Genomic DNA, 57,671 nt, shown 5'->3' on the forward strand with positions numbered 1-57,671 from the left:
AATGGGGCCTCAAGCGCCGCAGCGAAGACGCGGATTTCATGTTCCTCAACATCGGCCCCCAACACCCCGGCACCCACGGCGTACTACGCATCATCCTGCAACTGGACGGCGAGGACATTGTGGACGCCGTTCCGGACATCGGCTTTCACCACCGCGGTGCTGAGAAGATGGGGGAACGGCAATCATGGCACACCTACATTCCATATACTGACAGAATAGATTACCTGGGCGGAGTGAACAATAATCTTGCTTACCTGCTCACGGTCGAAAAGCTCGCCGGCATCCAGGTCCCTGCACGCGCAGAAACGATCAGGGTCATGCTCTGCGAGCTTTTTCGCATTGCCAGCCACCTTGTATGGTACGGCACCTTCGCGCAGGACGTAGGCCAGCTCTCGCCCGTGTTCTATATGTTCACCGACCGCGAAAAAGTATTCGAGATCATAGAAGCCATCTGCGGCGGCCGCATGCATCCCAACTGGTTCCGCATCGGCGGCGTGGCGCAGGACCTGCCTAACGGATGGGATACCCTCGTCCGCAATTTCATCAATTACTTCCCGAAGAAACTCAAGGAATACGACAAGATGGTGATGCGCAACGCCCTGTTCAAAGCGCGCACCGTCGGCATCGGCGTGTACACCCTCGAAGAAGCGATCGACTGGGGCGTTACCGGCCCCGGCCTGCGCGCCTGCGGCCTGGAATGGGACATGCGCAAGCAGCGCCCCTACAGCGGCTATGAAAATTACCAGTTCGATATACCCATCGCGGAGAACGGCGATTGCTACGATCGTGCAGTCGTTCGCGTGAACGAAATGTGGCAAAGCCTGCGCATCATTGAGCAGTGCCTGGACAATATGCCCGCCGGCGCGTATAAATCCGATCACCCCCTCGCCACACCGCCGCTGAAGCAGTTCACGATGCAGGACATCGAAACGCTGATCCATCACTTCCTTAACGTGAGCTGGGGACCCGTGATCCCGCCCGGCGAAGCGATGGTGGTCACCGAAGCCACCAAAGGCTGGAACAGCTATTACCTCACAAGCGACGGCAACACATCGCCCTACCGTGTGAGGGTGCGCACCCCGTCGTTCGCGCACATGCAGATGATACCATATATCAGTCGCGGCTACACGGTGGCCGACCTGTTATCCATACTCGGCGCCATGGATTATGTGCTGGCCGACATAGACCGATAAAATGAACTGACATGCTAACCACATCAGAAAAGGAACAGATCGAACAGGAGATCCGGCAGGTGCCGGTAAAAAAGGCAGCCTGCATAGAAGCCTTGAAGATCGTACAGCAGCACCGCAGATGGGTGTCGGACGAAGGGATCAGGGATGTGGCGGACATACTGGAGATGAGCCCGGAGGAAGTGGACAGCGTTGCCACCTTCTACAACCTCATATTCCGGCAGCCCGTGGGCCGGCATATCATTCTCCTGTGCGACAGCATCAGCTGTTATGTAATGGGGTTCCGCGATCTGCACCGCCAGCTCGTTAACCTGCTTGGCATTCAATACGGCCAGACCACACCGGACGGCCGCTTCACCTTACTTCCCAATCCATGCCTCGGTACCTGCGACCATGCGCCCGCCCTCATGGTGGACCAGGACCTGTACCGCGACCTGGCGCCGGATGTATTGGAAAATATTCTCGCTAAATATACCTGACATGGAACGTCCGCTGACACAACATATCACCTTCCCTCCATTGGGGCTGCGCCAGTACGAAGCCGTCGGCGGATACCAGGCCGCGCGCAAAGCCATCCGGCATATGACGCCGCCGGAAGTGACCGCGCTCGTGAAGGAATCCAACCTCAAAGGCAGAGGCGGCGCGGGTTTCAGCACCGGAATGAAATGGAGTTTTGTGCCGATGGACGTAAGCGGCCCCAAATACCTCGTGGCGAATGCGGACGAAATGGAGCCCGGCACGTTCAAAGACCGCTGGCTGCTGGAAGGCAACCCGCATCAGCTGATAGAAGGGATGATCGTATCGGCGTTCGCGATACAGGCCACGGAATCTTTCGTATTCCTGCGGTGGGCGTACAAAGCAGCCGCTGAAGAAATTCGCAAGGCCATCCAGGAAGCATATGATGCCGGGTACCTCGGCAAGAACATACTGGGAAGTGATTACTCGCTCGACATGCATTTGCACACCGGCGTGGGCCGGTACATGTGCGGAGAGGAAACCGCACTGCTCAATTCACTGGAAGGGAAACGCGCCACGCCCCGCGCCAAGCCACCGTTCCCGCAGGTGAGCGGCCTCTTCGGCAAACCCACCATCGTCAACAACGTGGAAACGCTTTCCTACATCCCGCATATCGTGAACAAAGGCGCCGCCTGGTTCCAGTCATTAAGCCATACCGCGGACGGGGGTACGAAAATTTACGGCGTAAGCGGAAAGGTGAACAAGCCCGGCGCCTGGGAACTGCCCATGGGCGTAACCATGCGCGAGCTGATAGAAGAGCATGCGGGCGGGATGAAGAACGGCTACCGCTTTCGCGGCGTGTTGCCCGGAGGTGCGTCCACAGACTTTTTGGTAGAAGAGCACATGGACGTAAAAATGGATTTTGCCGGTGTAGCCGCTGCCGGCAGCAGGCTCGGCACCGGTACAATGGTGGTGCTGGACGATCAGACCTGTCCCGTTGGGTTCGTGCACAACCTCGAGCATTTCTTTGCGCAGGAATCCTGCGGTTTCTGCACGCCCTGCCGCGAAGGTCTGCCGTGGACGGAGAAGCTGCTCTGGGCCATAGAACAGGGGCAGGGCAGGGAAGAAGACCTGGCTTTGCTGGCATCGCATGCCACGCTGCTGGGGCCCGGTAACACCTTCTGCGCGCTGGCGCCCGGCGCCATGGAGCCGCTGCAAAGCGCCCTGAAGTATTTCCGGGATGATTTTGAAAGACACATCAAAGAACAAAAATGTCCTTATGGCGACCATATACATTGACAACAAAGCCTACACGGTAAAGGACGGCAGGAACCTCCTGGAAGTCTGCCTGCAACTGGGCATCAACCTGCCCTATTTCTGCTGGCATCCCTCGCTGGGCTCCGTGGGAGCCTGCCGGCAATGCGCCATCAAAGTATTCAAGGATGAAGACGATAAAAAAGGCAGGATCATGATGAGCTGCATGGAGCCCGTGCGTGACAATGTGCGTATATCCGTAGACGATAGTGAGGCGGCGGCATTCAGGGAACACGTCATCGGCTGGCTGATGACCAATCATCCCCATGACTGCGCGGTGTGTGATGAAGGCGGTTCCTGTCACCTGCAGGACATGACGGTGATGACCGGCCACAGCTACCGTGATTACCGTTTTACGAAACGCACCTACCGCAACCAGGACCTCGGCCCCTTCCTCAACCACGAAATGAACCGCTGCATACAATGCTACCGCTGTGTGCGCTTCTATAAAGATTATGCCGGCGGCAAGGACCTCGATGTATTTGCCGCGCACAATCATGTTTACTTTGGCAGGCAGCAGCCCGGCCGGCTGGAAAACGAGTTCAGCGGCAACCTCGCGGAAGTTTGTCCCACCGGCGTATTCACCGACAAAACACTCAAATCGCACTATACCCGCAAGTGGGACATGACCTATGCCCCCTCCGTATGCCAGGGCTGTTCCCTGGGCTGTAACACGGTTGCCGGCGAGCGCTATGGCTCCATCCGGCAGATCACCAGCCGCTATAACGGCGAGGTGAACGGATATTTTCTCTGCGACAGGGGCCGCTACGGGTATGAATTTGTCAACAGCCCGCAGCGTATCCATCAACCCGCCATCCGCCCGCATCATAACGGTACACCGTCCAGCGACTGGATCGTGGCGCAGGCGGCGGACAAGCTGCGCAATGGAAAAGCCATCGGCATCGGTTCCCCGCGCGCGAGCCTCGAATCGAACTTCGCATTGCGCCAGCTGGTAGGCGCCGATCATTTTTATATCGGCATGTCTGACATGGAACACGATCACACCGCATTGGCGCTGAAGATACTGCGGGACGGCCCGGTGCGCACGCCTTCGCTGCATGAAGTGGAGAAAGCGGACATGGTACTCATCCTCGGGGAAGACCTCACCAATACCGCGCCGATGCTGGCCCTGGCGGTACGGCAGGCTGTGCGGCAGGAGCCGATGCAGGATGCTATTCAGACGGTACACATCGCCGAATGGCAGGATGCCGCGGTGCGGGAAGCCATGCAGGACAAAAAAGGCCCACTTTTCATCCTTCATACTTTTCCCACCAAGCTCGATGAGCTGGCGGCAAGAACGCAGCGCGGCGCGCCGGATAACCTCGCACGTATAGCCTTTGCCGTGAGCCATGCACTGGGCGCCGAAATACCGGCCGTCAACGGTCTGAACGATGAGGAACGGGAACTGGTAAAGGAGATCGTGCAGGCGCTGGAAGCAGCCGAACGCCCGCTGGTCATCAGCGGCTATGGCAGTGGCAACGACGCTTATATGAAAGCAGCCGCCAACATCACATGGGCGCTGCACAAAAAAGGCAAACAACCGATGTTGAGCCTCACCGTGCCCGAATGCAACAGCCTGGGGCTTGAAATGCTGGGCGGTCATCGCCTGGATTCCGCGCTGGACGTGCTGCGGCATGGAGATGCCGATACGCTCGTCATTCTCGAAAATGATCTTTACCGCCGCGCGGATAAACATATTGTGGATGAAATGTTCCGCCTTGCGAAGGAAGTGATCGTTGTAGATCACCTCTACAATCCCACCGCGGAACGCGCCACCTTGATATTACCCGCCGGCACCTTCGCGGAAGCGGACGGCACCATCGTGAACAACGAAGGCCGCGCCCAGCGCTACTACCAGGTGTACGTGCCGAAAGACCAGGTACAGGAAAGCTGGCGCTGGTTCCTGCAGATCGCGGAGAAAGCGGGCATCCCCCGGCTGAACGGCCTGCAAAACCTCGACGATATCGTGTGGGCGATGACGGTAGCCGTGCCCGCACTGGAAAGTATACAGGAGCTCGCGCCCGCGGCGGACTTTCGCATGGCCGGCCAGAAGATACCACGGGAACCGCACCGCTACAGCGGGCGCACGGCCATGCTGGCTAACGAGAACGTCAGCGAGCCAAAGCCGCCGGAAGATGTGGACACCCCGTTGTCCTTTACCATGGAAGGTTTCCGCGGGGAACCGCCTGCGCCGCTGATCCCGTTCTTCTGGTCGCCCGGATGGAATTCCGTGCAGTCGGTCAACAAGTTTCAATCAGAAATAGGCGGTGCGCTGCATGGTGGCGATCCCGGCAAACGTCTACTCGAAGCCCATGTAAACGGACGCATTCCTTTCTTTACGGAAGCGCCGGAACCTTTCGTGCCGATGCCGGGGCACGTGCATCTCATGCCCATTTATCACATCTTCGGATCGGATGAGCTGAGCATGCATACCAGCGGTATCGCCGGTGGCGCGCCGGAGCCGTTCGTGATCTATCTCAACCCGGAAGACCTCCATCAATGGGGCGCTTCACCGGGCACATGGGTAAATTTTGAAGTGGACGATCATCCATATACGATGGCGGTGGAAGCCAACAACTGGCTGCCCCGCGGCATCGCCGCGCTGAATGCCGGCATACGCGGCGCGGAAGTGGTGGATATGCCGCAGTGTATCCGCTTCAGCAACGTCAGAACAGAAACGATTTAAATCATTGGCTTATGCAACAGGCAGTAAATTATTGGTGGATCATCGGCGGCGTGTTGTTCGTGCTGCTCAATACCGCGGCCGGCCTGATATGGCTGGAACGCAGGATGCTGGCCTTGTGGCAGGACCGCTACGGACCTAACCGCGCGGGCCCCTTCGGTCTGTTCATCGTGCTGGCGGACACTATCAAGCTGTTCTTCAAGGAAGACTGGATACCGCCATTCGCGGACAAGATCGTGTTTGTATTCGCGCCGGCGGTGGTGGTAGCCAGCGTGCTCATGAGCTTTGCCGTGATCCCTTTCGGCCCGAATGTGCTGGTAGCTGATTTCAACATCGGTCTGCTGTTCTTCCTCGCCATGTCGTCGATCGGCGTGTACAGTGTTGTTTTAGGTGGATGGGCCTCCAATAACAAATATTCACTGCTGGGCGCCATGCGCGGCGCTTCGCAGATGATCAGCTACGAAGTGTTCATGGGGCTGGCGCTGATGGGCGTGGTGCTGCTGAGCGGCACCTTCAACCTGCGGGAGATCGTGGAAGCACAGCGCGGCATGTGGTACATCATTCCGCAATTCCTCGGCTTCGTCATCTTCCTGATCGCGGGCGTAGCGGAAACCCACCGGCTGCCGTTTGATATTCCTGAAGCGGAAAGCGAGCTGGTAGCGGGTTTTCACGCGGAATATTCCGGTATGAAGTTCGGTATGTTCTTCATCGGAGAATACCTCGGCATCACCCTCGTTTCTTCCATGATCGTAACGCTGTATTTCGGCGGTTGGCTGGGACCGGCTTTCCTGCCGGGCGTGGTCTGGTTCATCCTGAAAACATTCGTGTTCATCAGCCTCTTCATCCTGCTAAGGGCCAGCATGCCCCGGCCGCGCTATGATCAGCTGATGGAATACGGCTGGAAAGTGCTGTTCCCCTTATCGTTATTAAACCTGCTGGCAACAGCAGCCATTATACTCATTTTAAAATAATTGCGATGTTTAGTCTGATAAGAAGCATGTGGCTGGTATTCCTGCATATGTTCCACAAGCGGGAAACTTACCAGTACCCTGAAGAGAAAGCCCCTCTGCCGGCCCGCTGGCGCGGACGCATCGCGCTGACCCGTGACCCGGACGGCGGGGAACGTTGCGTAGGATGTTACCTCTGCGCCGCCGCCTGCCCGGTTGACTGCATCTCGCTGCAGGCCGCGGAAGCCCCGGACGGCAGAAGGTATCCCTCATTCTTCCGCATCAACTTTTCCCGCTGCATCTTTTGCGGCTTTTGCGAAGAAGCCTGTCCCACCTACGCCATCCAGCTATTGCCCGATTTCGAAATGGCGGAATACAACCGTCAAAATCTTGTATATGAAAAGGAAGATCTGACGATCAACAGCCAGGGCAAATACCCCGGTTATAACTATTACAAGGTCGCCGGTATGACCATCAGCGGGAAAGACAAAGGTGAAGCCGCGAAGGAAGAACCGCCGGTAGACATTAAAAGCCTGTTACCATAAAACACCGGACATGGGACCTGCATTTTTCATAGCCGCCGCAATAGCCGTGTTTTCCACGCTGATGGTGATCACCCGGTATAACATCATGCACGCATTGTTATACCTGGTCGTTTCGTTCTTGAGCATTGCCGTGATATTCTATTTGTACGGAGCGCCTTTTATGGCGGCCTTGGAGGTGATCGTATATGCAGGCGCCATCATGGTGCTGATCATATTTTTTGTGATGATGCTGAACCTCGGCCCGCAAACGGCCAGTGAAGAGCGGCTGTGGCTGACGCCACGCATATGGATAGGGCCGTCGTTATTGTGCGTGGTGCTGCTGGTGGAGCTGGGATATCTCATCCTGCTGCCTTCCGAGCCGGTGGACGAGATCGTGACGGTAGACCCGAAAGCCGTTGGCCTCAGCCTTTTCGGCCCATATGTACTGGCCGTGGAACTGGCCGGTATGCTGCTGATGGCGGGCATTGTGGGAGCTTATCACCTCGGCAGGCAAAAGAAAAAGATCACCCATCGTTTCCTTGAAAAAACAGCAGAAGAATGATATCCGCTACTACAGCAGGGCTTATCCTTGCAGGTATTTTATTTACGCTCGGACTGATCAGCATCCTCATCCGCCGTAACATCATTTTCATGCTGATCTCCGTGGAGATCATGCTGAATGCGGCCGGACTGGCCTTTATCGTGGCAGAATCAAGATGGGGGCAGCCGGAGGGGCAGGTCATGTTCATGTTCATTCTGGCGATGGCGGCGGCGGAAGTGTCGGTAGGACTGGCGCTGATCCTGCAATTATATCATCAGTTAAAAACACTGGACAGTGATGAAGCCAGCATCATGCGCGGATAACTAAATACGGACCTTATGCAATGGATCTATCTCATCCCGGCATTGCCCTTCCTGGGCGCATTGATACTGATCCTGTTCTCCCGGAGGATCGGTAAGGCAGGCGTATCCGTCATCGGCTGCGGCAGTGTGGGCATTGCCGCGCTCATCACGCTTATGGCGGGATATCAGCTGACGGCGCAGGGGCTGGACCAGTTCACCCTGCCGTTGTGGAACTGGTTGTCCATCGGAAATTTTAACATCGGCATTACCCTGCACCTGGACGCATTGTCACTGGCCTTTACGTTTGTGATCACGTTCGTGGGATTTCTTATCCATGTGTATTCCACCGGCTATATGTCGGATGACCCTGATTTCGCGCGTTTCTTCGCCTGCATGAACCTGTTTGTGGGCGCCATGCTGATGCTGGTGCTGGCCGATAACCTGCTGTTATTGTATTTCGGATGGGAAGGCGTGGGGCTGTGCAGTTACCTGCTGATCGGCTTCTGGTATAAAGATCCCGCCAACGGCGCCGCCGCGCGCAAGGCGTTCATCGTTACTCGTGTAGGCGATACCGCTATGGCCATTGCGCTGTTCCTGCTGGTGCAGCATACGCAAACACTGCAACTTTCCGCTATCCTGGAAAAAGCGCCGGCGCTGTGGGCTAGCGGCGATCCCACCGTTGTGCTGATCGCGTTCCTGCTCATTGGCGGCGCTGTGGGCAAGTCCGCGCAACTGCCGCTGCAAACCTGGTTGCCGGACGCGATGGCCGGTCCAACGCCCGTGAGCGCGCTGATACATGCCGCCACCATGGTAACGGCAGGCGTGTACCTCATTGCACGGACGAACGTGCTGTTCACATTATCTCCCGCCGCGCAGGCCACGGTGGGGATCATCGGGGCGGTAACCCTGCTGCTGGCAGGATGCAGTGCGCTGGTGCAAACAGATATCAAAAGAGTGCTGGCTTATTCCACCATCAGCCAGATCGGGTATATGTTCCTGGCATTGGGCGTGGGCGCCTGGTCTGCCGCCATTTTTCATTTTATCACGCATGCGTTCTTTAAAGCCCTGTTGTTCATGGGTGCGGGCGCTATCATTGTAGCGTTGCATCATGAGCAGGATATGTTTAAAATGGGCGGTCTGCGAAAGTCTTTGCCCGGCGTGTTCTGGGTGTTCCTCATTGGCTCGGCGTCGCTTGCGGCCATTCCTTTCATTACCGCCGGTTTTTACAGCAAGGACCAGATCGTGTGGCTGGCGTGGACATCCCCGCTCGGAAGCCCCTGGTACTGGATCGCAGCGGTCACCGGCGCATTCATTACCGCGATGTACACCTTCCGCATGGTGTTCCTCGTATTTTACGGAGATGTCAAAACAAAAGTGCATCACCATCCCGGCAATAATATGATGGTGCCGCTGTACATACTTGCGGTGTTATCCACTATAGCCGGGTTTATAGAGCTGCCGCATACTTTGGGGCATGTTACCTTGCTCAGCGATTTCCTGGCGCCTGTACTGCCCGCGGTGGAATCGCACGGCTCCGTGGCGATGGAATGGGCATCGCAGGGCGCGGCGGCGGCGTTGTCTTTCCTCGGCATATACATCATCTGGAAGTTCCTGCATGTTCCTTTTGCAGATGGCCTGAAGCAGTTCTGGAAGGACGGATGGGGCTTTGATACAGCATACGACTGGCTGTTTGTAAGGCCGTTCGTGCAGCTGTCGCGCATCAACAGGAAAGATGTGGTCGACCGGATTTATACCGGCATCGCGTATATAACGAAAGGCTTTCACCGGATGATGTCCGCCACGCAAAGCGGTCTTCTCCGCTGGTATGTGATGGGGATTGTGATGGGCGCCGTGGTGATCCTGTCTGTGATCATCTGGCGCGAATTTGTATAACCATAAACCGGTAACGCATGATCCTTTTATTATTCATCCTCATTCCGATGGCAGGCGCGTTACTCGCCTGGATAGCGGCGGCATGGAACCAGGCTTTGCCGCGCTGGATCGCGTTGCTGGCAATGACAGCGGACCTGGTGCTGGCGGCGGGGCTCTGGTGGCAGACGGAAAGCGCCACGGGCCCATGGCTTTCCACCTTTCACCGGGACTGGATGCCGCGCTTCGGGATCAGCTTTTCGCTGGCGCTGGATGGCCTCAGCCTGCTGATGCTCATGCTCACGTTCTTTCTCGGAGCTTTGTCCGTACTGGTTTCATGGAACGAGATCAAAGAAAGGGTAGGGTTCTTCCATTTCAACCTGCTGTTCGTGCTCGCCGGCATCACCGGCGTTTTCCTCACAATGGACCTGTTCCTGTTCTATTTCTTCTGGGAAGTGATGCTCATACCGATGTACTTTCTCATCGGCATCTGGGGGCATGAGAACCGGATGTACGCGGCGTTCAAGTTCTTCATCTTCACCCAGGCCGGCGGCCTGCTGATGCTGCTGGCAATCCTGGGATTGTATTTTGTGCATGCACATAACACCAATGAATACACGTTCTCTTACTTTGCGCTGCTGAACACACCGATGGAGCAAACCACCGGCCGCTGGCTGATGCTGGGTTTCCTGACGGCTTTCATCGTTAAGCTGCCCGCATTTCCGCTCCATACCTGGCTGCCGGACGCGCATACGGAGGCGCCCACAGCGGGTTCCGTTGTGCTGGCGGGGTTGCTGCTGAAAACAGGGGCATATGGTATCCTGCGTTTTGTGCTGCCGTTGTTCCCGGAGGCATCGCAGGCTTTTGCGCCATGGATCATGCTGCTCGGCGCGGTGGGTATTCTGTACGGCGGCAAGCTGGCGTTTGCGCAGACGGACCTGAAGCGGCTGGTGGCGTACACGAGTGTGAGCCACATGGGGTTTGTGCTGCTGGGGGCGTTTGCGTTTTCCGAAATGGCGTACCAGGGCGTGGTGATGCAGATGATCACGCACGGCATCAGCACCGGCGCATTGTTTATGATCGCGGGGGTGTTGTATGAGCGGTTGCATACGCGCGAGCTGGAAAAGATGGGCGGGCTGTGGCCGGCGTTGCCGGGACTGGGTGTGGTGTCTATGGTGTTCGTGATGGCGTCGCTGGGGTTGCCGGGGCTGGGGAATTTCATTGCGGAGTTCCTGGTGCTGGCGGGAAGCTGGCAATCGCAGCCCTGGATCACGGTAGCCGCCACGATCGGGCTCGTCATCGCCACGATCTATTCCCTGCGCATCATGCAAAAAGTATTCTTTGGCGTGTCGTGGCGTGAATACAAGCTGCCGGACCTTTCTTTCCGGGAAGGTCTGATGCTGATGCCATTGATAGCCGTCATCATCTGGCTGGGCGTTTATCCCCAGCCCGTGATCCGCACGGTGAAACCTTCCATTCCCACGGTAGTGCTGGCGCCGCAGGCGCCTTACACGGACGTGGCCATTCATCCAACTAAATAATAGTGTATGTCAACATCCGGTCTTTTAAGCATACTGCCCTTACTGATCATCAGCGGATCTGCCGTGATCGCGATGTTGCTGGTGGCCATCAAAAGAAATCACCGCGTGATGCATGCCTTTACCGTGCTCGCTTTTCTGCTGGCCTTTTTATCCCTGTTCATACAGCCGTATGAAGTGCCTTATATGATCGCGCCGCTCTTTGTGGTGGACGCCTTTGCATTGTTCAACACGGGACTGATACTGGTGGCCGGCCTGAGCGTGCTGTTCCTTTCCTTCAGCTATTTTGAGCAACGCGAGGAACGCAAGGAGGAATATTATATCCTGCTGCTGCTGGCAACGGTAGGAGGGCTGGTGCTGGTGATCAGCCAGCATTTCATTTCGCTGTTCCTCGGCCTGGAAACCATGAGCATCAGCCTGTACGGGCTGATCGCCTACCTCCGCAAACGCGAACGTTCTGATGAGGCAGGCATCAAATATCTGCTGCTGGCTGCTTTATCGTCCGCGTTCCTGCTTTTCGGGATGGCGCTGGTATATGCGCATACCGGAAGGATGGACTTTTCCGGCGTGGGCGCTTCCCTGCAAGCTGCACACGAAGTGCCGGCCAGTGTAGTGGCAGGTTTCGGGTTGATGCTGATCGGGGTAGGTTTTAAGCTGGGCATTGTTCCGTTTCATATGTGGACGCCGGATATTTATGAAGGTTCCCCTTTGCCGGTGGCCGCCTATGTTGCAACAGTGTCCAAAGGCAGCATGCTGGTGCTCCTGATGCGTTTTTACCGGGACATTAACGGATATGAATACACGATACTCTGGTGGGTATTTGCCATCATTGCCATGGCGAGCATGTTTGTGGGTAACTGGCTGGCGTTGCTGCAGCAGAACGTCAAAAGATTGCTGGCCTATTCTTCCATTGCGCATATGGGTTACATCCTCATTGCTTTCCTGGCGGGGCTGCACGCCGGGCAGGAAGCGGTGATATTTTACCTGGTGGCGTATGTGATCACGAGCATCGGTGCGTTCGGGGTGCTGGCCATGCTGTCTGATAAAGTACGTGATGCTGAATTGCTGGAAGACTTTTCCGGCCTGTTCTGGCGGCAGCCTTGGCTGGCGGCTATTTTCACGGGCATGCTGTTGTCGCTTGCCGGTATTCCGCTGACAGCGGGCTTTATCGGCAAGTTCTATATCGTGGCGGCAGGTGTGGACGCCGGGCTGTGGCTTTTATTGGTGCTATTGATCGTTAATAGCGTGATCGGTCTTTTTTACTATATCCGCGTTATCGCCGTAATGTTCCAGCCATTGCGTGATGAGCAGGTACAGGCGAAGCGGGCCTCTCTTCCTTTCTTCGGCATCTTTGCTTTGTCCGCATTGATGGTCCTTTTGCTCTGGTTAGGCATCTTCCCCTCCGGATTGATCGCGGTGATCCGTAACATGATGTTGACTATGAGCTGATAGTTAAACAACTGTAGCAAATTTTTTTGGGGTTAGTGAAAACCAAGCATGTTCGCTTTGTCGTAGATGAAGGTGAACGCTTATTTATTCCACTTCTTTAAACCCGTATTAAATCCATAACATATGGCACATGAATTAATTGTTCCAAAGGAGCAAGGTGACAATGCTATGCTTTCTCCGAAAGGGATGCAGCGCAGAAAGTTCCTTACCCTGTTTGCCGGTACTGCCGCTGTGGCCGCGATTGCCGGCTGTTCAAAAGACGATAGCGGCGATGGTGGCATTTATCTCGGCAAAGACGACATCGGTATCCTGAACTATGCGTATGCGCTGGAACAGCTGGAAGCGGCGTTCTATACGCAGGTGGCCATGTCTTTTTACAGCGGTGTTACAGCGAACGAGCAGGCATTGCTGACGGATATCCGGGATCATGAGATCGCACACCGCGAGTTCTTCAAAAAAGCATTGGGTACAAATGCCATCCCCGCACTGGAAGTTAATTTTTCATCCATCAACTTCAGCAGCCGGGACAGTGTGCTTGGCACTGCCAAAGTGTTTGAGGACCTGGGTGTAAGCGCTTACAATGGCGCGGGCATGCTTATTAAAGATCCGCAATACCTGCTGCTCGCGGGCAAGATCGTTTCTGTGGAAGCGCGCCATGCCGCGCTGGTACGGGATCTTATCAACAATGGTTCTTTTGCGGACAATACAGTGGTAGACATGAACGGCCTCGACAAATCGAATCCGCCTTCCGTTGTGCTGTCTGCCGCAGCCGGCTTCCTGAAATCGAAACTGAATGCCAGCGGCCTTCCTACTTCATAATTAAAAACTGTCACCATGAATATCCATCATATCATTACCGAACTGGAAAAGGTTGATCCTGAAGTATACGATCGTCTTGATTCAAGACGCGCCGTGATGAAGAGTTTTGCGAAGTTCAGCGGAAAACTTGCGCTGGCGGCTGTTCCGCTAGCACTGGGCGGCATGTTCAAAAAAGCATACGGACAATCTACCGGCACCATCCTGGACGTACTGCAGTTCGCATTGACGCTCGAACATCTTGAAGCGGAGTTTTACAAGAAAGCAGCTGCCGCGCCCAACCTTGTTCCCGCAGGGCCTCCGGCGGGTGCAATCGCGACCATCCGTGATCATGAGGTGGCGCATGTGAAATTATTGCAGGACACGATCACTGCTTTGCAGGGAACACCCGGTCCCATGCCGGTATTCGATTTCTCCGCAGGCAATGGCAGCAACAATGGGCCGTTCAAAAACGTGTTCACAGATTATGATCTGTTCCTGGCCGTGGCCCAGACTTTTGAAGATACCGGCGTGAGGGCTTACAAAGGGCAGGCCGGGAATCTGATCTCCAACAACGATGTGCTGACGGCAGCGCTCAATATTCATTCGGTGGAAGCACGGCATGCGTCGCACATCCGCAGCATGCGCAGGGCGCGTACCAATAACTCCGCTATCAAACCGTGGATCACCGGCAAGGATACCGGCGGCATCGGCGCCGCGGTGCAGGCCAGCTATGACGGCGAAGAACTGACCAAACAGGCGAATATTGAGATCGTGGGGATCAATGGTACCAATATCAGTGCGAATGCGGCATCAGAGAGTTTTGATGAACCCCTGACCAAAGACCAGGTACTGGCTATTGTAGACCCGTTCATTGCATAGCTTTCCATCACAAGGGTTTGTCGGGGTGTCGCGAGGCGCCCTGACAAACATCATTCACGTAATATTTGCAGGCTTTTTGCAGAATCTTGCGGTTTTTGGCCTATTTTGCGCTACAGCTGTTCCCGCAGCTATCTAAACCCATCACCGCTTATGATCAATAAACTGCTTAGCCTGTCCATCGGCGCTATGATAGCCATGGCTCCTATGCCTGCACTGGCACAGACACAGACAAAACTATTAAGGAATCCCGCAGTCAGCGAAAGACATATCGCCTTCATGTATGCCGGCGATATCTGGATCGCCGGCCGGGATGGTTCCTCGCCCACAAGGCTTACCGTCAATCCCGCTTTTGAGCAGGACCCATATTTTTCCCCGGACGGAAAATGGATCGCCTTTACCGGCAACTACGACGGCAATTCCGATGTGTACATCATTCCTATTGAAGGCGGCGATCCGCGCCGCATTACCTGGCATCCGGCGCGCGAGCTGGTGAGAGGCTGGGTGGACAATGAGCATGTACTCTTTGCCTCCGCCGCGGAGTCCACCACCGGCAGAACCACCCAGCTGTACAGCGTGAGCTTGAAAGGTGGCCTTCCTGCAGTGCATGCAAAGATCCCCGAAGCCACGCAGGGCGCGGTTTCCCCGGACGGCAAATTCACCGCGTACATCAAAAATCCTGATCCCACCGAAGGCACATCCATCTACCGCCCTTTCAAAAGATACCGCGGAGGCTACATGCCGAAGATCTGGGTGTTCAACAATGCTACCCACCAGATAGAAGAAATACCGCCGGCCAATTCCAACAACATTCGCCCCGTGTGGATCGGTAAAAGCGTCTATTTCCTGAGCGACCGGAATCATACCATGAACATCTTCCGTTATGATACCGATTCCAGACAGGTAACGCAGGTAACGAAGTATAAGGATGATGACGTAAAAACGCTGACCGGCGATGGAAAAACGCTCGCCTTTGAACAAGGCGCTACCATCCATCTGCTGGATGCCGCTACCGGCGCCGTAAAGGACCTGTCCATCAGCATCCGCGCGGATATTCCTTCCAAACGCCCGCATTATGAAAAGATCAGCAGCTTTGAACGTGTGAATATTTCCCCGACCGGCGTACGCATGCTGGCACAGGGGAGGGGAGAGATATTTTCCATCCCCAAAGAGAAAGGCGATGTGCGTAACATCTCCAACTCCCCTGGCACGCATGAACGCGACCCGGCATGGTCCCCCGACGGAAAATGGATCTCCTACACTTCCGACAAAGACGGCAACTACAAGCTGATCCTGCGCGATCAGAAAGCCATGAAAGAGCCTGTGGAAATTGAACTGGGCAAAACGGTCTACTATTTTTCACCTACCTGGTCCCCGGACAGCAAAAAGCTCGTTTACAGCGACGCGCATTTCAACCTGTATTATGTGGACGTGAACACCAAAAAGACCGTGCTGATAGACAATAATAAAAATGCCTCGATTCCTTCGGGCAGCTCCAATGTGTTCTCGCCTTCCTGGTCCCCCGATTCCAAATGGATCACCTATCTCAAAACCTCTCCCAACGAATACGGCGCCGTATACCTGTACAACCTGGAAACCGGTAAGTCCACGCCCGTTACGGACGTGATGAGCAATGCGGACGATCCTGTATTCAGCGCGGACGGCAAATACATCTTCTTCCCGTCCAGCACCAACAGCGGCGCGGCTATCAGCGGGCTGCACATGCAGACGTACGACCGCAAGCCAACATCGAGCATCTATGCCGTGCTGCTGTCCAAAAGCACGCCCACGATCTTTACGCCGGAAAGCGACGAAGAAACAGTGAAGGACGATGCCGGCAAAAAGAAAGACACGGCCAAATCCAAAGAAACGCCCACGAAAGATATCAAAGTGGACCTGGACGATATCCAGCAACGGATCATCGCTCTTCCGCTGCCGGCGGACGGTTACCGTTCACTGAACGGTAATGTGAAGGACAAACTGTTTTATTTCGTGGATGGCGAAATACGTTATTACGATCTGAAAGAAAGGAAGGCGGAAACTTTCACTAAAGCCAACGGCTATACTATCAGCGCCGATGGCAAGAAAATGATATTCTCCTCGCAGGGCGGATTCCAGATCGTGGGCACCGAGCGCAAGCCTAATCCCGGAGAAGGAAAGGTAGATATTTCAGGCGTGAGCTTGTACGTTGACCCGGTAGCGGAATGGAGCCAGATATTTGATGAAGTCTACAAGATCGAAAGCGATTTCTTTTACGTGAAGAATATGCATGGGGTGGACTGGGAAGCGAATAAGAAACGGTATGCCGCGCTGCTGCCGCATGTCAGCAACCGCGCTGATCTCAACTACCTGCTCAACGAAATGATGAGCGAAATGGTAGTGGGCCATAACTATGTAGGCGCTGGCGACATTCCCGCCGGGCCGAATGTTTCCGGCGGCTTGCTGGGAGCGGACTTCGAGATCAGCAACGGCAGGTACCGTATCAAGCGGATCTATAGCGCGCTTTCCTGGAATCCATCGCTGAAAGCCCCGCTGGCCGTGCCAGGTGTGGAAGTGAAAGAAGGCGATTATATCCTGGCCGTGAACGGCACACCGCTGACCGGCGATATGAGCATTTTCAGTTTGCTGCAAAACCAGGTGAACCGCCAGGTGGTGTTGCAGGTGAACGGCACCGCCTCGGAAAGCGGCGCCAGGGAGATCATCGTGGAACCGATAGATATGCAGAAAGAATACGAATTGCGCAAGATCAACTGGATAGAAGACAACCGGAAGAAAGTCGATCAGCTCAGCAACGGCAGGATCGCTTATGTGTACATGCTGAACACCGGGTTTGAGGGATATACATTTTTCAACCGTTATTATTTTGCGCAGGCTGACAAGCAGGCGTTGCTGCTGGACGAACGGTTTAACGGCGGCGGTTCGGTAGCGGATTATGTAATAGATGTACTGAACAGGGAAGTGTTGAGTTATTGGGGCGTGAGGGATGGCCGCAGCTTCACAACACCGGGTAACGGGATTTATGGTCCCAAGGCGATGCTGATCAATGAATACGCGGGTTCCGGGGGAGATATGATGCCCTGGATGTTCAGCCAGAAGCAGCTGGGCAAACTGATCGGTAAACGTACGATGGGCATTCTTGTCGGCATCAGCGGTTATCCTTCCCTAATTGATGGCGGTTATGTAACATCGCCGAGCTTTGGCATCTATGATACGAAAGGGAACTGGATCATCGAGAACCAGGGAACGCCGGCTGACATTGACGTAGAGCAAACGCCCGCGGATGTTATCGCCGGCCGTGATCCGCAGCTGGAGCGGGGTGTACAGGTGTTGCTCGAAGAACTGAAAACGAAATCGCACAAACCGGTACCTAAGCCAGCTGATCCGGTGCGGGTGAAATAAATCGTTATGGAAATAAAATTTAAAGGAGCGGGCAACCGCTCCTTTTTTCATTTGAATGATGTAAATTGACATCGTATTGTTAGCCTTTACCCCGAATTTTTCCCGCGCGAAAAAAAAATTCGTAAAAAGTACGCAGTTTGCGAACTATTGTATAACTTTGTTGATGTCAATTGGTATGAAAATATGGAACCACTGCAATTCAAAGTCATCAAATCCACCCGCCAGTACAATCAGTACTGCAAAATGCTGGAAGAGCTGGTCGTGATCGGCAAGAAAAGCGCTCCCGAGCGCGATGCCATTGAGCTTTTACAGCTGCTGATTGCAAAATGGGATGAAGAGAACAACACTTTTTCAGAGGAAGATCCTGTTCGCGTATTGCGTTACCTCATGAAAGATCACCAGATGAAATCCGTTGATCTTTCCCGGATGCTTGGCATCAGTACTAGTCTTGTTTCAGATATCCTGCACTACCGCAGGGGGCTGTCAAAAGAGATCATCAGAAAGCTGTCCGCGCACTTTTGCGTATCACAGGAGCTTTTTAACCGGCCTTACGAGCTGAAAGCGCCTACAAAGGCGTGATCATTTTACCACCATCTGCACTGTACTGTCAGACCGCTGTTCCAGCAGTATTTTTCTCCCTTTCGTCAGTTCGTCCAGCAGTCCGTTCCGGTAATGGCGGACTGTCAACAGCTCCAAACCTTCGTTGTAAGATATCTTGAAGCCCTGATGCAGGGCCTTTATCAGCAGCTCGATCTTTTCCGGATTGTTGTCGATGCAGCAGGAGAAGCTGATCGCGGCGTTCTGGGTGAGGTTGATCTTGATCTTTTTGGCATGGAAGATCTCATAAATATCGCTGATCTTGTCTTCCGTGATGAAGGCAAAGTCGCGCGAAGTGATGGTGATCAGCACCTGGTTCCGTTTTAGTACGATGATGGGAGGGAGGCTGCGCTGGTCTGCGTCTTCACGGATCACGGTGCCGGGCAGTTCCTTGTCCAGGAAACACTTTACATATAACGGAATTTGCTTGTTCTGCAGCGGTTTGATCGTTTTCGGGTGGATGACCTGGGCGCCGTAGTAAGCCATTTCGATGACCTCTCCGAAACTGATCTCGGGGATGTTGACCGTATTGGGGAAGATCTTCGGATCGGCATTCTTGAGCCCTTCCACATCTTTCCAGATGGTCTGGCTTTCCGCGTTCAGGAGGTTGGCGAATACGGCGGCGGAGAAGTCGCTGCCTTCGCGGCCGAGGGTCACGCTTTCATTCTGGTCGGTGCTGCCAATGAAGCCCTGCGCGATCACGATGCTGGCGGTGTTGAAAAGCGGCAGCACTTTTTCATTCACCTGCCGCTGTGTCACTTCCCAGTCGATATTCGCATCGCGGAAATTATCGTCCGTGCGGAACACGTCCCGCACATCCAGCCATACGTTGGTAATGCCGGTTTCGTTGAAGTAGGCGCTGACAATGGCGGTGCTCAGCAGTTCCCCGAGGCCCACGATCTGATCGTAATAATAATCATATGTGCGCAGCGGCTTTTCGCCGAGCGTCCACTCCGCCTCGGTGAAGAATTGCTGCAGCTGCACGAAAAGATTGTGCTCCTTCGTGCCCAGCAGCTGCTCGGCTACCTGAAGGTGGTACTGTTCTACATTATATAAAAGCTGCGCCGCGATCTCACGTTTGCGCATGAAAAAGTTCTGTGCTACTTTCTCGAGTTCATTGGTGGTTTTGCCCATTGCGGAGATCACCACCAGCAACTGGTCGCCGGAATAGGACTGTATGATCTGGCCTACCCGTTGTATGCGCTCAATAGTTTCTAAACTTGCGCCGCCAAATTTGAAAACCTTCATAAGGTAAATCCTCTTCTGTTAAAAAATTATTCGGCAAAGTACGGCAACTTTAGATTTGTTTTAAAATCTTTCCTCCAAGAAATGACAGTTTCCTTGAAATAGAGGCGATTACCTTAAATTAGCCCACCCAAACAAATCAAAACCAACGTTTATGAGACTGAATCAACGAGTGATGACACTGGACGAGTTTACGATCCAGGAGCTACGTAATTACCCCGGCGCAACAGGACAGCTTTCCGGGCTTTTAAGGGACATCGGGCTGGCAGCCAAAAGAGTGAATGTGGAAGTGAACAAGGCCGGTATAGCGGACATCCTGGGGGAAGCGGGTAAAACCAATGTACAGGGGGAGTCTGTAAAGAAGCTGGACGAGTTTGCCAATGATCAGCTGATCAACTCGCTGGCAACCAGCATTTACTGTTGTGGTGTTGCGTCGGAGGAGAATGAGGAGTTCATCGCTTTTTCGGATGAGCATTCCAAAAATTCCAAATACGTGGTGCTGATCGATCCGCTGGACGGGTCGGGGAACATTGACGTGAATGTGTCCATCGGCACCATTTTTTCCGTTTACCGCCGGCTGACGCCCACCGGTACGCCCTGTGGGCTGGAGGACTTCCTGCAGCAGGGAATCTACCAGATCGCGGCGGGTTATATCATTTACGGATCTTCCACCATGCTGGTATACGCCACCCGCAGAAGCGTGCAGGGCTTTACGCTGGACCCCAGCATCGGAGAGTTCTGCCTTTCCCATCCCAACCTCAAGGTGCCGGAAAACAGTGATATCTTCTCCGTGAACATGGGATACTATCATTTATATGACGAAAGCATCCGCGAGGCTATCCAGCTGTTCATGGCGAAAGACAAAAAGGAAAAGGTCTACCGCCACCGCTTTGTAGGCTGCATGGTTTCGGAGATACACCGTACGCTGATCCAGGGCGGTATTTTCATGTACCCGGCTTTCGGGAAATACAGCCAGGGCCGTCTGCGGCTCTGTTATGAATGCAATCCCATGTCCTTCCTCATGGAAAAGGCCGGCGGGCTGGCCATTGCGGATGGAAAGCGGCGGTTGCTGGACATCAAGCCGGACGAGCTGCACCAGCGCATTCCCATCTTTATCGGCTCAAAGAACATGATAGAAATGATACAGCCGGTGATCCGGTAAAATTTGGCGCGATATTGGATCGCACAATTTTATACAGTATTAAACCGTTTTTAAAAACATGTTCACAGAGAAGAATTTTCGCCAGATCCTTGTACTAGCCTTTGCCGTTATCTTTTCCTTCCAGGCGGCCGCTTGCAGCAAACCTGTTACCGGCACAGCTTCCAGCCCGCGCACCGCCAAAGCTTCCGGCAATGTGGAGGAAGACATCCTTTACTACGTTAACAAATTCCGCAAATCCAAAGGTCTTGCCGCGCTGGCAATGAATGAAGTGCTAAATGTGGAAGCCCGCGGCCACAGCAAATCGATGGCTAACGGCCGCACCGCTTTCGGGCACGACGGGTTTGAAAGCCGCATAGACGACATCTCCAAAAAGCTGGGCCGCGTCAGCGCAGCCGCGGAGAATGTGGCGTATGGCAACCTGGATGCGGAAGCGGTGGTTAACGGATGGATCAAAAGTCCGGGCCACCGGAAGAACATGCTCGGCAATTTCAACATGATCGGCATCGGCACGGCGAAAGGGAAGGGGAACATCATCTATTTCACCCAGATCTTTATCAACAAACCGGTGGTCGCCAAAAAATAATCCTTACTAACTCGTTTTATTTCCCGAGAGGCTGCACTACGAAGGTTGTGCAGCCTCTCTTGTTTGGATACCGGCCCCATTTTCCCGTCTTCCGCAAAGATTTTTGCCGTAAATTGGCGGCATGGAAAAACGCAAGATCATTGAGGTGAAAGACCTGGTGAAGCAGTACGGTGACTTCACGGCGGTAAAGGGGATCAGCTTTGACGTGTATGAGAACGAGGTGTTCGGCCTGCTCGGGCCGAACGGCGCGGGGAAATCCACCACGCTGGAGATCATAGAAACATTGCGGGAAAAGACTTCCGGCACGGTGATCGTAGACGGCATCAACCTGGATGAAAATCCTGGTGCGATCAAAAAGATCATCGGGGTGCAGCTGCAATCCTCCGGCTACTATCCCGGCCTGAACCTCCTGGAACTGGTGGAGCTGTTCGGCGGATTGTACAACCAGCCGGTGGATGCGCGCGCGCTGCTGAAGGAATTCAACCTGGAAGACAAGGCCACCGCGAAGTACAAATCCCTCTCGGGCGGCCAGAAGCAGCGCTTTTCCATTGCCACCACGCTGATCAACAAACCCAGGATCATTTTCCTGGACGAGCCCACAACGGGGCTGGACCCGCAAGCCCGCCGCAACCTGTGGACGTTGATCCAGCAAGTGAAAGAGCAGGGCACCACCGTTGTGATCACCACGCATTATATGGACGAAGCGGAATTCCTGTGCGACCGTTGCGCTATAGTGGACAGTGGCCGCGTGATAGCGCTGGATTCTCCGGATGCGCTGATCGATCAGCTGGTAGCGGGCGGATTTGAAAGAAAGAAGGAAGTGAAGCCCGCCAACCTGGAAGATGTGTTCATCCAGCTGACCGGCAAGGACCTGCGCGAGGAATAGCTTACTCAACAATACGGATATGGAAGATCTACGCTACCCCATCGGCCGCTTTGAAGCGCCTGCCGTGATCACCGCGGACATGCGCAAACGTTTCATCAACGACATCCGGTACCTGCCTTCGCTGGTAGAACTGGCGATACAGAACCTGGATGCCCATCAGCTGCAAACACCTTACCGGCCGGGCGGATGGACGGTAGCACAGGTCGTGCACCACCTGGCGGACTCCCATATGAACGGGTTCATCCGCCTCAAGCTGGCCCTCACGGAAGATAATCCCACTATCAAACCCTACCAGGAAGCCTCCTGGGCCGAGCTGGCCGACGTGCAGCATACGCCCGTCAACGTATCCATCACCCTGCTGCATGCGCTGCATACCCGCTGGGTGGCCATTTACGAGCATATGGAAGCCCGCGACTGGGACCTCACCTTTTTTCATCCCGAAAACCATGCATCATACACCCTTTCAAAACATCTTGCCAACTACGCCTGGCACGGCCTGCATCATCATGCACATATCGAACGCCTGAAGGAAAGAGAAGGATGGAAGTAAATAACTCATCAAATATATGGACTGGAAACTGCTGGAATCGGAATACATCTACAGAGTGGAGCCCTGGCTCACCTTGCGCCGTGACAAATGTGAAACCCCCAATGGAACGATCGTTGACCCGTACTTCGTGCTGGAATACCCGGACTGGGTAAATGCTGTAGCGGTTACGGAAGAAGGTAAAGTGATACTGGTGAAGCAATACCGTCATGCCATCGGCAGAACGCTGATAGAGATACCCGGCGGCGTAATGGATAAAACAGACACCGATCCCGAATTTGCCATGAGAAGGGAATTGCTGGAAGAAACGGGCCATGTTTTCGACAAGGTGTACAGCCTGGGCGCTGTTTCCCATAATCCTTCCACCAGCACCAACCTTACGCATATGTTCCTCGCCGTTGGCGGGAAAAAAGTACAGGAGCAGCAGCTGGACGAGAATGAGGAGATCGAGCTGTTGCTGACGGATGTGGAGGAAGTGGAACGTATGTTAAAGGAAAACAGGTTTGTGCAGAGTTTGCATGTGAGCTGTATATTTTATGCGCTGCAGCGATACCGGCAGTTGAGCACGGGGCAATAACAGCCCCATGCCGGCGCAGTCTGCTACCACCCGGTCAGAATATCGAGAGATAAAAGCTGCCTTCTTCGATCTTCATCTCCTTTCTTTCCGGCAGAACGCCAAAAGCCAGCCCGGAGAAGGTACCCTTAACATATTTATCTGTTATCTCGGAAAACCGTACTTCCGCCTTGTCATCGAACTGAAGGCCCGTTACCGGCAGGAACTGGGCCGTGTAGGGCTTTCCCTGCGGGTCCAGCAGGGATATCATCACCTGTGGCATTACCGCGCCGGTTTCCTCCATGTCAATACCGTTGGAGAGCCGGTAAGTGACGCCGGTGGTAAAAGCAGTTTTATTGACGAGAAACAGCGTCATCAGGTCTTTTGTAGTGCCGGCAAAGGTCAGTGTGGCGGCCAGGTTGCAGTGATAGGTCAGGTTGTCCGCATCATAGTAAATATGCGCGGTGGTCGTTTGTTTGTATTCCCTTTGCACGCCGTCCGCCTTGAAACGCAGGTAGTAGCCATCGGCTGAGGCCGGATCGTCCCCTTTTTTCTTTGAGCAACCGGCCACCAGCAGAACGGCCAGCATGAAGCAACAAATCCTGTACATATTCAACTTTTTGTTTTGTCTTTTTCGGGCAGTTCCCGCATTTTGCCTACAAGGTCGGCTCCCGCTTTGCCCGCCTGCGCTGCCAGTCCCGCTATTTTATTACCCGCGCCGGAAAAAAGCTGTTGCAGCCTTTCACCGTCGTCTGTTTTAAACTCCTGCAGGGAGCCGGCTTCGTTCATACCGGAGAGATCGAATTGCATATAAGGCGCTTCTGGGAATCCCATCGTTTTTGCAAAGAAAACGGTGGGGATCTTTGACCGGCGGGTATTGTAAGCTTTTACGGCATGATTGTATTTTTCGCGGCAGTCCTGGATATTCTGCTCGCATTGCTGGATGCTGTCTACCAGGCGGTGATACTGTTCGCTGGCCTTCAGATTGGGAAAGCGGTCCGCAATCCCCTGCACCGCAGCCATCACGGCACCGGTTTGCTGATAGCTGCTTGCCAGCGAGGAAGCGGTGGCGTCCTGCGACACTTTAAGCTGCACCAGTTGTTCGCTCTCCTGGTAATTCTTCACCACATCTATCAACTGGTTGATAAGCGAAAGTTTTTTGCTGATGGCCACCTGCGTGTTTGATGCTCGTTCACGCACATCCTGGCCGAGCTTTTGCAAAGCGTTATAGGAAACGATCACAACTGCCACCGCTGCGATCAGGAGAAACAGGAAAAATATCATACGTATTGGGTTTTAGCGGTATTAATCTCAAAGAAAGAGCTTATTTTCAAGCCCTCAAGCCATGCTTACCAACCGCCGGCGGCGAATGATTAACTGCGGGGAACCGGATGACAAGTGCGCCGCTTCATTGTATATATGTCCCTAAACCGTAATGCATGATCAGGAAAATTGCGCTATCGCTTGTTTTGCTCCTCGCGGGAAAGACTTTTGCACAGCAGCCGGTGATCGATTCACTGAACCATCTGCTGGCCGGGCATTCCGCCCGCGACACCATCCGCCTGCATCTTCTCAATGAGCTCTCCTTTGCCTACTATACCGTCGATCCCGCTAAAGGAGTGGCTATCGCAACCGAGGCCATTGCATTGGCCCGTGAGCTGGATCATCCGCGGTTACTGGCGGCGGCGTATAACAACAAGGGCACCAACCATTGGGCAAAAGGGGAAGATTCACTGGCCATGGAAGCCGGCGAGCAGGCTTTGCGGATTCATAATCAGTCCGGTAACCGGCTGGGCGCGGCCAAAGCCCTGAATAATCTTGCCCTGAATTATTATAATCTTTCCAATTTCCCAAAAGCGCTGGAATACCATGAAACAGCGCTGCATCTTTTTACAGCACTGCATCATTCCGCTGGCATCGCCCATTCGCATACCAATATGGGCGTTGTATACCTTTCATTGTCCGACTACCCGAAAGCGCTGCGGCATTTCCTGGATGGCGCCCGGTACTGGCAGGAGGATAGCGTGGCATTCGCCAATACGCTGCTGAATATAGGACTGGTATACAAGAACATGCGGGAATACACGAAAGCGCAGCAATATGCGCAGCAGGCGCTGGACATCTACGTCCGCGCGGGACAGAAGCAGGGAGAAGCCAACGCTTGTGGAAACCTGGGTACGCTGTACAGCGCAACCGGCGACCCGGAGGCCGCGCTCCGCTATTACAAAAGAGCACTGACGCTGAATGAAACCATCGGCAACAAACGCCGCATCGCCAGCGATCTCGTGAACATGGCGGTGGTATACCAGGAAACAAAAGACCTTCCGACCGCACGCCAATATCTCCGGAAAGGGCTTCAATTGTATGAGCAGACCAATGACAAGGAGAATACTTCTTTTACGATGATCAAGCTGGCCGAGGCCGGCGATCAACCGGAAGTGTATCTTGAAAAAGCCCTGCAACTTGCCACGGAAGCAGGTTCGCTGCAGTACCAGAGCCTTGCCTGGGAAGTTAAATCCCGCGCATTCGCAAAAGCCGGGAAAAACGCACTGGCGCTGGAAGCCTACAAGCAGCACATCCAGCTAAGGGATAGCATTTATAATTCCGCGAAGACAAAAGAGATCACCCGGCAGCAAATACAGTTCGAGTATGAAAAGAAAGAAGCGTTGCTGAAGGCAGCGCATGATAAGGATATAGCGCTGGCGCAGGCGCGGGACCGGCAGCGCAAAACCATGGAGGTCGCGGTACTGGCGGGCATCCTACTCCTGTCGGCCGCATCGGCTACCGGCTATCTGCTCTACAAAAAAAGGAAGGATGCCGAGCTGCACACCCGGATGGCCGATACGGAAATGAAGGCGCTTCGCGCGCAAATGAACCCGCATTTCATCTTCAATTCCCTGAACGCGATCAGCAGCTTCATCAGCAACAACAAACCAGCGCTGGCAGATGATTTTCTCGTGCGTTTTTCCCGGCTCATCCGCATGATCCTCGAAAACTCCGAGTATAAAGAAATAACTTTATCGGAGGATCTGGAGGTGCTGGAGCTGTATATGCAATTGGAGAGAATGCGGCTGAGAGAGCGTTTCGATTATGTGATCGAGGTTGATGAAACGGTGGATGCATCCAATACGCTGATCCCTCCGTTGCTGCTGCAACCTTTTGTGGAGAACAGTATCTGGCATGGCTTTTCCGGCAACAGGGAGGGCGGCAGGATACAGATCCGCATCAGCCGGCAGGAAAAGGAGCTGGTCTGCATCGTGGAAGATAACGGCCACGGTCGTACTAAAACCCATAGCGATCACAGGTCGTTGGGTACGCAGATCACCCGCGCGAGGATCAGCATGCTGCAGCATGCTGACAGATCAGGCAGCGAAGTCGTTTTTACAGACCTGCCGGAAGGGCTTAGCGTAACGATCCGCTTACCGGTTCATCATAAATTCTAACAATGATAGACGCCATAATCATAGACGATGAAATGCACTGTATTGAACGGCTGCAAAATCTGCTCAAAACGCACTGCGCGGAAAAGGTCAGGCTGCTGGATGCCTGCACGGATATGGATGAGGGGCTTCAAAGCATCCGCCGGCACAATCCCGGTCTGCTTTTCCTGGATGTACAGCTCAATGGCGGGACCGGTTTTGACTTGCTGCAAAACATCGACCTTGCAAACATACGGGTGATCTTTACCACGGCATTCGAACAATATGCGATCACTGCTTTCCGCTTCAGCGCCATCGACTACCTGCTGAAGCCTGTGGGAGCGGATGAGCTGGTTCAGAGCGTGGATAAGACCATTCATCACCTGGCGCAGGCGACGGCAGCCAGACAATATGAGGCCCTGTTCTTTAACCTGCAGGCTGGTGTGTCCGCCAAAAGAATATGCCTCCCTACGCAACAGGGGATGGAGTTTGTTGATACCGCCGATATTGTCCGCTGCGAGGCCAGCGGTAACTACACCATTCTTTATTTAAGCGATGCTCAAAAGATTATTGTTTCCCGTACGATGAAAACGTTCGAAGAGTTGCTGGAACGGTACGGCTTCTTCCGCCTGCATCATGCCCACCTGGTCAACCTTGCTTATGTGAGGAAATATAATAAGGGCAAAGGCGGGTATGTGGTGATGGCGGATGGAACGGAGATCGAAGTGGCTACCCGGCGGAAGGAAGCCTTCCTGAAGCGCGTCATGGAATAACCTTTCACGCATCGTCGCGGGGCACTTCCCCCACAATAAAAAAACTCCCGCAGACAAGGATCATATCATCCGCCGAAGCATTGGCCTTCGCGGCCGCGTACGCTTCCGGCACGGCAGGATAGGCATCTCCCTGCAAGCCCGCCTGCCGGCCGAGATCCAGTAACTGCTGCTCGTCCATCGCGCGGGGGATGGGGGCTTTTGTAAAGTAATACACGGCGTCAGGGGGAAGCAGCGCCAGTGCTGCGGGCACGTCTTTGTCCTTCACAAAGCCGGTGACGATGTGCAGCTTTTGATAAGATACCAATGCCAGTTGTTCCAGCACCATGCGGATGCCGGCTTCGTTATGCGCCACGTCGAGCACCGTGTACGGATGCTGACCGATCACTTCCCATCGCCCGCCCATGCCGGTCAGCCGTTTTACCTGCGACAATGCGCCGGCAACATGCGCTTCGCTGATCTGCCAGCCTTGCTGCCGCAATATTTCCACGGCTTGCAGCACGCCGGGAATATTTTTCTTTTGATAATGCCCGGGAAGGTCGAGCGTGAGAGAAAGCATTCCGTTTATCGTCAGTTGCAGGCTCTCCGGGCCGGGCGTATCGCCGGTAACGCGGAAGCGCTGGTCTGCAAAGTAAATAGGTGAATGAAGCCGCGCCGCCGTTGCTTCGAACACCGGTTTTGTTTCGGCCTGCGTTTCGCTGATGATCACTGGTATCCCCGGTTTGATGATCCCCGCTTTCTCCGCGGCGATCAGGGGCAGGGTATCGCCGAGGAACTGCATATGGTCGAAGCTGATATTGGTGATCAGGGAAAGGAGGGGCGTGATGATGTTGGTACTGTCCAACCGCCCGCCCATACCGGTTTCTATAACGGCGATATCCACCTTTTGCGCGGCAAAGTATTCGAAGGCCATGGCTACCGTCACTTCAAAAAAAGACGGGTCGATGGCGGCGATATGCGGCTGCATCCGCTCTACGAACGAGATCACCGCATCTTCCTCCATCAGCGCGCCATTTACACGGATGCGCTCCCGAAAATCGCGCAGGTGCGGAGAGGTGTACAAGCCAACCTTGTAACCCGCCTGCTGCAGGATGGCGCTCAGCATATGGCTCGTAGAGCCTTTGCCGTTAGTGCCCGCAATGTGCACGGTGGCATACCGGTTTTCAGGATGCCCGAGGATGTCACACAATGCGCGGGTATTGTGCAGGTCGTGCCGCAATGCGGACCCGCCCACCTTGCTGAACATGGGCAGGCGGTTGTACAGGTATTCGATGGTTTGCTGATAGTTCATGTGCCTTGCGCTTACAATGGAGGGCAGCCAAGGTTGTTTTTCCGTTTGCGGAAGATGCCGTCGCCGCCCTTATCCCAGCTCCATTTGGAAAAGCGGATGGGAATTACGCGCAAAGCTACGAAAGCGTCCGCATGATTCACGCGGCCTCTTGCAAGGTTCGAAAAAAGCGAGGCAGAGCCGATCACCAGCGGCCCGAGGCGTAGTCCGAGCCCCGCATCCGCTTGTCCGTAGCGGTTAACGGAGAAAGGCAAATATGCCCCGATGTGGCGCGTTTCGTACCGCGGCGTAATGAGCAGCTGCGTGAGCGCATGGTTCTTGTTGTCGTCCGTTGTGCCGCTTAACAGGCCGATGGTGGCGCTGGCGCTGATGAAAAAGCGGTCGTTCAGGTTATAATCTCCCATCAGGTTGATGGAAGTGGGGAGGTTCATGTAAAATTTATCTTCCGTTTCTTCGGAGCTGAAGTAGGTGCCTATGCGTTGCGCGTATTGCTGGAGGCTTTCCCCGCGCATCCTGTTCAGCAGCATGGCATTGAAGTTCTCCGCCGTCATGTCCATATCCCTGCTGTCACCGGCTTTCGTATAGCTGATGCCGCCGATGTCCACGACTGAAATGCCGAAGCGGGCTTTCCAGGTGTCCGCGTCGGGATTCCAGGTACCGGTGCCGTCCTCGTACGACCCGAAGCCGTCGGAATCGGGGCGCCATTCGTAGATGATGCCAATGTCCGCGCCAATGCCGGGGTTCTGGAACGGACTGTAAACGGATTGCCAGTCGTTATTCTCGATGGTGGACAGTTCTTCGTTCCAGGCGAAAGCTACTTTGCCGCTATTGATGTCTACCTGGTTCCTGTTCTTGAACATAAAAGAGCCGTCGCGCCCCACGCCGTAGCCCGCAGCCTGGCCTGACAGGTATTTCAGGGTGATGCCAGCTTTCCAGCGGTGATCGCCGTAGTCTTTGATCGTCCGGGCATAGCTGAAGCCAAACTCGTTCCAGGAATGGCCGTATGCGCCGGCGTATGTTTCCGCGATGGTGCGGTCATAATATTTCGGATCAGGGTAGTTGATAGCAAAGAAATTCGCGGTGGATGTTTCCACGCCGCCGCCGTTGGCCGCTCCGCGCAGCCGCCAGGTGAAGGCGATGGACTGCCGTTCATCGATCGCATATAATGCGGAAGGCAGCATCAGGTCCACGCTTCCCCAGGCATATTGCTTCCGGGAAGCGCTGGTGTCAGGGAAATAATCAATGAACTGGCGAAGGGAATCTTTAGAGAGTAAAGCCGATTTATCAAATGTATAATACGTGTTGCCGGCTTTTACATCGGCGCCAACGATATTCACATCCCAACGGTAACGGCTACCCGCTGCGCTGGCCGGATTGAACGGCACGGCATGAATACCTGCATACTGGCTGGTATGATATCCCGGAAATATCTGCGACTGCGCGGCGGTGGCAGCGAACAATCCCGTTATCAACAGTAAGCACTTCTTTGAGCGTTGAAACATAGAATCGGCAACGGTTAGTTATATTAACGGGAAAAACCGCGTATTATTCTCCTTATTGCGGTTTGAAGTAGAAACGGATGGTGCCGAACTGTTCTTCAGGCGCCTCCGTGCTGGCATTGTATTTGATCCGCTTCGCGGCCTCCTGTGCAATACGGATGGCCTGCCGGTTGCTCATCGTGGACCCGTTAGGTGTATAGGTTGCGCTCGTCACATTGCCCTGACGGTCTACTTTAATGATGATGGCCACGTAACCGGTTTCGTTACCGTCCCACGAAGCATCCGGACGATTCACAAGGCTGCGGCCGCGTAAGCGGAAATCCGACGCACCTCTGCCGCTACCCGGTGTACCGGTGTAGCCGGTGGCGTTAGGATCGCCACCCAGTACGCCACGGTCGCCGGGCCTGCCGGTATTGCCTTCTCCTGCTGAATTGTTGGAGCCGTTTGCATTATTGCCGCTGTTAGCGCTGCTGGAGCTGCCGCCGGTGAAAACAGCTTTCGGTTTTCTCGGGGCGGGCGGCGCGGGAGGCGCTTCCGTTTTCGGTTTGGTGGTGGATTTTTCTGTTTTGCTCTCTATTGTTTTGGCGATCTCTTTCGGTTTGGCGGCGGGTTTTACCGGCTGTTTCACTTCAGGCGCATCTTCTTCATTCTGGGTAGCCAGTTCCCGGGTATTACCGGTTTCTTCCGCGCGGGATGGAGTAGGAGGCGCGGGAGCGGGCACAGGCTGGCTGGCCGCGGGCGGGTTCGGGTTCATGGGTTGTTCATCGCCCATGCCGTCGTTGGAAGTACCAAGATTTACTTCCATGCCAAGGTCCTGATCCGGCAACGGCGGCGGAGCGGAAAAACCGATCATCAGCAACGCCACTAACAGCAACGCATGTACGCCGACGGTAACGCCGAGCGCCTTGAAATTCTTTCCTTGTGTTTGATCTGCCATCTTGTAACCAAAGATAATGTTTTTTTGTCAGGGCCATAGTGGCGCCCGGAATGATAACATTTCTTTTAGAGATATCAGAAATGCGCGAAATCCAGCTCGTAATTACCATTGATCCGTTCCATCGGCGGGTTGAAATAACCGTATTTCAGATCGGGGAATTCTTCACGGATCAGTTCCAGCATTTGTTTCATGCCCAGGCATTCGCCGGTGTCCGTTACGCCGATCTTGCCAAGGTACCAGTCCGGATCGATATTGAAGTTGCGCCACTGGATCATGCTGAGGCCGGTTTCGCGGATGAACGTGCGCAGCGCTTCGTATTCGTCCACGCTGTCCGTCATGCCGGGAAATACAAAATAGTTGATGGATGCCCATCCGCCGTGTTCACGCACAATTTTGATGCTTTCGGCGAGATCGCTGAACTGGTAGTTATTGGGACGGTAATAAGGATTGTAGATGTGCTCCCGAACGGAGTTGAGGCTTACGCGGATGCTGTTCAGCCCCGCTTTGCAAAGCTCGCGTACGGCGTTGGGCTTGCTGCCGTTGGTGTTGATATTGATGCTGCCTTTGGGGGTGTGTTTGCGTATTTCGATGATGGATTCGCGGATGGTTTCCCACATCAGCAGCGGCTCGCCTTCGCAGCCCTGGCCATAGCTTACGATGGGGTAGGGCGCGGTTTCCAGGTGCGGAACGGTGAACTCCACGATCTCGGCGGCCGTTGGCTTGAAGGTCAGGCGGTCCTGGTTGGACACGATGTTCTCTTCTTCCGGCTGGAAAGAGATGCAGCCGATGCAGTTGGCGTTGCAGGCCGGTGAGGAAGGAATGGGGCATTCCCATCTTCCCATGAAATAATTCCTTGCGGCGGGACAATGATAGGTAAGCGCGCAGTTTTCCGCGAGGTGCTTTACCAGGCGGTTGTGCGGGTAGGCGGAGAGCATGTCTTTCACGCCGCCTTTTACTTTTTTGTCGTCGAAGCCGGCGCATTCCTGCCGGATGTCCTGCTCGATGCGCTGTGCCGGTACATAAAATTTATCGTCATGCCAGCCTGCCGCCGTATAACAGAAAAGCGGGAGGGTGGGCGCATCCGGCGCGGTTTCATACGCGGCGATGTAAAAGCCGGTATGCGCGGGCGGGATGAAAGCGGCTACGGCCCATCCTTTTTCGCAAAGACGCATTTCGCCGGTCTCCACATCAATGCCGATGCCGCGCCTGCCGGGCAGCTCATACAGCTGGCCGCCATCCGGCAGCTCAATCCACTCGTCATCCGGGATGGGCACGGCGTCCCAGCCGCTGCGGCCGGTCACGTAGAGGGAAGTATCCTCGAAAATATTCCCTTTCCCGTCTGAATACATTAAATATGGTGAAACGTTCATTTAGCTGGTGTGTTGTGAAAAAAAACTGTTCATGTCCGCGGCCTGCGAGGGAGATATGTCATCCAGCACTTCGAGCTGGAGGAGCTTGTTGTTCCTGAAGTCCAGCGTGAGCAGGTCGTTCCGCAAAACTACGTTATTCATTTCATTCCATCTTACGTGACGGGTGGAGAAGAGCGTGGGCAGGGTGATGCCGTTTTCGTCTATTCTTACAAAAGCGGGTTGCAGGATGCGGTACTCCGCATAGCCGATGTAGGCCAGGCCAAGCCCCGCGAGGAACAGTGTGGTGCCTACGATAGGCTGTAAATGGGATAAGAAGTAAAGGCAGCCGCTCATCAGCGTGAACGCCTGCAGCATGCGCAGAATGGAATTGGCTTCTCCGAACTTGCGTATCCTGCGCATCATGAACGGGAAGGCGATGCTGGCGAGGCCCATGATCACAAAGAGGACAACGATGGGCCAGTTCGGGTTTTCCAGCTTGTAAGCGCCGATGACATTGAACAGGAACAGTAATCCGGCCATGCCGTGCATCACAGGTTGCAGGCGAAGGCGCGTCATGGCATTCGGGTGTAGTATGCGGAATTTGTACATTTTACGATTTCACCATCAGGTTACATAATTTGAAAAGCATGCGGGCGCCCACATTCGCGTCCCACTCATCATGGCCGGCGCTCACTTCGTTCAGGTCGAACCCTATCAGCCTGCGGCCGCTTTCCAGCACGCGGCGGAAGAGATAGAAGACCTGCGGCCCTTCCAGCCCGCCCGCAACGGGCGTGCCGGTATGCGGACAAAGCTTCGGGTCCAGCCCATCGATATCAAAACTGATATATACCTGTTCCGGCAGCTTTTCAATAATATCGTCGCAGATGCTTTTCCATGTTTCTCCTTCAAACTGTCTTTCTTTGATCTGCTGGTCGAAGAACGTTTCCACGCGGCCGTTGCTGTTGCGGATATATTCCAGCTCTTCCTCACAGTAGTCACGAACGCCCACCTGTACCAGCTTTGTCAGCTGCGGCACTTCGTTCAGGGCATTGTACATGATGGAGGCGTGGGAATATTTGAAACCTTCATAACTGTTGCGCAGGTCGCAATGGGCATCTATCTGCAAAATACCATAATCGCCCTTATGCTCGCCGATGGCCTTGAAATAGCCGAGCGGCGTGCTGTGGTCCCCGCCCACGAGGCCCACCAGCTTGCCCTGTTGCAACAAGGCGCTGGTTTGCGCATACACCCATTCGTTCATCTTCTCGGTGCCTTTGTTCACATCTTCGAGGGAGCGGCGGAGAAATTCGTTGTCGCTGACATCGCCTCCTTCGGAGAGGAATTTCAGGTAAAGCTCGGCCTCCTTGCGGAGATAATCACTGCGCAACAGCAACTGGCGGTCGCTTTCGCGCATGTAGAACCCCTGTTTCCAGCCATCTTTCACATCGGCATCATAGAGGTCCACCTGCAGGGAGGCTTTAAAAATATGTTCGGGACCGCGGGCTGTACCATGCGTATACGATACCGTCACTTCCCAGGGCACCGGCACGAGCACCAGGCGCGCCTCTTCCTCGCTGAAGGGAAGCCCAAAGATATTATTGGACAATAACCCCGGCGAGTTGGGATCAAATTTCGATAGATCAGCCATGATAGATCATTACTTTGCTTATTTCGCCGCAAAGGTAATGGTAAAAATTGGTTCCGGAAGGGGGGAAACCTGACGAATATCAGTGCCCTCCATTCATTTTTTGGCTACATTTGTACATTAATATTCTGGTAAGGATGAAGAAAACAAGCATAATTCTACTGGTTGTCATTGCGGCTTGCGTAGCCGGTATGGTAATGCTGGTAGGTGATTTCAGTACCTACGAAACGTTCGCCACGGCAAAAAAGAAAGAAGGGAAAGAGATCAAGGTGATCGGTGCGCTGGACAAAAGCAAGGAAGTGATATACGATCCCGTGACAGATGCGAACTATTTCAGCTTTTACATGAAAGACAAAAGCGGTGAAGTGACCAAAGTGGTCTTCAACGGCACCCGGCCCACGGATTTCGAGAAATCCACGGAACTGGTGCTGACCGGTAAAATGAAAGGTTCGGAGTTTCACTGCACCCAGATACTGATGAAATGTCCCTCCAAATACAAGGATCAGCAAACGGCCAACAGCGTCGCGGAAAATATTTAGGGTCCAAATCCTGTTTAAGGAACAACTGTATATCGTCGTATGTAAGCCCGCTGCTGGCGGGCTTACATTTTATCATTAAAAATCCTGCTGTTTTAACTTGGAAAAGATCAATTACATAGGGGAGCATCTGTTACCCGGACAACTAGGACATTTTTTCAGCGTACTGGCATTTGTAGCTTCTCTTGTAGCAACGGTCGCCTATTACTGCAGCGTAAGGGCCAAAGACGAGCCCGCAAAGGAATCCTGGCGGAAAATGGGCCGCTGGTCCTTCTACGTGCAGGCGATCTCCATCTTTGCCGTGTTCGCACTGCTGTATTACATCATTTCCAATCATCTTTTTGAATATAAATACGCCTGGCAGCACTCTTCCCGCGACCTGGAAACGAAATACCTGTTCGCGTGCTTCTGGGAAGGGCAGGAGGGCAGCTTCCTGCTGTGGAGCGTGTGGCAGAGCGTGCTGGGGCTGATCCTGGCCAATACCTCCAAAAAATGGGAAGCGCCGGTGATGACCTTCATCGCATTTTCGCAGGTGATGATGGGGTCGATGCTGTTAGGGATCTATATCGGCGATCACCGTATCGGCAGCAATCCTTTCCTGCTGATGCGGCAGGATTCCCCCGAATCCCCCGTTTTCCAGAACCCCAACTACCTCCAGTTCAAACAATTCATAGACGGTAACGGCCTGAACGAGCTGCTGAAGAACTACTGGATGGTGATCCACCCGCCGGTCCTGTTCCTCGGTTTCGCTTCCGTGCTCGTGCCGTTCGCATACGCCATGGCGGGCCTGTGGACCCGCAAGTACGGCGAATGGATCAAAGCGGCGCTGCCCTGGGCGCTGTTCTCCGCCATGATGCTCGGTACGGGGATCATGATGGGCGCGGCCTGGGCGTATGAATCGCTGACATTCGGCGGCTACTGGGCATGGGATCCCGTGGAAAACGCTTCCCTGGTGCCCTGGCTCACGCTGGTGGCCGGCGTGCACACCCTGCTCGCCTACCGCCATTCCGGTCACGCCCTCCGCTCCACCTTCTTTTTCTTCATCATTTCCTACACGCTCGTGCTCTATTCCTCTTTCCTGACCAAAAGCGGGATATTGGGACAAACATCCGTGCACTCGTTTACGGACATGGGCATGAGCGGACAGCTGCTGATATCGATGGCCGTGTTCGCCATTCCCGGCTTCTGGATGCTGATCCGCCGGAATAAGGACATACCGAAGATCCATAAAGAAGAAAGCACCTACTCCCGCGAGTTCTGGCTGTTCGTGGGCGCCCTCATCCTGATGGTGTCCGCCATACAGATCACCTTCAGCACCTCCATCCCGGTGTGGAACAAGCTGCTGGACCTCTTCGGCTTGAAAAAACTCTTTAACCTCGACGATTTTGCCACCCCCGGCGATGTGACCTTCCACTACAACCAGGTGCAGATATGGCTGGCGTCCATCCTCGGCCTGCTGACGGCTGTTGTGCAATACCTGAAATACAAGGACACGCCGAAAAATACCGTACTGAAGAAGCTGGCCTGGCCTACGCTGATCGCGCTGGGCATTACCGTGCTCATCGGCTGGGTGGGAAGGATCAACTATATTGAATATGGCGCGGGCTTCCTGGTAGCTATTTACCTGATGCTGTTCGCCAGCGTGTACGCGGTGGTGGCCAACTTCGGTTATATATTCACCGGACTGAAAGGCAAAATGAAATCCGCCGGCGCTTCCGTGGCGCACATCGGCTTCGGCCTGGTGCTGCTCGGCGTGCTGATCTCTTCTTCCAAAAAACAGGTATTGTCCGTTGACAGCATGGGCATGCTCACCGGCTATTTCACCAAGGAAAGCGGCCAGAACTCCCGCGAGAACGTGATGCTGCCGAAAGGGCTGCCGGTGCAGATGGGACCGTACTTCGTGACGTACAAGGGCGATTCCGTGGGTACGGCGGATAAGGACAAAACCTTCTTCATCATGGAATATGAAAAGAAGGACAGGCTGGAAGACGCGGCCACAGAGCGTTTTACGCTTTATCCGGATGCGTACCTCAACGTCAGGGGGCAGGAAGGCATCACGCCGAACCCGGATTCCAAACATTACCTGACCAGGGATATCTTTACTTACATCACCGCCGTTCCGCGCAAGGATGTGGTGACAGACAGCCTGCCGTACACGCCGCATACCATCAAACAGGGCGATACCATTTTCTTCTCGAAAGGCTTTATTGTGCTGACCGGCCTGAAAACGCAGCCTGTTACAAAGAACTACCATGCCGAGCCCGGCGATATCGCCGTTGGCGCGGAGCTGTACGTGCATACCCGCGAGAACGGGGACTTCAACCTGCAGCCGGTATATTTCATCCGCGACAGCAGCTTCCAGGGCAATGTGCCGGATACGCTGGCGCCTCTCTCGCTCGCCGTAAAATTCACGAAGATCCTGCCGAACGAGAACAAGGTAGAGCTGGAGATCAAGGAAAGCCGCGAGCCGATGGACTACGTGGTGCTGAAGGCGCTGGTATTCCCGTATATCAATGTGTTATGGATCGGTATATTGACCATGATGGCCGGATTTGTGATGAGCATCATCCAGCGCATCCGCCGTTAAAATATCTGTTGCAGCAGTCGCCCGCGCGGCTGCTGCAATTTTAATTCCCTATATTAGTCCCCAAATCCTTGAAACCTATGCGTCGCTTCTTTCGTACTTTTTTAATATTGATCGCATTACTCGCCACCCTGTATTTCCTGGGGCCGAGGCCGGCGCCGCCTGTTGTGGAGGGTGCTTTGCCGGCGGTACCGGCGGAGCCGGACCGGTATGTGCGGCAGAAAGAAGCCCGGTATCATCTTAAACCGGAGAACGAGGCGCGCATTGTGTGGATGGATTCCCTCCACCGTAAAACCCCCTACAGCGTTGTATACCTGCACGGTTTTTCCGCCAGCCAGAAAGAGGGAGATCCTGTGCACCTTCATTTCGCGCGGCAGTTCGGTTATAACCTCTTCCTTTCCCGGCTCGACCAGCATGGCATAGATACTTCCGATGCGCTGCTGCAAATGACGGCCAGCGGTTTGCTGAAAGATGCGAAGGAAGCGCTGGCGATCGGCAAGGCGCTGGGAGAGAAAGTTATCCTGATGGGCACGTCCACCGGCGGTACCCTGGCGCTGGCGCTGGCGGCGGAGTACCCGGATGATGTGGCGGCCGTCATCAACATGTCCCCCAACATTGCTATCAACGAGCCGATGATCGGCATGGTAGACGAACCCTGGGGCCTGGAGATCGCGCGGCTGGTCAAGGGCAGCAAATACGTGGAATACAAACCCGAAAATCCCGAAAAAGTAAAATACTGGTACACGAAATACAGGCTGGAAGCCGTTGTAGAGCTGGAAAACCTCGTGGTACACACGATGACCAAAGAAACGTTCGCCCGGATACATCAGCCCGTCCTCAACCTGTACTATTACAAGAATGAGCAGGAGCAGGACCCTACGGTAAAAGTTTCCGCCATCCTGGAAATGCACCGTGAGCTGGGCACGCCGGAACAGCTGAAGCGGGCCGTGCCCATCCCGAACGCGGGGGCGCATGTGATCGGCTCCAGCCTTGCTTCCCGGGATGTTCCGGCCGTGGAAACGGCCATCACACAATGGTGGCAGGAGGTAGAAACTAATCGGAAGTAATTCGTATCTTGTATCTCAAACCGTCTTTTTTTCGTGCTTCGCATTCCGATCATCACCGCTTTGTGCGTCCTTTGCCTGGTCTGCACCGCTGCCGCCCAGCAGCGCAACGGCGCCGACTCCGTGGCGGTAAGGGCCGTGATGAACGGAACACAGCTGATGCCCTCCATTACGCTGCCGATCGTAGAGGTGGTGGACAGGCTGCCGAAGCGCCTCCGCAAGGAACGGGAAAGATGGACGCGCCTGCGCAATGCCGTTTACGTTACTTATCCCTACGCCCGCTCCGCCGGCCGTGTGCTCAAAGACGTTAACCAGGAGCTGAATACCTTTTCCAATAAAAAACAACGAAAAGCTTACCTGTCATCCAAGGAAAAAGAACTGAAAACCCAGTTTGGCGACAAGCTAGAAAACCTGTCCGTTTACCAGGGCAAGGTGCTGATGAAGCTCATCCACCGGGAAACCGGCGAGAACTGTTACGAGATCATCAGGGAGCTGAAAGGCGGCTTTAATGCCCGCGTTTACCAGACCGTAGCCTTCTTCTTCGGCGGCAACCTGAAAAGCGAGTTCAATTCGCGTGATGACCGCGACATAGAAATGATCATCGAGGAAATTGAGCTGTACCGCCGTTTTTATTGATTTTACTGACCGCCCGGCAGCATGATGTTCCCGATGTAAAAGTTGTATGCCGCATACCGGCTTGTATCTCCCGGATCTTCTCCCTTGTTCAGCATCTTCAGTTTGTCAATCTTTTCCGGATCGATCTTTACCGTCAGCGTATGTTCCGTATCCGGCAATTCATCGATAAAAAAATAATTCCGCCTGTTCCAGCTGCAATGCCGGTCGAACCGGTTTTGGGTCATGATCTTTCCATCTACAGATATGATCACCCTGGCGCATACTGTAGGCCCCAGGATGTCGCCGATGCCGAAATAGGAGCCTTTGAAATGTATGGTAAGGCTGTCGTTCGGATCGCCGGTATAAACAGCATCCGGGTAAGCGGTTAAAAATCCTTTTAACGCCGGCATTTCTTTAAGCGGTTTCCAGTGACCGGTTAGTTTTACCGCTTTGTCCGCCGGCGATATCACTTTTGCATATTGAAGATTGCCGGGGTAGCGGGCGGACGGAAGGCGGTCCGCCTGCGCGCGGTTGCTTTGCTTCAGCTGTGTCAGTGCGGTTTTGATGGTGGCGGTATAACATTGATGACCTTCATCTGTCGGATGGGTGCCGTCCCGCGTAAAAGCGATCCTGCCTTGTTGTTCACCACGGAACGCCAGTTTCCCTGCTTCCACTAAACGCAGCACGTCCCATCCGAGGTTGATGGAAGGTAAGCCGTAATAGTCGGCGATCACCTGCATATACCGCATGGAAGCGGGGAGAACGCCTTTTTGAAAACCGGCCACCATCGGCTCGTTGATGGTATATAAAAAGCAGATGTCCGTTTGCGGGTCATGTGTTTTGATCTTTCGCACGATGCCTTCCATGGCGCGGCAGATGGTCAGCGAATCGCCGCCGTTGTCATTGACGGCAAACTCCACAAATACCAGGTCCGGTTGATGTGGCAGCACATCCGCATCGAGCCGGAACGCGCCGAGGCTGGAGCCAGTGCCGCCCACGCCGGCGTTGATGGTTTTGATCGTGCTGGCGGGATAGGCGGAGCGGAGCCATTTTTCCGTTTGTACCCGGTAGCCGGGCGCGGCGGTGATGCTGCCGCCGAGGTATGCGACCACCACGGGTTTGCCGCTTTCCAGTTTTGCGAAGAACGCATTGAGCCCCTTTCCCGGTTGCAGCGCCTGCTGTGCGTAACACGCGGTGTGCAGCAGGCAAAGGCATAAAAACAGTCGTATGTTCATTTTTAGCATCGATTTTGTGAGTTGTCTGGTCATGCAAAGAAAATCCATCATCCTCCTGCTGTTACTTTTTGCCGGACATTTACTGTTCGCGCAGGAACCGCCGAGGCCCACCAAAGCGCAGCTGGCATGGCAGCAGCTGGAAACCACCGGCTTTATCCATTACGGCAACGCTACTCCGAAAACATTTAATCCATCGGGTTTTGACGCGCGGCAGATCATCCGGGTTTTCAGGGATGCGGGGCTGAAGATGGCGATCATCACAGCGAAGCATCATGGCGGATTTTGCCTGTGGCCTTCCAAATATACTGCTTTCTCCGTGGCGTCCAGCCCCTGGAAAAACGGCCAGGGCGATGTGGTAAAGGAAATCGCCGATGCCTGCCGGGAGTACGGCATCAAATTCGGCATTTACCTTTCTCCGTGGGACAAAAACGCACCCAGCTACGGCACCCCTGCCTACAACGATCTTTTCAAGAATCAGTTGCGGGAGCTGTTGACAAATTACGGCGAAGTGGCGGAGGTGTGGTTCGACGGCTATAAAGGGAAAGGCGCCAAGCCGATGGATTATGATTATCCCGGCTTTTTCCGGCTGGTGCGCAGCCTGCAACCCAACGCCGTCATCTTCTCCGATATCGGTCCGGATGTACGCTGGGTGGGCAATGAAAAGGGAAATGCGTCGGAAACCAATTGGAGTACGATCAATATCAAAGCAGGGATGTTGCCCGGCGCTGTTTCTCCGGCGTACCTGAATCGCGGAGATCCGGCCGGGGCACAATGGATACCGGCGGAAACCGATGTGTCCATCCGTCCCGGATGGTTTTACAATCCCGCGCATGATACGCTGATAAAATCGGGAAAGACGCTGGTGGATATCTATTATCGTTCGGTTGGCCGGAACAGCAACCTGCTGCTGAATGTACCGCCCAATTCCAAAGGCGTGATATCGGATGCGGATATTGCCAGCCTGCGGGATTTCCGCAGCATACTCGATGAAACCTTCCGCACGAACCTCGCCGCGGGGAGCGTCCCTGCATCCCTTACCGACGGGCAATTGCAGACCTTCGAAATCATCCCGGAAGGTGGGTCGGTGGTCTTTGACCTTAAAGGAAAGAGGGAATTTGACCGCATGCTGCTGCAGGAGAACATTGCTGACGGCCAGCGCCTGGCGGCGGCGAAAGTGGAGTATTGGGATGGGAAGACCTGGCGGCGGCTGGCGGGGTTTACGACGGTGGGGTATAAGCGGTTGCTGCGCTTTCCCCTCGTGCGCACGGGCAGGGTCAGGCTTACCGTGGAAGCGGCGAAGTGGCCGGTGGAGCTGGCGGAGGTCGGGTTTTACAAGGCTTCGGGAAGGGAGTGAGCGATGGCCGCTTCCGGGTCATTTGCTTATCCGGCGCTTGCCATAATTTGGAACATCCTGCCATATAACCGAACTTCGCGGCGATAAAATTTCAAGACATGAAACTGGATATACTGGCGATCGCCGCGCACCCGGATGATGTGGAATTGTCCTGCGCCGGCACTTTGATGGTACACGCGCAGCAAGGGCTTAAAGTAGGAATAGTAGACCTCACAAGAGGGGAACTGGGCACCAGAGGCACGCCCGAAGGCAGATTGATAGAGGCGCAGGATGCCTGCGCGCTGATGGGACTGGAAATACGGGAGAACCTCGGCCTGGCCGACGGCTTTTTCCAGAACACGCGGGAAGACCAGCTGGCCGTGATCCGCGCCATCCGCAAATACCGTCCGGAGATCGTGCTGGCGAATGCGATAGACGACCGCCATCCCGATCATGGACGGGCCGCCCGCCTGATCGCCGACAGCTGCTTTATGGCCGGACTGCGGAAGATCGAAACATCCGATAATGGCCAGCCGCAGCAAGCCTGGCGCCCCAAGCAGGTGTTCCATTTCCTGCAGGACCGTTTTCATCAGCCTGATTTTGTAGTGGATATCACCCCGGTGATCGAAAAGAAGATGGAAGCGATCAAATGTTTTAAAACGCAGTTCCTGGCGGCGGAGGACCATGAGCCGCAAACCTATATTTCATCCCCAGGATTCTTTGACAGCGTGCTTTACAGGGCTAAAATGCTCGGCAAGATGGTGGGAGTGCCTTATGCGGAGGGGTATACGTCCGCCAAGATGATCGGGGTGCGGAGTTTGATGGATTTTATACATGAGAATACCTGATATATGTAAAAACGGGGCCATACAAGCGCCCCGTTTTTTTATCAGTAAGATGTTGTTGAGAGAAAAATGTTCCATGATGCTTTCCGGTCATCGGCCTGCGCCTTTCCGGACAAGCAATACAAAGCCCTATACCAGCCCGGGGCCGGCATTGTTCAGATACGGTACAATGGAACCCGCTGCAGTCATGTTGCCAATTTCGGGGATGCCCTTCATTCGGGTGATCATGACTTGCCGAAACTAGATGAATAAATCCTGTGTAGCGTCAAATTCATCTTGTTTGTTGATGCTGTTTTTGATAAACGGAATCAAAGCAAGGCCAATCGTAAGGATCGCTAAAAGTACATGTCTGAGTTTCATATCCTGTCGTTTTAATTCTTGCTAACTATATAACTAAATAACGTGCCAAAAGGTTACGGGGTTTTGTTAAAAAAAGATGCCTTTTTTACCTCTTTTTCGCCCTGAAAATGCAAGATGATGGCTGGTGGCATGTTTGAAAGGAGGTGTATCTATGAAAAAAGTAAAAAGTATAGATAAAGTTGATATGATATGTTAACAAATCTATTTGATTTATATCTTTTTGAGGGTGAACTTTGCGGCGGCTTTACGAAAATAGCGTAGCATTAAATCAATAAACAGACATAGTAACATGAAAAATGCAGTATTATCAGTGGGAGCGGAGTTCCCGGCGTTTGCTAAAAAGGCAGTTGTTTCCATCGAAAAAGGCAAAGAATTTTACGACATCACCTCCGAGGAGATCAAAGGCTCCGGTAAATGGATGGTAATGTTCTGGTGGCCCAAGGATTTTACGTTTGTTTGTCCCACCGAGATCGCTGAATTCAACAAGCACTACCAGGATTTCGCAGACCGCGATGCTATCCTGATCGGTGCCTCTACCGATTCCGAATTTGTACACCTCGCCTGGAGGAAAGATCATGAAGACCTCCGCGGTCTGCAGTTCCCCATGCTGGCGGACACTTCCAAGAGCCTCGCGGCAGAGCTGGGCATCCTCGAAGCAGAAGAAAAGATCGCTTACCGCGCTACTTTCGTGGTAGATCCCAACGGCATTGTGCGCTGGACTTCCGTATACGACCTGTCCGTAGGCCGTAACGTGAAAGAAGTGCTGCGTGTGATGGACGCTCTGCAAACAGACGAGCTGTGCCCCTGCAACTGGCAGAAAGGAGAAGCTACCCTCAACGCTTAATTGAATTTTTTTTATGCATGCCGGGTGAGGTATCCTCATCCGGTATGCTTTTAAACAAGCCAATATGTTCGCTAACAATACAACCCAGGATACGGCGCAACAGGTGCTGAAAGTAGTAGGCATCAGCCTGCCGGAGGCGCCCGCGAAGCTGCAGGCGCTGGCCACCACGGACGCCCGTTACCTGAAAGACCTGAAGATCAACGTAACCAACGCCCTCGAAGCGGGCACCCTTGAGAAAAAGGAAGCCTATCTGCTGGGTCTGGCGGTAGCCGTGAATGAAAAGATCCCCGTTCTTCAGCAGGGGCTGGAGCAGCTGGCGCTGGCCGCCGGTGCAACCGACAAGGAAGTGGCCGACGTAGTGAGCTGCACCTCGCTGATGAACGCCAACAACGTTTATTACCGTTTCCGCCATTTTGTGAACAAGGAATTCTACACCACGGCGCCCGCCGGCATCCGGATGAGCATCATGGCCAACCCGGTGATCGGGAAGGAGTTTTTTGAGCTGGTGAGCCTGGTAGTGTCTGCACTGAACGGATGTGAAATGTGCGTAACTTCGCATGAAGAGGCATTGCTGAAGCATGGTACCGGGGAGCAGCGTATCCTCGATGCAGTGAGGCTGGGCGCGGTTATCAAAAGCCTGGGCGTACTGCTTTGATAAGCGGTTGTCTACTTTTCTAGACAGTGAATAAGTGGTTGTGAATAAAAACAGACCGTTTAATTTGATAATTACATAAAATAATGCGACTTTTGCAGTCCAAAATTTTTTAGAACATGGCAAGAGTATGTCAGGTGACAGGGAAAAAACCGATTACAGGTCATCACGTATCTTTTTCGAACATCAAGACAAAGAGAAGGTTTCTGCCTAATCTGCAAACCAAACGTTTCTTTTTGGCGGAGGAAGATCGTTGGATCACTTTGAAAGTGTCTGCCGATGGTCTGAGAACGATCAACAAAAAAGGCCTGTACGCTGTAGTGAAAGAGATGCGTGCTGCAGGAAAAGGTATCTAATTCATTAAGGATCATCTTAATAAGAATACAAAATGGCAAAGAAAGGTAACAGGGTACAGGTCATCCTGGAATGCACGGAGCACAAAAACTCCGGTCAACCGGGTACTTCCCGCTACATCAGCAACAAGAACAAAAAGAACACTCCGGAGCGTCTGGAGCTGAAGAAGTACAACCCTATCCTCCGGAAGGTGACTGTACACAAGGAAATCAAATAAGGTCAATTTTAATTGCCTGGTAGTTAATCGTTCGGCTTTCATACGATTAGCTCTTTGACGATTGACACTTTACAATTAACGATTAACTTTTATACAAAATGGCAAAACAAGCTTCTAAAAACGCGAAAGTAAAAGACACGAAGGCGGCTGCTGAATCTAAAGTGTGGACGAAAGTGATCAAAGCTGAGCGTTCTCCCAAAACCGGTGCTTATACCTTTAAGGAGCAGATCATCCACAAGGACACCGTTACGGAGTATTTCAAAAAGTAATTCGGCTTTACTAATCATACTGCACGAAAGCTGTTCGCAAGGCGGACGGCTTTTTGTGTTTATATGTTATTTTTGTGGCCATATTGACAATTTTGTAATTGATTCCCATGGGTTTTTTCAATAAGCTCTTTTCCCGCGAAAAGAAAGAAAGCCTGGACCAGGGCCTGCAGAAGACGAAAGAAGGTTTCCTTTCCCGCATAGGCCGGGCCATCGCAGGCAAATCCACCGTAGATGCTGAAGTGCTGGACAACCTCGAAGAAGCCCTCGTGGCTGCCGACGTTGGCGTAGATACCACCGTACGCATTATTAACCGTATTGAAGATCGGGTTTCGAAAGACAAGTACCTGAATACCAGTGAACTGAATAAGATACTGCAAGAAGAAATTGCAGCTTTGCTGGTAGACGCGCCGGACAGTGGTTTCCGGGACTTTGATGTACCCGCAGGCAAAAAGCCCTACGTGATCATGGTCGTGGGCGTGAACGGCGTAGGTAAGACCACCACCATCGGCAAGCTGGCCTATAATTTCAAGAAGGCCGGCAAGTCCGTTATGCTCGGCGCAGCAGACACCTTCCGCGCCGCCGCGGTGGATCAGCTCACCATCTGGAGCGACCGGGTAGGGGTGCCCATCGTCAAGCAGCAAATGGGCTCAGACCCCGCCGCCGTGGCTTTTGATACGGTGCAAAGTGGTGTTTCCAAAGAAACAGACGTGATCATCATCGACACGGCCGGCCGCCTGCACAATAAACTGCACCTGATGGACGAGCTGAGCAAGATCAAAAGGGTAATGAATAAAGTAATCCCCGATGCGCCGCATGAAGTGCTTTTGGTACTGGACGGATCCACAGGCCAGAATGCCGTAGAGCAGGCGCGGCAGTTCACCGCCGCTACCGAAGTGACTTCCCTGGCGATCACGAAGCTGGACGGTACTGCCAAAGGGGGCGTGGTGCTGGCGATCGCGAATCAGTTTAAAATTCCGGTGAAATATATTGGTATCGGGGAGAAAATGGAGGATCTGCAGGTGTTTGATAAGGAGGAGTTTGTGGATTCGCTGTTTAGTCTTTAATAGCTGATTTTTAACCAGATAGACAGGATGCCTGCTAATCAAGATTAAAATTGATTAACAGGCATTTGTGTTTGTGTAAAACGACCCCCTGCGCGCCGAATCAACCAATTGCTTAAATTTGAATGTTAAATTGTTTCACCCTCTTAACAATTCGCTTTTATGCAAATACAATCCATAGATCGAGTTGAGAACATTTCCCCAGAAGACTTCAGGACCCAATATTATGAACCACGCAAACCCTTGATCATTACAGGATTGTCAAAAGCCTGGCCCGCGCGCGGCAAATGGACATGGGACTATTTCAAATCCATCGTGGGCGACACCACCGTCGGCGTTTACAATAACGAAAGGGCAGGGGCCAAGACCCTCGTGAACGGCGCGGACGACTACATCCGGTTCGCCGATTACCTGGATATGGTGCAGCAAGGCCCCGTCAAGCTCCGCATCTTCCTCTTCAACCTCTTCCAGCACGTGCCCCAGCTGGTCAACGACTTTACCTGGCCGGATTTCCTCGTGAAAGGATTCCTCAAAAAATACCCTATGCTCTTTGTGGGCGGCGCCGGATCTGTTGCGCACATGCATTATGACATCGATCTCAGCCACATCTTCCACACCCAGTTCATCGGCCGCAAAAGAGTCCTCCTCCTGGAAAACAACCAGTCGGAATTCATCTACCGCATGCCCATGACCGTTGAAAGCGCCGCCAATTTCGTGAACTGGGCAGAGCAGCTGGACGAAACCAATTTCCCCGCCCTGCAATACGCCAGGGGATACACCACCATCCTCGAACATGGCGACACCCTCTTCATGCCCGGCGGCTACTGGCACCACATGGAGTATATGGACGGCGGCTTTGCCATGAGCCTCCGTGCCCTCGACCAAAGCCTCGCCGGAAAACTCAACGGCCTCTACCACATCGCCGGCCTCCGCAGCATGAACAACCTCCTCATCAAAATGGCCCCCGAATGGTGGTACCACTACAAACGAAAGGTCGCCAACCAACGCGCGGAAAAAGCAATGAAGCGCATTCTCGCCTGAAAACAGGTGTTAAATAAATGTGAATAGTTATTATCTCAATATTTATTGCTACCTTTGCACCTTCTCCACCAAGACTCATAGTCACTCAAAACAGCTTGCCTGCTGTGAAATCCAAATGTGTCTGCGTGTCTTCGTGGCAAATCCCGGTAAAAGGGATTCCTAAAAAATTGCTATTTGAAGACAAGAACATTAAAGAAAGACAAGGTTAATATTATTACGCTAGGCTGTTCCAAGAACATGGTCGATTCGGAAGTATTAAGCGGACAGCTGAAAGCCAACGACATTGATGTAGTACACGAAAACGCCAAACGCGATCACAACATCGTAGTAGTAAACACCTGTGGTTTCATCGACAAGGCGAAAGAAGAATCCATCAATACTATTCTTGAACAGGTAGAATTGAAGCAGCGCGGGCGCCTGGACAAAGTATTCGTAACAGGGTGCCTGAGCGAGCGCTACCGCGGAGATCTTGAATCGGAGATACCCGGTGTGGACGCCTGGTTTGGAACGATGGAGCTTCCTCTTATCCTCAAACGCTTTGACGCGGATTATAAAGCAGAGCTGATCGGGGAACGCCTGCTCAGCACGCCATCTCACTACGCTTACCTGAAAATATCGGAAGGCTGTAACCGCACCTGTGCTTTCTGCGCCATCCCCCTGATGCGCGGCCAGCACGTGTCAAAACCCATTGAAGCCATCGTGGCCGAAGCGGAAAAGCTGGTGAAAGCCGGCGTAAAAGAGATCATGCTCATCGCGCAGGAACTGACCTATTACGGGCTGGACCTCTACAAGCAGCGCCGTCTCGCGGACCTGCTGCATGCGCTGGCGGACGTAAAAGGACTGGAATGGATCAGGCTGCATTACGCCTATCCTACCAAGTTCCCCCTGGAGATACTGGACGTAATGCGCGAAAGGGAAAATATCTGTAATTACCTGGACATGCCCCTGCAGCACATCGCGGACCCGATGCTGAAAGCCATGAAACGCCAGATCACCCGTAAAGAGATATTCGACCTGGTGACCACCATCCGCGAAAAAGTACCCGGCATTTGCCTGCGTACCACGCTGATCACCGGTTTCCCCGGCGAAACCACCGAAGATGTGGAAGACGTGAAACGCTTCCTCGAAGAAGTGCGGTTCGACAGGGTAGGCGTGTTCACCTACAGCCACGAGGAAAACACCAGCGCCTACACGCTGGACGATAACATCCCCGCGGAAGAGAAAGAACGCCGCGCGCAGGACATCATGGAAACACAACAGGAGATCTCCCTGGAAAAGAACCAGGAGAAAGTAGGACAAGTATTTAAAGTAATCGTTGATAAAAAAGAATCCGGCCGTTACCTGGGCCGTACGGAGTTCGATTCGGTGGAGGTGGATAATGAGGTGATCATTAACACAGACAGGAAGTTGAAACCCGGCGATTTTGTACAGGTTAAAATTACCAGGGCATTCGACTATGACCTGGAAGGAGAGCTGGTTTGATTCCAAACCGGCTTATTGATCACCCGGCCTGTTTAAAAAACCAGCGGGCCACCGAAAACAATTTATGACAACATTTGAATCATTAGGTTTACAGGAAACATTGCTGAAAGCAGTTACCGACCTCGGTTTTGTAAACCCGACCCCCATCCAGGAAAAAGCTATCCCGGTGCTGCTCGGCGGCGACCGCGACTTTGTGGGCCTGGCACAAACCGGTACCGGTAAAACGGCCGCCTTCGGCTTGCCTTTGCTGCACCAGCTCGATACGAAAGTACGCCAGCCGCAGGGACTTATTCTCTGCCCCACGCGCGAGCTTTGCCTGCAGATCACGAACGACCTCAACAACTTTTCAAAATACCTCGGCGATGTCAGCATCGTTGCAGTGTACGGCGGTACCAGCATCGGTCTTCAATTGCGTGAGCTGAAACGCGGCGCCCACATCGTGGTAGCCACGCCCGGCCGTCTGCTGGACATCATCGAGCGCGGCGCCATCAACTTCGAGAAAGTACGCTATGCCGTGCTGGACGAAGCGGATGAAATGCTGAACATGGGCTTCCAGGAGGATATCAACAGCATCCTCTCCAACACCCCCGAAGAAAAGACCACCTGGCTCTTCTCCGCTACCATGCCCTCCGAAGTTCGCCGCATCGCCCAGAAATACATGGACGATCCGTTTGAACTGACCGTTGGCAGCAAGAACAGCGGCAACGCCAACATCGAGCACGAATACTACGTAGTGCGCCCCCGCGACAAGTACGCCGCGCTGAAACGCATCGTAGACTTCAACCCCGAGATCTTCGGCATCATCTTCACCCGCACCAAAATTGAATCGCAGGAGATCGCCGAATCGCTGATCAAGGACGGTTACAACGCGGACGCCCTGCACGGTGACCTCACCCAGCAGCAGCGTGATAAAGTGATGAAGCGCTTCCGCGAAAAATCCATCCAGGTGCTGGTAGCTACCGACGTGGCCGCCCGCGGCATTGACGTAGACAATGTAACACACGTGATCAACTACGAGCTGCCCGACGATGTGGAGAACTACACCCACCGCAGCGGACGTACTGCCCGCGCCGGCAAATCCGGTGTATCCATCGCCATCATCAGCGGCCGCGATATCGGCAAGATCCGCCAGATCGAGCGCGTGATCGGCAAGAAATTCGTGAAAGCAGAAGTGCCGGACGGATTCGCCGTATGCGAAAAACAACTCTTCGCGCTGGTGCACAAAGTGCATAACGTGGAAGTGAACGAAGAACAGATCGATCCCTACATGACACGCATATACGAAGAATTTGCGGACCTCACCAAGGAAGACCTGATCCGCCGCTTCGCCTCCCTCGAGTTCAATGAGTTCCTGGCTTACTACCAGGACGCTCCCGACCTGAACGTGAAGGAAGAACGCCGCGGAGATGAACACTCCATGCGCTCCCGCAGCAACGGCAAATTCAGCCGCCTGTTCATCAACCTCGGTTCGGTGGACAACTTTACCCGCGGGGATATGCTGCGCTTCCTCTGCGACAACACCGGCCTGCGTGGCAACAAGATCGGCCGTATAGACCTGAAAGGCGTATACTCCTTCTTTGAAGTAGAGAACGACGTAGTGGAAAAAGTGCAGCAGAGCTTCAAAAAGATCGAATATAACGGCCGCTCTGTGCGGATCGAAACCTCCCAGGACGGCGACAAGCGTAAATCACCCCGCTCTTCCTACGGAGACGCTCCCCGCCGCAGAACATGGACCGGCAGCGAAGACGGAGGTTTCCGCCCCCGCCGCGAATTTTCCAAAAGCGGCAGCGGCGGCTTCAGAAGCAAACGGTAATTTTTTATACAGATAATTTATTTTAACCCGCAGGCGATAAGTTTGCGGGTTATTTTATTTATCTTGGAAAAAAGCTGCTCCGAAAAGGTATGACGACCCAAAGCAAAAAAAATATCATTCCACGTGACGAAGAGCCCTTCCGCCAACTTAAATCCGTAGAGCCTTTCTCGTTATTCTCCGCCCGGGACATACAACTGTTCCAGGAAGGCATACATGACCGCCTCTATGAAAGGTTCGGCTCCCATGCCGTGACCTACGAAGGCGTGGATGGCACCTACTTCGCTGTCTGGGCCCCCAATGCGGCCTTCGTGTCCGTAATCGGCGACTTCAACGGGTGGAACGGCTACAGTCATACCCTGTTCCCGCGGTGGGACAAATCCGGCATCTGGGAAGGCTTCATTCCCGGCTTCCCCGAACAGCAGCTGTACAAATACTTCATCCGCTCCAACTCCGGCGAGGAGCTGCGCAAAGGCGACCCCTTCGCGAACCTTTGGGAAGTACGCCCGAAGACCGCCTCCGTCACCACCAACCTGAAATACAAATGGAAAGACGGCAGCTGGATGAAAAACCGCGCCGCCAAAAACGCGCTGGAAAGCCCGTTCTCCGTTTACGAAGTACATCTCGGCTCCTGGCGCCGGCCGGACCTCAACAATCACGAAGTCTTCTACTCCTATAAAGAGATCACCGCCATGCTGGTGCCCTACGTCAAGGAAATGGGCTTTACGCACATAGAGCTGATGCCCATCATGGAACACCCCTTCGACGGTTCCTGGGGATACCAGCTCACCGGCTTTTATGCGCCCACCTCCCGCTACGGTAGCCCGCAGGACTTCATGGCCATGGTAGACGCCTTCCACCACGCCGGCATCGGGGTGATACTGGACTGGGTGCCCTCGCATTTTCCATACGACGAACACGGCCTCTACCGCTTTGATGGCACGCATACCTATGAGTACGCGGACATGCGCAAAGGCTTTCACCCGGACTGGAACAGCTATGTGTTCAACTATGCGCGCAATGAAGTGCGGTCTTTTCTGTTGAGTAACGCGTTGTTCTGGCTGGACAAATTTCATATCGATGGGTTGCGGGTGGATGCGGTGGCATCGATGATACACCTCGACTATTCCCGCAAAGCCGGCACCTGGGAGCCGAACGAGCACGGCGGCAACGAGAACCTGGAAGCCATTTCCTTTCTGAAACATCTGAACAGCACCATATACGAGCGTTTCCCCGATGTACAGACCATCGCGGAGGAGTCCACCTCCTTTTACGGCGTTTCCCGGCCGGTTTTTATGGGTGGGCTTGGCTTTGGGATGAAGTGGATGATGGGATGGATGAATGATACCCTGGATTACTTTAAGAAAGATCCCCTGTTCCGCAAATGGTATCATAACCAGATCACCTTCAGCATCATGTACGCATTCAGCGAGAATTTCATGCTACCGCTCAGTCATGATGAAGTAGTGCACGGCAAATCCCCGCTTATCTATAAAATGCCCGGCGACGACTGGCAGAAGTTCGCCAACCTCCGTTTGTTGTACAGCTACATGTTCACCCATCCCGGTACAAAATTGTTGTTCATGGGAGGGGAGTTCGGCGATACGAAAGAATGGAATTACAAATCCGAATTGAACTGGGACCTGCTGAAACACTCCACCCATGCGGGATTGCAGCAGTACGTGAAAGCGCTGAACCAGCTGTATACCTCGGAACCCGCGTTGTATGAAAACCAGTTCGACCCGAATTGTTTTGAATGGATACACCTGGCGGACCAGGAGAACAGCATTCTCGTGTATGCGCGCAAGGGCATCGATGGAAAAGTGATCCTCGTAGCGCTGAACATGACGCCCGTGCCCCGTGAAGAATACCCCATCGGCATACCCTGGAAGCATAGCTTCAGGGAAGTCCTCAACAGCGACGCCCCCGCCTGGCACGGCAGCGGCGTGGTCAACAAAGGCGTTATCAAGCCCCGTCCCGGCCAGTTCGGACAACCCTACGATATCATCCTCCGGCTGCCACCCCTTGGCGCTACCATCCTTAAAAGCGTTTAAAGCATCCGCAGGAAGCCATGGGCAAAAACTTCCTTCCGCAATAAACGCAACAAAAACAAACGCAACAAACCGTATCAGCACCCCAAAGCCGTCCGGGCCGCTCCAAAGATTGGAACGAAGATTGCTGCATACCAAATAACCATATTCTACCGTTATGAATTAAACTTTAAAAGGCTATTAAACCTTCCCCGGTCGAACCATATCTAACGCCTGGCATTAAGCAATAAGAGTGAACAACAGTACGTTTATGTAACCATCAACTGATCCGACTAACATCTTTAAAACCAGTCTTTTTATGAAAAACATGTTCCGCAAAATGGGCTTGCCGGTATTGCTATTGGGCGCCCTCTCCATTATCATTTACGCCTGCAGTAAAAACAATTCCGCCGAACCGGAGGCGATCCCCGAAGGCCAGCAAAGGGTTAACCTGATGCTGACAGACGACCCCGGCCTCTTTGACCAGGTTTTGATCGATATCCAGAAAGTGGAAGTGCTGGTAGATACCTGCGCCGGCCGTGGTGATGATGACGATGATGACGATCGCTGGGATGACCGCGACCGTTGCGGCTGGTGGGAAGACCGCCGTCATGATGACGACGATGAAGAATGTGAAATGTGGGACTCCCTCGGCATCCGCCCCGGTGTATACGACCTGTTAGCCCTCCGCAATGGCGTGGACACCAGCCTGGCAACCGGCAACGTTCCCCAGGGCCGCATCGAAAAGATCCGCATCACGCTCGGTCCCAACAACTCGCTCGTGAAAGACAGCATCAGCTATCCGCTGAAATCCATCAACGGACAGGTAAAGATCGTGATCAAGGTAAGGCATAATGAATGGGACGAAATATCCCCGGATAACCTGCAGCTGTGGCTGGACTTCGACGTACAACGCTCCATCATCCAGGTGAGCAGGGGCCGCTTCATCCTGAAACCCGTTATCCATGTATGGACCGTTCGCCAGACCGGCGCCGTTTCCGGAAAGGTGCTGCCGAAAGATGCGGAATCCGTGATCACCGTTTACAACAGCCTCGATTCACTGTACGCTTTACCCGGCCGTCATGGTGAGTTCAAAGTAAGAGGTTTGAAACCAGGAACTTACAGCGTATTTGTAAATGCCGGTAATGGCTACAACGATACAACCCTTACTGACGTTGAGGTTGAGCGGGGCAGAGAAACCAAATTGCCGACAATCACACTATCAAATTAATACCCCTTCCATCTATTACAAAAAAGCTCTCGCAAGAGGGCTTTTTTGTTGCTGAAATGCTTACATTGTGATAACAAATAAAAAACATATCCCTGTGAAAAGAACCTGTTTGCTCATCGCGTTCCTGTGTGTTGTACTGTCAGCTGTTGCACAGGATAAACGTTTGACTTCCACGGCCAGGAAAAACGGGCCGTGGGTGGAACAGGTGCCCTCCATACGCGGGGAGCCCGGGTATTCCTGGGAAGGCGTTTACAAGAACGACCGCAAGGAAGGCGTTTGGAAAAAGTATACCGTCAACGGCGATCTGCTCGCGGAAGAAACCTTTAAGAACGGTGTGCTGGACGGTATGTGCAAGTACTTTTACCCCAATGGAAAGATCAGCGCAACAGGCATGATGCTGGCCATAGATATAGAAGGGCAGAAAGATACCGTTATCGTAATAGACCCCGTGACCAATGAAGAGACCTTCACCGAGGTAGTACGCAAAGGCAACTCCGTCCGCCACGGCGAATGGCGCGTTTACGACGAAGACGGTAATATGATGCGGGAGACCTATGACCGCGGAGAACTGACCAATTCCGTGATGGGCAACCAGCGCCGCGCCACGCAAGCGCCGTTGCCGCACGAACAGCAATCCGGTGCCAGGAAAAAAAGAAATGACTGATACCATTCACCCAAAACACTCGTCCCGGGTATCTTACCTGAAAGATATTCAACCAGAATTTTTTACAGCGACCGATCCAGTAGACATTTTGATCCTTTAGCAAAAAAGCGACACCCGATCTGTTTGTTTAATTAAACCTTTAGCAATGGCCAATACGCTATCCCAAAAGATCCGCGCCGGATTACAGCGAATTTTCAATACCGGCATCCTGCAATCATCCAACAAAGAAGAAGCCCGCAGGATCAAAGTCGTTAACATTGTCAGCTTTGCCACGGGAATACTGGTGGCCGTTTATGGGATCGCTTTTTATATGTTGCTCCATTCGCTGTATATTCTTGTGCCCGCCGTGCTGGTCTTTTGCCCTGCATTCTTTGCGATGATCTGGCTAAACAGCAAAAAGCGCTACAACGCTTCCCGCACCGGCATTCACGTTATCTTCATTTCCATCATACTTTATTACGGCAGCATACTGGGGAAAGTCACGGAAGTGCAGCTGCTGGCCGTTTTCCTTATGAGCGTAGCGCTGCTGATCTGGCGGCCGCAGGAAAAGGTACCGCGGTTTATCTGCGCGTCCATGCCCATTGTCTGCCTCGTGATGCTGGAATTTATCTACGCTTTCAAGCTGGTAGACGCGCTGCCGATGACCACCGCCACGCAAAACATGTACCGCTGGATGGTGATGCCGGTAGTGCTGTACCTGAACTACCTGGCCATCAACCTGTACCAGGAAAATATTCTCGACCTGCTCCGCATCCTGCGCAGCAGGAATACTTCGCTGATGCGGAGCCGCAGTGAAAATGAACGGCAGCGCAAGCAGCTGGAAGTCTACAGCCAGCACCTGGAACAACTGGTGGAAGAACGCACCGCCGCGCTGATCAGGGCCAATATGGCCAAAACAGAGTTCATCAGCGAGCTGAGCCACGAAATACGCACGCCGCTGAATGCCATCATGGGCGTCAGTGAAATGCTGAGCAACGCGCTCAGCAAGCCGGAAGCGGACCCGCAGGCCCGCCAGATGGCCAGAAGCATGAACGCCACCAGCCATAACGTACTCGAGATATTGAATAATGTGCTGGACCTCGCGAAGATAGAAGCCGGCAAAAGCGACGAAGTACGGCCTGAAACATTTTCACTCAAAGAACACCTCCGCAATACAACAAGCATTTATCAAAGCATCGCCAGCACCCATTCCATCGTACTGCACCTCGAAATAGACCAGCGTTGCCCGGAGCTGATCGTGGCGGACCGCGTCATGCTCACACAGGTGATCAACAATATTCTGTCCAACTCCGTGAAATTCACGCCCTCCGGCAAGAACATCCGCGTTAAATGTTTTCATAACAACAGCAACCTGTTCATCCAGATATGCGATGAAGGCGTGGGTATTTCCAAACAGGACCTGGAAGCAATATTCCAGCCGTTTGAACAGGCTAACCGCGAAGTATACCGGCAATATGGCGGCAGCGGGCTTGGGCTCGCCATCGCCAAGCGCAAGGCCGAGCTGATGGGCGGCTCCATACAGGTAAGCAGCCAGAAGGACGAAGGCAGCCAGTTCCTGATCTCCCTGCCGCTGATCCCCGGCAACGAAAGCGTTTGCCAGCCTGCCGAACTGGAACCCCTGCCCGCGGACACCAAAGTGGTGGTGATGGACGACAGCGACATCGATCATACGATCATGAAACATTTCCTCCACCGCATCGGCATCGTAAAAACAGGATTCGCGAAGAACGGCCTGGAGGGCATTGCGCTGGTGCGCAGCATGCAGCCGGACGTGATCCTGATGGACCTGCACATGCCCGTGATGGACGGCCGCGAAGCCTTCCGCCTGCTGCGCGAAGATGAACGCCTCCGCCACATCCCCGTGATAGCCGTTTCCTCCGACGCCTTCCGCGAGCAGGAACAGGAGTATATGTTGCTGGGAATGGACGGTTACCTGCGCAAGCCCGTGGAAGCCAAAGTGCTCCATGGCGTACTGAAACGCCTGCTGCTGTTTGATACCAGGCATTTGAATGCCGCTATCAACGAGGTGAAGAGCGGAGCGCTGGTATAAGTGGTCAGCAATTCATCATCCAGGCGATGCCATATTTGTCCACAAGGTTGCCATGCCAGCTTCCCCAGAACTGCTTCGCAAACGGCACACCCACCTTGCCACCTTCCGCCAGCCGGTCAAACGCTTGCTGCGCGGCCGTTTCATCAGGAAAAGTGAGTGACAGGTACACGTCGCCGCTGCTTTTTTGCGCTTTTTGTCCGGGGAACACATCGCTGGCATAGATGGCCAGTCCGGAAAAATGCAGGCGCCCGTGCAGCACCTTGTCGCGGTATGCCTCCGGCGCATTCATGGCAGGATTATCATAACGGCTCTGCACTTCCACCTTTCCGTTCAGAATGTCCGCATAAAAATTCAATGCTTCTTCGCAGTTACCTTCAAAATGGATATAAGGTATCAGCTCGAATTTTTTCGTTTCCATGATCTTTTTTTTACAAAGATGAGGGAACCGCGGCGTTATAAATTGTACGATTTCGACAGGCGGTCCGCCAGCGCCGGTTGGATCACCTGCACGATGGTGAACTGCTCCTTGAGGAACTGTCGCGGTGAATGCCCTGAGAGCTGCCGGAATTCCCGGATGAAGTGCGACTGGTCATAGAACCCGCAGGCATAAGCCACTTCCGTCAGTGAAGGAAAGCGGCAGCTGTACATGGTGAGGATCGCCTTGTTGAACCGCTGGATCTTCAGCAGTTCGGAAGGCGTAAGGCCGATGACCTGGTTGAATTTGCGTTCCAGCTTTTTATAATTGGCACCGAACATGCGGCAAGCCTCCGCCACAGGCAGACCGGGGTTTTTCAGCAACCATTTGGCGCAGCCGGCGGTAAAGCGGTAGTCTTCATCCTGCAGGCGCAGCCGCGCAAGCAGGAAGCGGTCGGTCAACCGCACGCGCTCCGCATCTTCCGTGTCATAAAGCTGTTCTTCCAGCTCCTGTAGTTCTTCACCCAGCAATTCCCGGATGCTCCAGAAGCCGTTGGCGAAAAGATGTACAGGTATGCGGAAAAAAGGATAGGAGCCGCCCGGCCTGAAGCGGA

Annotated in this window: 53 protein-coding genes (2 of these 53 only partly in view); 41 read left to right on the top strand and 12 right to left on the bottom strand. The window is 53.7% G+C overall.

Features of this window, described 5'->3' with window-relative positions:
• The 15 genes from nuoC to CCY01nite_RS22415 form a co-directional block, all read left to right on the top strand.
• On the top strand, window positions 1-1,193 hold the 3' portion of the coding sequence (nuoC, locus tag CCY01nite_RS22345) for an NADH-quinone oxidoreductase subunit C/D (RefSeq protein ID WP_146866410.1). Its footprint begins 547 nt before the window's first position; only the last 1,193 of its 1,740 coding nucleotides appear in the window; the start codon falls outside the window, past its left edge; the stop codon is at window positions 1,191-1,193.
• A gap of 11 nt (window positions 1,194-1,204) precedes the next feature.
• Window positions 1,205-1,669 carry an NADH-quinone oxidoreductase subunit NuoE gene (gene nuoE / locus CCY01nite_RS22350; RefSeq protein WP_146866412.1) on the top strand — a complete coding sequence of 155 codons (465 nt, stop codon included), beginning with the start codon at window positions 1,205-1,207 and terminating at the stop codon, window positions 1,667-1,669.
• 1 nt (window position 1,670) lies between these two features.
• Window positions 1,671-2,945: an NADH-quinone oxidoreductase subunit NuoF gene (gene nuoF, locus CCY01nite_RS22355; protein WP_146866414.1), complete on the top strand. Its 1,275-nt coding sequence runs from the start codon at window positions 1,671-1,673 to the stop codon at window positions 2,943-2,945.
• On the top strand, window positions 2,926-5,646 hold the full coding sequence (gene nuoG / locus CCY01nite_RS22360) for an NADH-quinone oxidoreductase subunit NuoG (RefSeq protein WP_146866416.1): 2,721 nt from the start codon (window positions 2,926-2,928) through the stop codon (window positions 5,644-5,646). Before nuoF ends, nuoG begins: the two co-directional genes overlap by 20 nt.
• Before the next feature lie 11 nt (window positions 5,647-5,657).
• Window positions 5,658-6,614, top strand: coding sequence for an NADH-quinone oxidoreductase subunit NuoH (nuoH, locus tag CCY01nite_RS22365; RefSeq protein WP_146866418.1), 957 nt, complete (start codon window positions 5,658-5,660; stop codon window positions 6,612-6,614).
• Window positions 6,615-6,619: 5 nt separating this feature from the next.
• Window positions 6,620-7,135, top strand: a complete 516-nt coding sequence (nuoI, locus tag CCY01nite_RS22370; RefSeq protein ID WP_146866420.1) for an NADH-quinone oxidoreductase subunit NuoI — start codon at window positions 6,620-6,622, stop codon at window positions 7,133-7,135.
• A 10-nt stretch (window positions 7,136-7,145) separates the two neighbouring features.
• Complete coding sequence (gene nuoJ / locus CCY01nite_RS22375) at window positions 7,146-7,676, top strand: NADH-quinone oxidoreductase subunit J (RefSeq protein WP_146866422.1); 531 nt, start codon at window positions 7,146-7,148, stop codon at window positions 7,674-7,676.
• Window positions 7,673-7,978, top strand: a complete 306-nt coding sequence (gene nuoK, locus CCY01nite_RS22380) for an NADH-quinone oxidoreductase subunit NuoK (RefSeq protein ID WP_146866424.1) — start codon at window positions 7,673-7,675, stop codon at window positions 7,976-7,978. The genes nuoJ and nuoK overlap by 4 nt, the downstream gene beginning before the upstream one ends.
• Before the next feature lie 15 nt (window positions 7,979-7,993).
• Complete coding sequence (gene nuoL, locus CCY01nite_RS22385; protein ID WP_146866426.1) at window positions 7,994-9,850, top strand: NADH-quinone oxidoreductase subunit L; 1,857 nt, start codon at window positions 7,994-7,996, stop codon at window positions 9,848-9,850.
• 17 nt (window positions 9,851-9,867) lie between these two features.
• Complete coding sequence (gene nuoM / locus CCY01nite_RS22390) at window positions 9,868-11,367, top strand: NADH-quinone oxidoreductase subunit M (protein ID WP_146866428.1); 1,500 nt, start codon at window positions 9,868-9,870, stop codon at window positions 11,365-11,367.
• Window positions 11,368-11,373: 6 nt separating this feature from the next.
• Window positions 11,374-12,813, top strand: coding sequence for an NADH-quinone oxidoreductase subunit N (locus CCY01nite_RS22395; RefSeq protein ID WP_146866430.1), 1,440 nt, complete (start codon window positions 11,374-11,376; stop codon window positions 12,811-12,813).
• A gap of 123 nt (window positions 12,814-12,936) precedes the next feature.
• Window positions 12,937-13,632: a ferritin-like domain-containing protein gene (locus tag CCY01nite_RS22400; RefSeq protein ID WP_146866432.1), complete on the top strand. Its 696-nt coding sequence runs from the start codon at window positions 12,937-12,939 to the stop codon at window positions 13,630-13,632.
• A 15-nt stretch (window positions 13,633-13,647) separates the two neighbouring features.
• On the top strand, window positions 13,648-14,490 hold the full coding sequence (locus CCY01nite_RS22405; protein ID WP_146866434.1) for a ferritin-like domain-containing protein: 843 nt from the start codon (window positions 13,648-13,650) through the stop codon (window positions 14,488-14,490).
• Between the two features lie 150 nt (window positions 14,491-14,640).
• Window positions 14,641-17,886, top strand: coding sequence for a S41 family peptidase (locus CCY01nite_RS22410; RefSeq protein WP_146866436.1), 3,246 nt, complete (start codon window positions 14,641-14,643; stop codon window positions 17,884-17,886).
• Between the two features lie 183 nt (window positions 17,887-18,069).
• On the top strand, window positions 18,070-18,465 hold the full coding sequence (locus CCY01nite_RS22415; RefSeq protein ID WP_146866438.1) for a helix-turn-helix domain-containing protein: 396 nt from the start codon (window positions 18,070-18,072) through the stop codon (window positions 18,463-18,465).
• Here CCY01nite_RS22415 and CCY01nite_RS22420 read toward each other — a convergent pair whose 3' ends face one another.
• Entirely contained in the window at window positions 18,466-19,731 is a 1,266-nt protein-coding gene (locus CCY01nite_RS22420; protein ID WP_146866440.1) for an aspartate kinase, read from the bottom strand.
• A gap of 151 nt (window positions 19,732-19,882) precedes the next feature.
• Here CCY01nite_RS22420 and fbp point away from each other — a divergent pair, with 151 nt between their 5' ends.
• From fbp to CCY01nite_RS22445, 5 genes are all read left to right on the top strand, one after another.
• Complete coding sequence (fbp, locus tag CCY01nite_RS22425) at window positions 19,883-20,890, top strand: class 1 fructose-bisphosphatase (protein ID WP_246130007.1); 1,008 nt, start codon at window positions 19,883-19,885, stop codon at window positions 20,888-20,890.
• Between the two features lie 58 nt (window positions 20,891-20,948).
• Window positions 20,949-21,473 carry a CAP domain-containing protein gene (locus tag CCY01nite_RS22430; RefSeq protein ID WP_146866442.1) on the top strand — a complete coding sequence of 175 codons (525 nt, stop codon included), beginning with the start codon at window positions 20,949-20,951 and terminating at the stop codon, window positions 21,471-21,473.
• Between the two features lie 121 nt (window positions 21,474-21,594).
• The gene (locus CCY01nite_RS22435) at window positions 21,595-22,359 is read left to right on the top strand and encodes an ABC transporter ATP-binding protein (protein WP_146866444.1); all 765 of its coding nucleotides are present in this window, start codon (window positions 21,595-21,597) and stop codon (window positions 22,357-22,359) included.
• 19 nt (window positions 22,360-22,378) lie between these two features.
• Entirely contained in the window at window positions 22,379-22,909 is a 531-nt protein-coding gene (locus CCY01nite_RS22440) for a YfiT family bacillithiol transferase (protein ID WP_146866446.1), read from the top strand.
• A 16-nt stretch (window positions 22,910-22,925) separates the two neighbouring features.
• Entirely contained in the window at window positions 22,926-23,483 is a 558-nt protein-coding gene (locus CCY01nite_RS22445; RefSeq protein ID WP_186831206.1) for an NUDIX hydrolase, read from the top strand.
• Between the two features lie 34 nt (window positions 23,484-23,517).
• Here the strand turns inward: CCY01nite_RS22445 and CCY01nite_RS22450 are convergent, their stop codons facing one another.
• Together CCY01nite_RS22450 and CCY01nite_RS22455 are read right to left on the bottom strand one after the other, a co-directional pair.
• Window positions 23,518-24,069 (bottom strand): hypothetical protein, encoded by a 552-nt coding sequence (locus CCY01nite_RS22450; RefSeq protein WP_146866450.1) that lies wholly within the window; start codon window positions 24,067-24,069, stop codon window positions 23,518-23,520.
• A 2-nt stretch (window positions 24,070-24,071) separates the two neighbouring features.
• Window positions 24,072-24,743, bottom strand: coding sequence for a LemA family protein (locus tag CCY01nite_RS22455; RefSeq protein WP_146866452.1), 672 nt, complete (start codon window positions 24,741-24,743; stop codon window positions 24,072-24,074).
• 155 nt (window positions 24,744-24,898) lie between these two features.
• Between CCY01nite_RS22455 and CCY01nite_RS22460 the strand changes: the two genes are divergently transcribed.
• Both CCY01nite_RS22460 and CCY01nite_RS22465 read left to right on the top strand, forming a co-directional pair.
• Window positions 24,899-26,902 carry a tetratricopeptide repeat-containing sensor histidine kinase gene (locus CCY01nite_RS22460; protein WP_146866454.1) on the top strand — a complete coding sequence of 668 codons (2,004 nt, stop codon included), beginning with the start codon at window positions 24,899-24,901 and terminating at the stop codon, window positions 26,900-26,902.
• A gap of 2 nt (window positions 26,903-26,904) precedes the next feature.
• Window positions 26,905-27,651: a LytR/AlgR family response regulator transcription factor gene (locus CCY01nite_RS22465; RefSeq protein WP_146866456.1), complete on the top strand. Its 747-nt coding sequence runs from the start codon at window positions 26,905-26,907 to the stop codon at window positions 27,649-27,651.
• A 4-nt stretch (window positions 27,652-27,655) separates the two neighbouring features.
• Here the strand turns inward: CCY01nite_RS22465 and CCY01nite_RS22470 are convergent, their stop codons facing one another.
• The 6 genes from CCY01nite_RS22470 to CCY01nite_RS22495 all read right to left on the bottom strand — a co-directional run bounded on the left by CCY01nite_RS22470 (window position 27,656) and on the right by CCY01nite_RS22495 (window position 34,369).
• Window positions 27,656-28,939, bottom strand: a complete 1,284-nt coding sequence (locus CCY01nite_RS22470) for a bifunctional folylpolyglutamate synthase/dihydrofolate synthase (protein WP_146866459.1) — start codon at window positions 28,937-28,939, stop codon at window positions 27,656-27,658.
• A gap of 11 nt (window positions 28,940-28,950) precedes the next feature.
• Window positions 28,951-30,438, bottom strand: a complete 1,488-nt coding sequence (locus tag CCY01nite_RS22475) for a DUF5723 family protein (protein WP_146866461.1) — start codon at window positions 30,436-30,438, stop codon at window positions 28,951-28,953.
• Between the two features lie 52 nt (window positions 30,439-30,490).
• Window positions 30,491-31,372 (bottom strand): energy transducer TonB, encoded by an 882-nt coding sequence (locus CCY01nite_RS22480; protein ID WP_146866463.1) that lies wholly within the window; start codon window positions 31,370-31,372, stop codon window positions 30,491-30,493.
• 74 nt (window positions 31,373-31,446) lie between these two features.
• Window positions 31,447-32,742 (bottom strand): radical SAM family protein, encoded by a 1,296-nt coding sequence (locus CCY01nite_RS22485; protein ID WP_146866465.1) that lies wholly within the window; start codon window positions 32,740-32,742, stop codon window positions 31,447-31,449.
• Entirely contained in the window at window positions 32,743-33,330 is a 588-nt protein-coding gene (locus CCY01nite_RS22490) for a hypothetical protein (protein ID WP_146866467.1), read from the bottom strand.
• Between the two features lies 1 nt (window position 33,331).
• Complete coding sequence (locus tag CCY01nite_RS22495; protein ID WP_146866469.1) at window positions 33,332-34,369, bottom strand: agmatinase family protein; 1,038 nt, start codon at window positions 34,367-34,369, stop codon at window positions 33,332-33,334.
• Window positions 34,370-34,503: 134 nt separating this feature from the next.
• Here CCY01nite_RS22495 and CCY01nite_RS22500 point away from each other — a divergent pair, with 134 nt between their 5' ends.
• The 4 genes from CCY01nite_RS22500 (at window position 34,504) to CCY01nite_RS22515 (ending at window position 39,186) form a co-directional block, all read left to right on the top strand.
• A complete protein-coding gene (locus CCY01nite_RS22500) occupies window positions 34,504-34,905 on the top strand; it encodes a cytochrome c maturation protein CcmE domain-containing protein (protein ID WP_146866471.1) in 402 nt (133 codons plus the stop codon).
• 97 nt (window positions 34,906-35,002) lie between these two features.
• Window positions 35,003-37,489 carry a cytochrome c biogenesis protein CcsA gene (ccsA, locus tag CCY01nite_RS22505; RefSeq protein WP_246130008.1) on the top strand — a complete coding sequence of 829 codons (2,487 nt, stop codon included), beginning with the start codon at window positions 35,003-35,005 and terminating at the stop codon, window positions 37,487-37,489.
• 77 nt (window positions 37,490-37,566) lie between these two features.
• The gene (locus CCY01nite_RS22510) at window positions 37,567-38,553 is read left to right on the top strand and encodes an alpha/beta hydrolase (protein ID WP_146866473.1); all 987 of its coding nucleotides are present in this window, start codon (window positions 37,567-37,569) and stop codon (window positions 38,551-38,553) included.
• Window positions 38,554-38,586: 33 nt separating this feature from the next.
• On the top strand, window positions 38,587-39,186 hold the full coding sequence (locus CCY01nite_RS22515; protein WP_246130009.1) for a DUF4294 domain-containing protein: 600 nt from the start codon (window positions 38,587-38,589) through the stop codon (window positions 39,184-39,186).
• 2 nt (window positions 39,187-39,188) lie between these two features.
• Here the strand turns inward: CCY01nite_RS22515 and CCY01nite_RS22520 are convergent, their stop codons facing one another.
• The gene (locus tag CCY01nite_RS22520) at window positions 39,189-40,400 is read right to left on the bottom strand and encodes an SGNH/GDSL hydrolase family protein (protein ID WP_186831207.1); all 1,212 of its coding nucleotides are present in this window, start codon (window positions 40,398-40,400) and stop codon (window positions 39,189-39,191) included.
• Window positions 40,401-40,431: 31 nt separating this feature from the next.
• On the opposite strand from CCY01nite_RS22520, the gene CCY01nite_RS22525 reads away from it, so the two are divergent.
• From CCY01nite_RS22525 to CCY01nite_RS22595, 15 genes are all read left to right on the top strand, one after another.
• Window positions 40,432-41,754 (top strand): alpha-L-fucosidase, encoded by a 1,323-nt coding sequence (locus CCY01nite_RS22525; RefSeq protein ID WP_146866477.1) that lies wholly within the window; start codon window positions 40,432-40,434, stop codon window positions 41,752-41,754.
• Window positions 41,755-41,852: 98 nt separating this feature from the next.
• Entirely contained in the window at window positions 41,853-42,581 is a 729-nt protein-coding gene (gene bshB1 / locus CCY01nite_RS22530) for a bacillithiol biosynthesis deacetylase BshB1 (RefSeq protein ID WP_146866479.1), read from the top strand.
• Window positions 42,582-43,227: 646 nt separating this feature from the next.
• Window positions 43,228-43,782 (top strand): peroxiredoxin, encoded by a 555-nt coding sequence (locus CCY01nite_RS22535; protein ID WP_146866481.1) that lies wholly within the window; start codon window positions 43,228-43,230, stop codon window positions 43,780-43,782.
• A gap of 64 nt (window positions 43,783-43,846) precedes the next feature.
• Complete coding sequence (locus CCY01nite_RS22540; protein ID WP_146866483.1) at window positions 43,847-44,437, top strand: carboxymuconolactone decarboxylase family protein; 591 nt, start codon at window positions 43,847-43,849, stop codon at window positions 44,435-44,437.
• 116 nt (window positions 44,438-44,553) lie between these two features.
• Window positions 44,554-44,790: a 50S ribosomal protein L28 gene (gene rpmB, locus CCY01nite_RS22545; protein ID WP_146866485.1), complete on the top strand. Its 237-nt coding sequence runs from the start codon at window positions 44,554-44,556 to the stop codon at window positions 44,788-44,790.
• Between the two features lie 32 nt (window positions 44,791-44,822).
• Complete coding sequence (gene rpmG / locus CCY01nite_RS22550; protein WP_074238941.1) at window positions 44,823-45,005, top strand: 50S ribosomal protein L33; 183 nt, start codon at window positions 44,823-44,825, stop codon at window positions 45,003-45,005.
• A 98-nt stretch (window positions 45,006-45,103) separates the two neighbouring features.
• Window positions 45,104-45,274 (top strand): DUF4295 family protein, encoded by a 171-nt coding sequence (locus CCY01nite_RS22555; RefSeq protein ID WP_146866487.1) that lies wholly within the window; start codon window positions 45,104-45,106, stop codon window positions 45,272-45,274.
• 107 nt (window positions 45,275-45,381) lie between these two features.
• The gene (gene ftsY, locus CCY01nite_RS22560; RefSeq protein ID WP_146866489.1) at window positions 45,382-46,338 is read left to right on the top strand and encodes a signal recognition particle-docking protein FtsY; all 957 of its coding nucleotides are present in this window, start codon (window positions 45,382-45,384) and stop codon (window positions 46,336-46,338) included.
• A 159-nt stretch (window positions 46,339-46,497) separates the two neighbouring features.
• Entirely contained in the window at window positions 46,498-47,376 is an 879-nt protein-coding gene (locus CCY01nite_RS22565) for a cupin-like domain-containing protein (RefSeq protein WP_146866491.1), read from the top strand.
• A 174-nt stretch (window positions 47,377-47,550) separates the two neighbouring features.
• Entirely contained in the window at window positions 47,551-48,858 is a 1,308-nt protein-coding gene (gene rimO / locus CCY01nite_RS22570) for a 30S ribosomal protein S12 methylthiotransferase RimO (protein WP_146866493.1), read from the top strand.
• 64 nt (window positions 48,859-48,922) lie between these two features.
• The gene (locus tag CCY01nite_RS22575; RefSeq protein ID WP_146866495.1) at window positions 48,923-50,671 is read left to right on the top strand and encodes a DEAD/DEAH box helicase; all 1,749 of its coding nucleotides are present in this window, start codon (window positions 48,923-48,925) and stop codon (window positions 50,669-50,671) included.
• A gap of 89 nt (window positions 50,672-50,760) precedes the next feature.
• Window positions 50,761-52,722 (top strand): 1,4-alpha-glucan branching protein GlgB, encoded by a 1,962-nt coding sequence (gene glgB, locus CCY01nite_RS22580; RefSeq protein WP_146866497.1) that lies wholly within the window; start codon window positions 50,761-50,763, stop codon window positions 52,720-52,722.
• A 295-nt stretch (window positions 52,723-53,017) separates the two neighbouring features.
• Window positions 53,018-53,929 (top strand): DUF4382 domain-containing protein, encoded by a 912-nt coding sequence (locus tag CCY01nite_RS22585; protein ID WP_146866499.1) that lies wholly within the window; start codon window positions 53,018-53,020, stop codon window positions 53,927-53,929.
• Between the two features lie 94 nt (window positions 53,930-54,023).
• Window positions 54,024-54,593: a toxin-antitoxin system YwqK family antitoxin gene (locus tag CCY01nite_RS22590; RefSeq protein ID WP_146866501.1), complete on the top strand. Its 570-nt coding sequence runs from the start codon at window positions 54,024-54,026 to the stop codon at window positions 54,591-54,593.
• 145 nt (window positions 54,594-54,738) lie between these two features.
• Complete coding sequence (locus tag CCY01nite_RS22595; RefSeq protein WP_146866503.1) at window positions 54,739-56,643, top strand: ATP-binding response regulator; 1,905 nt, start codon at window positions 54,739-54,741, stop codon at window positions 56,641-56,643.
• Window positions 56,644-56,647: 4 nt separating this feature from the next.
• Here CCY01nite_RS22595 and CCY01nite_RS22600 read toward each other — a convergent pair whose 3' ends face one another.
• Window positions 56,648-57,061, bottom strand: a complete 414-nt coding sequence (locus CCY01nite_RS22600; RefSeq protein WP_146866505.1) for a VOC family protein — start codon at window positions 57,059-57,061, stop codon at window positions 56,648-56,650.
• 35 nt (window positions 57,062-57,096) lie between these two features.
• Window positions 57,097-57,671, bottom strand: the 3' portion of a protein-coding gene (locus CCY01nite_RS22605) for a helix-turn-helix domain-containing protein (protein ID WP_146866507.1). It continues 262 nt past the right edge of the window; 575 of the gene's 837 nt are visible here — the last part of the coding sequence; the start codon falls outside the window, past its right edge; its stop codon occupies window positions 57,097-57,099.

This window comes from Chitinophaga cymbidii (assembly GCF_007992715.1).
GTDB classification, from domain to species: domain Bacteria; phylum Bacteroidota; class Bacteroidia; order Chitinophagales; family Chitinophagaceae; genus Chitinophaga; species Chitinophaga cymbidii.

Coding starts and splice junctions, on each gene's coding strand:
- CCY01nite_RS22420 (WP_146866440.1), bottom strand. CDS start 19,731: ATGAAGGTTTTCAAATTTGGCGGCGCAAGTTTAGAAACTATTGAGCGC.
- CCY01nite_RS22585 (WP_146866499.1), top strand. CDS start 53,018: ATGAAAAACATGTTCCGCAAAATGGGCTTGCCGGTATTGCTATTGGGC.
- CCY01nite_RS22440 (WP_146866446.1), top strand. CDS start 22,379: ATGGAAGATCTACGCTACCCCATCGGCCGCTTTGAAGCGCCTGCCGTG.
- CCY01nite_RS22450 (WP_146866450.1), bottom strand. CDS start 24,069: ATGTACAGGATTTGTTGCTTCATGCTGGCCGTTCTGCTGGTGGCCGGT.
- CCY01nite_RS22415 (WP_146866438.1), top strand. CDS start 18,070: ATGGAACCACTGCAATTCAAAGTCATCAAATCCACCCGCCAGTACAAT.
- rpmG (WP_074238941.1), top strand. CDS start 44,823: ATGGCAAAGAAAGGTAACAGGGTACAGGTCATCCTGGAATGCACGGAG.
- CCY01nite_RS22455 (WP_146866452.1), bottom strand. CDS start 24,743: ATGATATTTTTCCTGTTTCTCCTGATCGCAGCGGTGGCAGTTGTGATC.
- CCY01nite_RS22490 (WP_146866467.1), bottom strand. CDS start 33,330: ATGTACAAATTCCGCATACTACACCCGAATGCCATGACGCGCCTTCGC.
- CCY01nite_RS22575 (WP_146866495.1), top strand. CDS start 48,923: ATGACAACATTTGAATCATTAGGTTTACAGGAAACATTGCTGAAAGCA.
- CCY01nite_RS22405 (WP_146866434.1), top strand. CDS start 13,648: ATGAATATCCATCATATCATTACCGAACTGGAAAAGGTTGATCCTGAA.
- nuoG (WP_146866416.1), top strand. CDS start 2,926: ATGGCGACCATATACATTGACAACAAAGCCTACACGGTAAAGGACGGC.
- CCY01nite_RS22500 (WP_146866471.1), top strand. CDS start 34,504: ATGAAGAAAACAAGCATAATTCTACTGGTTGTCATTGCGGCTTGCGTA.
- nuoI (WP_146866420.1), top strand. CDS start 6,620: ATGTTTAGTCTGATAAGAAGCATGTGGCTGGTATTCCTGCATATGTTC.
- rpmB (WP_146866485.1), top strand. CDS start 44,554: ATGGCAAGAGTATGTCAGGTGACAGGGAAAAAACCGATTACAGGTCAT.
- CCY01nite_RS22535 (WP_146866481.1), top strand. CDS start 43,228: ATGAAAAATGCAGTATTATCAGTGGGAGCGGAGTTCCCGGCGTTTGCT.
- CCY01nite_RS22400 (WP_146866432.1), top strand. CDS start 12,937: ATGGCACATGAATTAATTGTTCCAAAGGAGCAAGGTGACAATGCTATG.
- CCY01nite_RS22465 (WP_146866456.1), top strand. CDS start 26,905: ATGATAGACGCCATAATCATAGACGATGAAATGCACTGTATTGAACGG.
- CCY01nite_RS22430 (WP_146866442.1), top strand. CDS start 20,949: ATGTTCACAGAGAAGAATTTTCGCCAGATCCTTGTACTAGCCTTTGCC.
- CCY01nite_RS22510 (WP_146866473.1), top strand. CDS start 37,567: ATGCGTCGCTTCTTTCGTACTTTTTTAATATTGATCGCATTACTCGCC.
- nuoH (WP_146866418.1), top strand. CDS start 5,658: ATGCAACAGGCAGTAAATTATTGGTGGATCATCGGCGGCGTGTTGTTC.
- glgB (WP_146866497.1), top strand. CDS start 50,761: ATGACGACCCAAAGCAAAAAAAATATCATTCCACGTGACGAAGAGCCC.
- fbp (WP_246130007.1), top strand. CDS start 19,883: ATGAGACTGAATCAACGAGTGATGACACTGGACGAGTTTACGATCCAG.
- bshB1 (WP_146866479.1), top strand. CDS start 41,853: ATGAAACTGGATATACTGGCGATCGCCGCGCACCCGGATGATGTGGAA.
- CCY01nite_RS22540 (WP_146866483.1), top strand. CDS start 43,847: ATGTTCGCTAACAATACAACCCAGGATACGGCGCAACAGGTGCTGAAA.
- nuoL (WP_146866426.1), top strand. CDS start 7,994: ATGCAATGGATCTATCTCATCCCGGCATTGCCCTTCCTGGGCGCATTG.
- CCY01nite_RS22480 (WP_146866463.1), bottom strand. CDS start 31,372: ATGGCAGATCAAACACAAGGAAAGAATTTCAAGGCGCTCGGCGTTACC.
- CCY01nite_RS22395 (WP_146866430.1), top strand. CDS start 11,374: ATGTCAACATCCGGTCTTTTAAGCATACTGCCCTTACTGATCATCAGC.
- CCY01nite_RS22475 (WP_146866461.1), bottom strand. CDS start 30,438: ATGTTTCAACGCTCAAAGAAGTGCTTACTGTTGATAACGGGATTGTTC.
- CCY01nite_RS22460 (WP_146866454.1), top strand. CDS start 24,899: ATGATCAGGAAAATTGCGCTATCGCTTGTTTTGCTCCTCGCGGGAAAG.
- CCY01nite_RS22470 (WP_146866459.1), bottom strand. CDS start 28,939: ATGAACTATCAGCAAACCATCGAATACCTGTACAACCGCCTGCCCATG.
- nuoM (WP_146866428.1), top strand. CDS start 9,868: ATGATCCTTTTATTATTCATCCTCATTCCGATGGCAGGCGCGTTACTC.
- nuoK (WP_146866424.1), top strand. CDS start 7,673: ATGATATCCGCTACTACAGCAGGGCTTATCCTTGCAGGTATTTTATTT.
- CCY01nite_RS22525 (WP_146866477.1), top strand. CDS start 40,432: ATGCAAAGAAAATCCATCATCCTCCTGCTGTTACTTTTTGCCGGACAT.
- nuoE (WP_146866412.1), top strand. CDS start 1,205: ATGCTAACCACATCAGAAAAGGAACAGATCGAACAGGAGATCCGGCAG.
- nuoJ (WP_146866422.1), top strand. CDS start 7,146: ATGGGACCTGCATTTTTCATAGCCGCCGCAATAGCCGTGTTTTCCACG.
- CCY01nite_RS22445 (WP_186831206.1), top strand. CDS start 22,926: ATGGACTGGAAACTGCTGGAATCGGAATACATCTACAGAGTGGAGCCC.
- CCY01nite_RS22595 (WP_146866503.1), top strand. CDS start 54,739: ATGGCCAATACGCTATCCCAAAAGATCCGCGCCGGATTACAGCGAATT.
- CCY01nite_RS22555 (WP_146866487.1), top strand. CDS start 45,104: ATGGCAAAACAAGCTTCTAAAAACGCGAAAGTAAAAGACACGAAGGCG.
- nuoF (WP_146866414.1), top strand. CDS start 1,671: ATGGAACGTCCGCTGACACAACATATCACCTTCCCTCCATTGGGGCTG.
- CCY01nite_RS22495 (WP_146866469.1), bottom strand. CDS start 34,369: ATGGCTGATCTATCGAAATTTGATCCCAACTCGCCGGGGTTATTGTCC.
- ftsY (WP_146866489.1), top strand. CDS start 45,382: ATGGGTTTTTTCAATAAGCTCTTTTCCCGCGAAAAGAAAGAAAGCCTG.
- CCY01nite_RS22520 (WP_186831207.1), bottom strand. CDS start 40,400: ATGAACATACGACTGTTTTTATGCCTTTGCCTGCTGCACACCGCGTGT.
- CCY01nite_RS22410 (WP_146866436.1), top strand. CDS start 14,641: ATGATCAATAAACTGCTTAGCCTGTCCATCGGCGCTATGATAGCCATG.
- CCY01nite_RS22435 (WP_146866444.1), top strand. CDS start 21,595: ATGGAAAAACGCAAGATCATTGAGGTGAAAGACCTGGTGAAGCAGTAC.
- CCY01nite_RS22600 (WP_146866505.1), bottom strand. CDS start 57,061: ATGGAAACGAAAAAATTCGAGCTGATACCTTATATCCATTTTGAAGGT.
- CCY01nite_RS22485 (WP_146866465.1), bottom strand. CDS start 32,742: ATGAACGTTTCACCATATTTAATGTATTCAGACGGGAAAGGGAATATT.
- CCY01nite_RS22565 (WP_146866491.1), top strand. CDS start 46,498: ATGCAAATACAATCCATAGATCGAGTTGAGAACATTTCCCCAGAAGAC.